Source organism: Candidatus Woesearchaeota archaeon (genome assembly GCA_018302225.1).
In the GTDB taxonomy this organism is placed as follows: Archaea; Nanobdellota; Nanobdellia; order SCGC-AAA011-G17; family JAGVZY01; genus JAGVZY01.
In genome coordinates this window covers 1-53,229 of record JAGVZY010000008.1, presented here as the reverse complement: position 1 = coordinate 53,229, position 53,229 = coordinate 1, and the positions used below count along the sequence as shown (strand labels likewise).

General features: G+C 27.3%; 57 protein-coding genes and 2 tRNA genes. 28 read left to right on the top strand and 31 right to left on the bottom strand.

Features of this window, described 5'->3' with window-relative positions; translation table 11 throughout:
• Positions 1-334, top strand: a 334-nt coding sequence (locus J4403_01840; protein MBS3166930.1) for a hypothetical protein, incomplete at its 5' end; no start/stop codon positions are given.
• Here the strand turns inward: J4403_01840 and J4403_01835 are convergent.
• Together J4403_01835 and J4403_01830 are read right to left on the bottom strand one after the other, a co-directional pair.
• Positions 318-1,457, bottom strand: coding sequence for a glycosyltransferase family 9 protein (locus J4403_01835; GenBank protein MBS3166929.1), 1,140 nt, complete (start codon positions 1,455-1,457; stop codon positions 318-320). The genes J4403_01840 and J4403_01835 overlap by 17 nt on opposite strands.
• Before the next feature lie 54 nt (positions 1,458-1,511).
• Positions 1,512-2,513: a glycosyltransferase family 2 protein gene (locus tag J4403_01830; GenBank protein ID MBS3166928.1), complete on the bottom strand. Its 1,002-nt coding sequence runs from the start codon at positions 2,511-2,513 to the stop codon at positions 1,512-1,514.
• A 51-nt stretch (positions 2,514-2,564) separates the two neighbouring features.
• On the opposite strand from J4403_01830, the gene J4403_01825 reads away from it, so the two are divergent.
• From J4403_01825 to J4403_01800, 6 genes are read left to right on the top strand one after another with little or no spacing between them, the layout of a single operon-like run.
• The gene (locus J4403_01825) at positions 2,565-3,578 is read left to right on the top strand and encodes a glycosyltransferase family 4 protein (GenBank protein ID MBS3166927.1); all 1,014 of its coding nucleotides are present in this window, start codon (positions 2,565-2,567) and stop codon (positions 3,576-3,578) included.
• A gap of 34 nt (positions 3,579-3,612) precedes the next feature.
• Entirely contained in the window at positions 3,613-4,290 is a 678-nt protein-coding gene (locus tag J4403_01820) for a glycosyltransferase family 2 protein (protein MBS3166926.1), read from the top strand.
• A complete protein-coding gene (locus tag J4403_01815; protein ID MBS3166925.1) occupies positions 4,287-5,225 on the top strand; it encodes a glycosyltransferase in 939 nt (312 codons plus the stop codon). Before J4403_01820 ends, J4403_01815 begins: the two co-directional genes overlap by 4 nt.
• Positions 5,219-6,229 carry a radical SAM protein gene (locus J4403_01810; GenBank protein ID MBS3166924.1) on the top strand — a complete coding sequence of 337 codons (1,011 nt, stop codon included), beginning with the start codon at positions 5,219-5,221 and terminating at the stop codon, positions 6,227-6,229. Before J4403_01815 ends, J4403_01810 begins: the two co-directional genes overlap by 7 nt.
• A 5-nt stretch (positions 6,230-6,234) precedes the next feature.
• Positions 6,235-7,671 (top strand): radical SAM protein, encoded by a 1,437-nt coding sequence (locus J4403_01805; protein ID MBS3166923.1) that lies wholly within the window; start codon positions 6,235-6,237, stop codon positions 7,669-7,671.
• Between the two features lie 56 nt (positions 7,672-7,727).
• The gene (locus J4403_01800) at positions 7,728-9,278 is read left to right on the top strand and encodes a glycosyltransferase family 39 protein (protein MBS3166922.1); all 1,551 of its coding nucleotides are present in this window, start codon (positions 7,728-7,730) and stop codon (positions 9,276-9,278) included.
• On the opposite strand, the gene J4403_01795 is transcribed toward J4403_01800, so the two are convergent.
• Genes J4403_01795 through J4403_01780 form a run of 4 tightly spaced genes read right to left on the bottom strand, consistent with a single transcriptional unit; the run spans position 9,275 to position 13,400 of the window.
• Positions 9,275-10,312 carry a glycosyltransferase family 2 protein gene (locus J4403_01795; protein ID MBS3166921.1) on the bottom strand — a complete coding sequence of 346 codons (1,038 nt, stop codon included), beginning with the start codon at positions 10,310-10,312 and terminating at the stop codon, positions 9,275-9,277. The two genes, J4403_01800 and J4403_01795, sit on opposite strands and share 4 nt — an antisense overlap.
• A complete protein-coding gene (locus J4403_01790; protein ID MBS3166920.1) occupies positions 10,297-11,058 on the bottom strand; it encodes a glycosyltransferase in 762 nt (253 codons plus the stop codon). The genes J4403_01795 and J4403_01790 overlap by 16 nt, the downstream gene beginning before the upstream one ends.
• Complete coding sequence (locus tag J4403_01785) at positions 11,027-12,388, bottom strand: oligosaccharide flippase family protein (protein MBS3166919.1); 1,362 nt, start codon at positions 12,386-12,388, stop codon at positions 11,027-11,029. Before J4403_01785 ends, J4403_01790 begins: the two co-directional genes overlap by 32 nt.
• 13 nt (positions 12,389-12,401) lie before the next feature.
• Entirely contained in the window at positions 12,402-13,400 is a 999-nt protein-coding gene (locus tag J4403_01780) for a hypothetical protein (protein MBS3166918.1), read from the bottom strand.
• Positions 13,401-13,462: 62 nt separating this feature from the next.
• On the opposite strand from J4403_01780, the gene J4403_01775 reads away from it, so the two are divergent.
• Positions 13,463-14,704 (top strand): B12-binding domain-containing radical SAM protein, encoded by a 1,242-nt coding sequence (locus J4403_01775; GenBank protein ID MBS3166917.1) that lies wholly within the window; start codon positions 13,463-13,465, stop codon positions 14,702-14,704.
• Between the two features lie 2 nt (positions 14,705-14,706).
• Here the strand turns inward: J4403_01775 and J4403_01770 are convergent, their stop codons facing one another.
• A complete protein-coding gene (locus J4403_01770) occupies positions 14,707-15,444 on the bottom strand; it encodes a glycosyltransferase family 2 protein (protein ID MBS3166916.1) in 738 nt (245 codons plus the stop codon).
• A gap of 135 nt (positions 15,445-15,579) precedes the next feature.
• Here J4403_01770 and J4403_01765 point away from each other — a divergent pair, with 135 nt between their 5' ends.
• A complete protein-coding gene (locus J4403_01765; protein ID MBS3166915.1) occupies positions 15,580-16,548 on the top strand; it encodes a glycosyltransferase family 9 protein in 969 nt (322 codons plus the stop codon).
• On the opposite strand, the gene J4403_01760 is transcribed toward J4403_01765, so the two are convergent.
• Genes J4403_01760 through J4403_01720 form a run of 9 tightly spaced genes read right to left on the bottom strand, consistent with a single transcriptional unit; the run spans position 16,545 to position 25,480 of the window.
• Positions 16,545-17,426, bottom strand: a complete 882-nt coding sequence (locus tag J4403_01760) for a radical SAM/SPASM domain-containing protein (GenBank protein ID MBS3166914.1) — start codon at positions 17,424-17,426, stop codon at positions 16,545-16,547. The genes J4403_01765 and J4403_01760 overlap by 4 nt on opposite strands.
• 19 nt (positions 17,427-17,445) lie before the next feature.
• A complete protein-coding gene (locus J4403_01755; GenBank protein MBS3166913.1) occupies positions 17,446-18,327 on the bottom strand; it encodes a glycosyltransferase family 9 protein in 882 nt (293 codons plus the stop codon).
• Positions 18,320-19,165 (bottom strand): SDR family oxidoreductase, encoded by an 846-nt coding sequence (locus tag J4403_01750; protein ID MBS3166912.1) that lies wholly within the window; start codon positions 19,163-19,165, stop codon positions 18,320-18,322. The genes J4403_01755 and J4403_01750 overlap by 8 nt, the downstream gene beginning before the upstream one ends.
• Complete coding sequence (locus J4403_01745) at positions 19,162-20,262, bottom strand: NADH:flavin oxidoreductase (protein MBS3166911.1); 1,101 nt, start codon at positions 20,260-20,262, stop codon at positions 19,162-19,164. Before J4403_01745 ends, J4403_01750 begins: the two co-directional genes overlap by 4 nt.
• Positions 20,252-22,084 (bottom strand): radical SAM protein, encoded by a 1,833-nt coding sequence (locus tag J4403_01740; protein MBS3166910.1) that lies wholly within the window; start codon positions 22,082-22,084, stop codon positions 20,252-20,254. Before J4403_01740 ends, J4403_01745 begins: the two co-directional genes overlap by 11 nt.
• 1 nt (position 22,085) lies before the next feature.
• The gene (locus tag J4403_01735) at positions 22,086-23,216 is read right to left on the bottom strand and encodes a radical SAM protein (GenBank protein MBS3166909.1); all 1,131 of its coding nucleotides are present in this window, start codon (positions 23,214-23,216) and stop codon (positions 22,086-22,088) included.
• A 17-nt stretch (positions 23,217-23,233) separates the two neighbouring features.
• A complete protein-coding gene (locus tag J4403_01730; protein MBS3166908.1) occupies positions 23,234-23,761 on the bottom strand; it encodes a hypothetical protein in 528 nt (175 codons plus the stop codon).
• A 1-nt stretch (position 23,762) separates the two neighbouring features.
• Positions 23,763-24,398, bottom strand: a complete 636-nt coding sequence (locus tag J4403_01725; protein ID MBS3166907.1) for a hypothetical protein — start codon at positions 24,396-24,398, stop codon at positions 23,763-23,765.
• Positions 24,399-24,406: 8 nt separating this feature from the next.
• Positions 24,407-25,480, bottom strand: coding sequence for a radical SAM protein (locus J4403_01720; GenBank protein MBS3166906.1), 1,074 nt, complete (start codon positions 25,478-25,480; stop codon positions 24,407-24,409).
• A 142-nt stretch (positions 25,481-25,622) separates the two neighbouring features.
• Between J4403_01720 and J4403_01715 the strand changes: the two genes are divergently transcribed.
• Together J4403_01715 and J4403_01710 are read left to right on the top strand one after the other, a co-directional pair.
• Positions 25,623-27,101 carry a hypothetical protein gene (locus tag J4403_01715; protein MBS3166905.1) on the top strand — a complete coding sequence of 493 codons (1,479 nt, stop codon included), beginning with the start codon at positions 25,623-25,625 and terminating at the stop codon, positions 27,099-27,101.
• Positions 27,102-27,110: 9 nt separating this feature from the next.
• On the top strand, positions 27,111-27,809 hold the full coding sequence (locus J4403_01710) for a glycosyltransferase family 2 protein (protein MBS3166904.1): 699 nt from the start codon (positions 27,111-27,113) through the stop codon (positions 27,807-27,809).
• Here the strand turns inward: J4403_01710 and J4403_01705 are convergent.
• Genes J4403_01705 through J4403_01680 form a run of 6 tightly spaced genes read right to left on the bottom strand, consistent with a single transcriptional unit; the run spans position 27,786 to position 34,456 of the window.
• Positions 27,786-28,502: a class I SAM-dependent methyltransferase gene (locus J4403_01705; GenBank protein MBS3166903.1), complete on the bottom strand. Its 717-nt coding sequence runs from the start codon at positions 28,500-28,502 to the stop codon at positions 27,786-27,788. The genes J4403_01710 and J4403_01705 overlap by 24 nt on opposite strands.
• Positions 28,486-29,370: a class I SAM-dependent methyltransferase gene (locus tag J4403_01700; protein MBS3166902.1), complete on the bottom strand. Its 885-nt coding sequence runs from the start codon at positions 29,368-29,370 to the stop codon at positions 28,486-28,488. The genes J4403_01705 and J4403_01700 overlap by 17 nt, the downstream gene beginning before the upstream one ends.
• Positions 29,371-29,381: 11 nt before the next feature.
• Complete coding sequence (locus J4403_01695; protein ID MBS3166901.1) at positions 29,382-30,905, bottom strand: hypothetical protein; 1,524 nt, start codon at positions 30,903-30,905, stop codon at positions 29,382-29,384.
• 6 nt (positions 30,906-30,911) lie between these two features.
• Positions 30,912-32,792 carry a hypothetical protein gene (locus J4403_01690; GenBank protein ID MBS3166900.1) on the bottom strand — a complete coding sequence of 627 codons (1,881 nt, stop codon included), beginning with the start codon at positions 32,790-32,792 and terminating at the stop codon, positions 30,912-30,914.
• Complete coding sequence (locus J4403_01685) at positions 32,789-33,526, bottom strand: hypothetical protein (GenBank protein ID MBS3166899.1); 738 nt, start codon at positions 33,524-33,526, stop codon at positions 32,789-32,791. The genes J4403_01690 and J4403_01685 overlap by 4 nt, the downstream gene beginning before the upstream one ends.
• Before the next feature lie 54 nt (positions 33,527-33,580).
• Positions 33,581-34,456, bottom strand: a complete 876-nt coding sequence (locus J4403_01680) for a stage II sporulation protein M (protein MBS3166898.1) — start codon at positions 34,454-34,456, stop codon at positions 33,581-33,583.
• A 97-nt stretch (positions 34,457-34,553) separates the two neighbouring features.
• Between J4403_01680 and J4403_01675 the strand changes: the two genes are divergently transcribed.
• The gene (locus J4403_01675; protein ID MBS3166897.1) at positions 34,554-35,294 is read left to right on the top strand and encodes a hypothetical protein; all 741 of its coding nucleotides are present in this window, start codon (positions 34,554-34,556) and stop codon (positions 35,292-35,294) included.
• A gap of 25 nt (positions 35,295-35,319) precedes the next feature.
• Here J4403_01675 and rpsB read toward each other — a convergent pair whose 3' ends face one another.
• Positions 35,320-35,910 (bottom strand): 30S ribosomal protein S2, encoded by a 591-nt coding sequence (gene rpsB, locus J4403_01670; GenBank protein MBS3166896.1) that lies wholly within the window; start codon positions 35,908-35,910, stop codon positions 35,320-35,322.
• A gap of 211 nt (positions 35,911-36,121) precedes the next feature.
• Between rpsB and J4403_01665 the strand changes: the two genes are divergently transcribed.
• Complete coding sequence (locus tag J4403_01665) at positions 36,122-36,499, top strand: hypothetical protein (GenBank protein ID MBS3166895.1); 378 nt, start codon at positions 36,122-36,124, stop codon at positions 36,497-36,499.
• On the top strand, positions 36,423-36,986 hold the full coding sequence (locus tag J4403_01660) for a nucleotidyltransferase domain-containing protein (protein ID MBS3166894.1): 564 nt from the start codon (positions 36,423-36,425) through the stop codon (positions 36,984-36,986). Before J4403_01665 ends, J4403_01660 begins: the two co-directional genes overlap by 77 nt.
• Positions 36,987-37,009: 23 nt before the next feature.
• Here the strand turns inward: J4403_01660 and J4403_01655 are convergent, their stop codons facing one another.
• From J4403_01655 to J4403_01645, 3 genes are all read right to left on the bottom strand, one after another.
• Positions 37,010-37,684, bottom strand: coding sequence for a hypothetical protein (locus tag J4403_01655; GenBank protein MBS3166893.1), 675 nt, complete (start codon positions 37,682-37,684; stop codon positions 37,010-37,012).
• A gap of 125 nt (positions 37,685-37,809) precedes the next feature.
• Positions 37,810-39,024: a hypothetical protein gene (locus J4403_01650; GenBank protein MBS3166892.1), complete on the bottom strand. Its 1,215-nt coding sequence runs from the start codon at positions 39,022-39,024 to the stop codon at positions 37,810-37,812.
• 65 nt (positions 39,025-39,089) lie between these two features.
• Entirely contained in the window at positions 39,090-39,329 is a 240-nt protein-coding gene (locus J4403_01645) for a hypothetical protein (GenBank protein MBS3166891.1), read from the bottom strand.
• Between the two features lie 93 nt (positions 39,330-39,422).
• Here J4403_01645 and J4403_01640 point away from each other — a divergent pair, with 93 nt between their 5' ends.
• Together J4403_01640 and J4403_01635 are read left to right on the top strand one after the other, a co-directional pair.
• Positions 39,423-40,049: a hypothetical protein gene (locus J4403_01640; protein ID MBS3166890.1), complete on the top strand. Its 627-nt coding sequence runs from the start codon at positions 39,423-39,425 to the stop codon at positions 40,047-40,049.
• Positions 40,046-40,366 carry a hypothetical protein gene (locus tag J4403_01635; GenBank protein ID MBS3166889.1) on the top strand — a complete coding sequence of 107 codons (321 nt, stop codon included), beginning with the start codon at positions 40,046-40,048 and terminating at the stop codon, positions 40,364-40,366. The genes J4403_01640 and J4403_01635 overlap by 4 nt, the downstream gene beginning before the upstream one ends.
• 243 nt (positions 40,367-40,609) lie before the next feature.
• On the opposite strand, the gene J4403_01630 is transcribed toward J4403_01635, so the two are convergent.
• A complete protein-coding gene (locus J4403_01630) occupies positions 40,610-42,379 on the bottom strand; it encodes a ribosome biogenesis/translation initiation ATPase RLI (protein MBS3166888.1) in 1,770 nt (589 codons plus the stop codon).
• A 201-nt stretch (positions 42,380-42,580) separates the two neighbouring features.
• Between J4403_01630 and J4403_01625 the strand changes: the two genes are divergently transcribed.
• Complete coding sequence (locus tag J4403_01625; GenBank protein MBS3166887.1) at positions 42,581-42,727, top strand: hypothetical protein; 147 nt, start codon at positions 42,581-42,583, stop codon at positions 42,725-42,727.
• Positions 42,728-42,803: 76 nt separating this feature from the next.
• Positions 42,804-42,944 carry a hypothetical protein gene (locus J4403_01620; protein ID MBS3166886.1) on the top strand — a complete coding sequence of 47 codons (141 nt, stop codon included), beginning with the start codon at positions 42,804-42,806 and terminating at the stop codon, positions 42,942-42,944.
• 39 nt (positions 42,945-42,983) lie between these two features.
• Here the strand turns inward: J4403_01620 and J4403_01615 are convergent, their stop codons facing one another.
• From J4403_01615 to J4403_01605, 3 genes are read right to left on the bottom strand one after another with little or no spacing between them, the layout of a single operon-like run.
• Entirely contained in the window at positions 42,984-43,604 is a 621-nt protein-coding gene (locus J4403_01615) for a hypothetical protein (GenBank protein MBS3166885.1), read from the bottom strand.
• The gene (locus tag J4403_01610) at positions 43,601-43,927 is read right to left on the bottom strand and encodes a hypothetical protein (GenBank protein ID MBS3166884.1); all 327 of its coding nucleotides are present in this window, start codon (positions 43,925-43,927) and stop codon (positions 43,601-43,603) included. The genes J4403_01615 and J4403_01610 overlap by 4 nt, the downstream gene beginning before the upstream one ends.
• Before the next feature lie 11 nt (positions 43,928-43,938).
• Positions 43,939-44,754 carry a hypothetical protein gene (locus J4403_01605; protein ID MBS3166883.1) on the bottom strand — a complete coding sequence of 272 codons (816 nt, stop codon included), beginning with the start codon at positions 44,752-44,754 and terminating at the stop codon, positions 43,939-43,941.
• 115 nt (positions 44,755-44,869) lie between these two features.
• On the opposite strand from J4403_01605, the gene J4403_01600 reads away from it, so the two are divergent.
• The 9 genes from J4403_01600 (at position 44,870) to J4403_01560 (ending at position 52,077) form a co-directional block, all read left to right on the top strand.
• A complete protein-coding gene (locus J4403_01600) occupies positions 44,870-45,709 on the top strand; it encodes a hypothetical protein (GenBank protein ID MBS3166882.1) in 840 nt (279 codons plus the stop codon).
• Between the two features lie 122 nt (positions 45,710-45,831).
• Complete coding sequence (locus J4403_01595; GenBank protein ID MBS3166881.1) at positions 45,832-46,422, top strand: hypothetical protein; 591 nt, start codon at positions 45,832-45,834, stop codon at positions 46,420-46,422.
• A gap of 77 nt (positions 46,423-46,499) precedes the next feature.
• Positions 46,500-46,949: a hypothetical protein gene (locus tag J4403_01590; GenBank protein ID MBS3166880.1), complete on the top strand. Its 450-nt coding sequence runs from the start codon at positions 46,500-46,502 to the stop codon at positions 46,947-46,949.
• Positions 46,936-49,725 carry a hypothetical protein gene (locus J4403_01585; protein MBS3166879.1) on the top strand — a complete coding sequence of 930 codons (2,790 nt, stop codon included), beginning with the start codon at positions 46,936-46,938 and terminating at the stop codon, positions 49,723-49,725. Before J4403_01590 ends, J4403_01585 begins: the two co-directional genes overlap by 14 nt.
• A gap of 86 nt (positions 49,726-49,811) precedes the next feature.
• Positions 49,812-49,941: transfer RNA gene (locus J4403_01580), tRNA-Leu, on the top strand.
• 31 nt (positions 49,942-49,972) lie between these two features.
• A tRNA-Thr gene (locus tag J4403_01575) sits at positions 49,973-50,044 on the top strand.
• A 103-nt stretch (positions 50,045-50,147) separates the two neighbouring features.
• A complete protein-coding gene (locus J4403_01570) occupies positions 50,148-50,717 on the top strand; it encodes an adenylate kinase (GenBank protein ID MBS3166878.1) in 570 nt (189 codons plus the stop codon).
• A gap of 32 nt (positions 50,718-50,749) precedes the next feature.
• Entirely contained in the window at positions 50,750-51,355 is a 606-nt protein-coding gene (locus tag J4403_01565; GenBank protein MBS3166877.1) for a nucleoside monophosphate kinase, read from the top strand.
• A 38-nt stretch (positions 51,356-51,393) separates the two neighbouring features.
• Positions 51,394-52,077, top strand: coding sequence for a proteasome assembly chaperone family protein (locus tag J4403_01560; GenBank protein ID MBS3166876.1), 684 nt, complete (start codon positions 51,394-51,396; stop codon positions 52,075-52,077).
• Positions 52,078-52,158: 81 nt separating this feature from the next.
• On the opposite strand, the gene J4403_01555 is transcribed toward J4403_01560, so the two are convergent.
• Positions 52,159-52,614 carry a hypothetical protein gene (locus J4403_01555; GenBank protein MBS3166875.1) on the bottom strand — a complete coding sequence of 152 codons (456 nt, stop codon included), beginning with the start codon at positions 52,612-52,614 and terminating at the stop codon, positions 52,159-52,161.
• A 179-nt stretch (positions 52,615-52,793) separates the two neighbouring features.
• Here J4403_01555 and J4403_01550 point away from each other — a divergent pair, with 179 nt between their 5' ends.
• A complete protein-coding gene (locus tag J4403_01550; protein MBS3166874.1) occupies positions 52,794-53,228 on the top strand; it encodes a hypothetical protein in 435 nt (144 codons plus the stop codon).
• Position 53,229 lies beyond the last annotated feature (1 nt).

Genomic DNA, 53,229 nt, shown 5'->3' with positions numbered 1-53,229 from the left:
GAAAGATTATACTTGTGATCCAAAAAGCGATAAAACTAACGCTATATCAAGAACAAAATATTTTACGGCAGAGCAGTTAAGTAATATTCGAAAATATCTTTATAATAATATTCTAAATTATTATAATAAAAATAAACCTTATAAAAAATTAGATCACAGAAAAGAAATCGAGAAAATATTAAATGGGAATTTGAGTAAATGTAAAAAACCTTTCTCCCAAAAATTAATTGCCTCTTTAAATAATTGGATGATTGATCTCAAGAAAATTAAAAATTTGCGAAAAGTAAAGAGAAAAATTTTAAATACCATTTATCACTTTAAGTTAAAGATTTAATCCTTTCAAATGCACTCAAAATATCTTGAATAGTTATAGCTTTCATACATTCCATATTTCTTTTACCTTTTCTAAAACATTTATGTTTCATACAAGAAGTACAAACTTCTTTATCTTTAAATATTGAAATTTGTTTTTCAGTATAAGGATGCCAAATTTTAGGGTTTCCAGCTCCAAATAATGAGATTACAGGTTTATCTAATGCTGCAGCAATATGCATAGTTCCTGTATCTACACTTATCACATAATCTGCACAGCTAGCCAAAGCAATGAGACCTTTCAAGTTTAATTTACCTGAAAAATTAATTACTTGCTTTTTTGTTATTTTATCTAATCTATTAAGAATATTATTTACTTTAGTATTATCTTTTTTACTTCCACTTATCGCAACTTTATAATTTAATCTAACTAATTCTTTAATCAGCTCTGAAAATCTTTCAGGAACCCATTCATGACTTTTATGTTGTGGAATGGGGTGAATAAGAACAACTTTATTAGGTCCTTTAGCTAAACTTGAATTTATTTTATTTTTTAATATTAAATCAACAAACAACTCAGTTTTTTTCTGAATTGCATTAATTCCCAAGTTTTTAATTACATCTAAATTATCTTCTACCTTGTGTTTCCATTTAAATGTTGGTTTAGTTTTATTATTTAAGAAAAAGCCTTTGCCTTCTGTAACCCCTTGCCTTGTGCATCCAATTCTAAATTTTACACCTGCATCTTTCAAAACTTTACTAAGTTTATAGCTTCCAGAATGAAATAATATTCCTAAATCATATTTCTCTTTTAATAATCTTTGAGAAAGTTCATCAGAATTATAATTAAGGGGATTTAATTCAATTATTTTATTTATGTTTGGATTATTCTCTAGAAGGCCCTTCATTCCTTCTGGAATAATTATATCTATTTTAGCAGAATTAAATTTTTCTTTTAAGGCTTTAATAGCAGGCGTTAAAACAACTATATCCCCAATATATTTAAATTCAACAATTATTATTTTATTTACCTCTTGAGGAATTTTTTTATTTTTAAATAAACTGATAATTTTAAATAAACCATGATCTACATACCAACTGAAAATCCTTAAATTATCCTCTAATTTGGCTCTAAACGGTTTCATTTTACTATTAAAAAAGCAGAATCTTTTAAACTTTTAGTTTTTATTAACTCTAATTTAGTCTTGAGAAAGAGGTTTAACTTTTCCTATAATACTTTTTATAGTATCTTTATAAACTATAAATCTTTCAACATTCTTGACATTTTTTATATTTTTTCTTAAATTTTCATTTCTCAATCTGATATATTGGGGCAATAATCTAATTGCTTTTATTTTCCCGGCTATTGGAGAAAAATTAAATTGCACTAAGTAATAAACTATAGAAATAATCTGCCTAATAATAAAGACAGGTAAGTTCTTAATTAAAATTGAAGTTGGATAGTTTCTTACAAAATTAAGTATTTTATTTTTATTTGAATGGTATAATGCCGTTTTTCCAGTTTTTTTAAAACTAGCATTTCCATGATGATAAACAATTGCTTTTGGAAGATATAAGGCTTTTTCACCAATCCATCTTAATCTAAAATCCAAATCAGTATCATCATAATATCCAAAATAATTTTCATCAAAATATTTTCCATGACTTCTAATTTTTTCGAGTACTTTTCTAGAATAAATAGAAGCACTCCCCATAGGGCCAAAAATCTCAAATTGCTCAGTATAATTATTTGCATCCTCAAAGATGCCTATATCCTTGGCAGTACCATCATTATATGGCATTATACCCACAGAATTTAATAAAGTCTTATTTATAAAAATAATTTTGGGAGCAAAGAAAGTATATTTTCTAGATATTTCTTTTGTTTGAACTGCCTTAAAAATTTCCATTAAACAATTCTTATCTAAAACAGTATCATTATTTAAGAAAAAAATATAATTTCCTTTAGTGTACTTAAGACCCTCATGATTACCACCAAGCAAACCTTTATTTGTCTTAAGTTTAACAACCCTTGCAAATGAATAATTCTTTTTTACAAAGTCAACAGAATCATCAGTACTATTATTATCTATAAATATCAACTCAAAATCTTTGAAAGTTTGCTCAGCTATAGAGTCTAGACAAGGTTTTAAATAAAACTTACCATTCCAATTAACCATAATAATGCTAATTTTTGGCATGATTACAAAAAAGAAACAAGCTTTTTAAACCTATCTATCTTTTTAGTTAATATGAATATTGCAATATACACAGAATGTCCAACTGAATTTTATTTTCGCAATCTTAGAGAGTTAGAAAAGTCTAAATTAATCAAGATTAAAATCTATGATTCTAGAATAGCAAGAACAGCTTATCATAATCCTTTTAGAGCTATAAAACATCTTTTTAACCCAATTAGACTACTCTTTCATAAAAAGATTATAATTAACTTTGCACCTTATAGCTGGGCTGTCTTTTATTTTCTAATACTTAAACTTCTAAAAAAAGATCTTATTTTCTTTACTTCTTGGCCTTATTGGGAAGAAAATGTTAAAGTACCAAGAGTTAGATTTCCTTTTGACAGAAAATTATGGAAAATATTCCTTAAAAATATTAAAATCGTAGTTTTAAATAATGAAACAAAACTTGCATTAGAGAAATTTGAAGACAACAAAAACATATTTATTATACCTCATGGTGTAGACACTCAATTATTCAAACCAATAAAAAAATCAAAATCTAAAAAAGTTAGGATATTGTTTGTTGGAAGATTAATCAAAGAAAAAGGAATAAACTTAGTATTAGAACTTGCAGAATATTTTAAAGAAAAAGCAGAATTTGTTATTATTGGAGATGGCCCCGAAAAAGAAAAAGTCAAAAATAATAAATTTATAAAATATTTAGGATCAATAAATAATGAATCCAAATTAGCTTTTCAAAATGGAATTTCAGATATTTCAATAAATACTTCATATAAAATTGATAAATGGGAAGAATGGTTTGGTTTAACTGTAATAGAAGCAATGTCCTCAGGTTTACCAGTAATTTCAAGTAATTGTATTGGTCCAAGACAAATTATATCTGATAATAAAGATGGATTTATTGTTGAGCAAAAAAATTTAAATGAATTCAAATCCAAGTTAAGTAAATTAATAGATAATCCAAATTTAAGAAAAAGTTTTAGTTTGGCTGCAAGAAAAAAAGCATTAAATTATGATATTAGCAAGCTTTCTAAAGAATGGTTAAAAGTTCTTAAATCCATTTAGATACCTTTATAAACCTTTATAGATGGTTTATTCTGTGCAAGATTATACACTTATTATTCCTACAAAGAATGAAGAATTAACTATTGGAGAAGTTCTTGATGAAACTTTAAAAGTAGTTCCAAAAGAGAAAATTCTAATAGTTGATGGTAATTCTAAAGATAAAACAAAAAGTATTATTCTTTCAAAAAATATTAAAATTGTAGAAGAAGAAGGTATCGGAAAGGGTTCTGCTTTAAGAAGTGCTTCTAAATTTGTTAAATCTAAATATCTTATTTTTATGGACGCAGATGGTTCTCATGATCCAAAAGATATTCCTAAAATGCTTTTGCTTTTAGAAAAAAGCAATGCAGACATGGTCGTAGGTTCAAGAATGTTGGGAGGTAGTGATGAGCTTCATGGAACTTTACTAAATTTTGCAAAAAATATAGGCAGTGGTTTAATTCAATTAGCAATAAATTATAGATTTAAAGTTAATCTAACCGATTCTGAGAATGGTTTCAGAGCAATCAAGACAGATGTTTTTAAAAATTTAGATTTAAAATCCACTGACTTTGATATAGAACAGGAAATGGTTTTAAAATGTTTAAAAAAAGATTATAAAATTTTAGAAATCCCAAGTCATGAATATGAAAGAAAAGCAGGAAATTCAAAATTAAGTTTATTTAGAATAGGTTATAAATTTATCTGGAGGTTAATAATAAATTTAATATGATTGCACCTTTATATTCTAATTTACCTTTTGTAAGTGTAATAATTCCAGTTTATAATGGGGAGAAAACAATTTTAGCTTGTTTAGAATCTGTATTCAGTAATAATTATCCCTGCTTTGAAGTAATCGTTTGCAATGATTGTTCAACAGATAGAACTTTAGAATTTTTAAATCTGATAAAAGATCCAAGATTAAAATTAATTAATTTTTCAATAAATTCAAAGACTATGGGTTCTGCTGCGAGAAATGCTGGAATAGTCTTAGCTAAAGGAGATATAATCCTTTTACTTGACTCAGATACAATAGTAAAATCAGATTGGATAAACCTTCATATAAATACCTATAAAAAGAATAATAAAATTCAAGTAGTTGGTGGAGGAGTTAAGGGCATTCATAAAACTATTTCAGGTCAAGCTGATGACTATTGCAGTTGGTGGACCTCTATACCTTATTCAAGAAGTAGATATATAAAAAAATTACATCTTCCTACAAACAATCTTTCATTAAGAAAAGAAGTATTTGAAAAATTAGGTTTATTTGATGAAACTTTAAAAGGCGGAGAAGATGCAGAGTTTTTTTCAAGAATAATTAAACAAAAGATACCTTGTTACTTCAATTCAAGAATAATAATTAAACATAAGGACCGAGATAGCTTAAAATCCTATTTAAAACACCAATATGTTTTTGGATTACATGCAGTTAATATGCGTAAAAGGAATAAAATGGACTATTCTTTCTTAATGCCACGTTCATATTTTTTAAGTTGGTTTTATATTTTACCTTTAGCAAAACTTTACACCTTATTTACAATTTTAAAATGGTTACCTTATAAACCCCAAATAGTTTTTTATATTCATTTAGTATTTTTAGGAAAATTAGCTCAAGCAATAGCAATTAAAGATAGCTTAAAAACTAAATTGGAGTCTAACCTATGTTAAAAATTTTGCTTTCAAAATCTTTATTTCCAAATAGAGACAAACCAGCACATTTAATTTTACATGTTACAAATAAATGTAATCTGCGTTGCAATACGTGTTTTGTTAATTTTGATATACCTATAGCTGATATCTCTTTAGAAGAAATAAAAAAAGTTTCAAAATCATTAGGAAAACTACTTTGGTTAGATCTTTCTGGAGGAGAACCTTTCTTAAGAAAAGACTTACCTGAAATTTGTAGTTCATTCAAATCTGAAGTTATTACAATACCCACAAATGGATTTGATTCAGAACTTATTTATGAGAAAACTAAAGAAATATTAGACACCACTAAAGCTGAACTTACAGTTTCAATATCACTAGATGGTTTTAAAGAGGTTCATGATTCAATTAGAGCAAAGGGAAGTTTTGACAAAGCAATAGCCACCTTAAAGAAACTTAGAACTATACCCCATTTAAAGGTAAAAGTTAATACGGTTTTGTGTGAAAAAAATTATCCCACTCTAATTCAGTTCATGAAATATATCAAAACCTTTAATCCTGACTTTCATTCAATAATCTTGTTAAGAGGAAATCCTAGAAATAAAACTTATAAATTACCTTCTTTAGAAAAATTAATTGGAATTAGAAAAGGTATTTTCTCGATGTGGGATAGTTATTCTTATGGTTTAAATCCAATTATTTCAAGAATATTAAAAAACTATCAAAAACAAATGTATAATACAAGTTTAAATATAATAAAAAAGAAAAGACAAATACCTTCTTGTCTGGCAGGCACACAACATTTAGTAATTTATGCTAATGGAGATGTTTCATTTTGTGAAATGCTGCCTTCAATGGGTAATCTTAAAAACAAACCTTTAAAAGCAATCTTAAATTCAGAGCCTGCAAAGAGATTAAGAAAACATATCGCTCAAAAAAAATGTTATTGTCATCATAATTGTAATATATTAGACAATTACTTTTTAAATTGGACAAAGTATCCAAAACTAATCTTAGGAGATTAAATACTATGAAAGCTTTACTAATAAACCCTCCTGCACCTGAAGGTGTAAGAATGGTAAGGGAAGGAAGATGTATGCAACGAGAAGGAGCTTGGGGTGCAACTTGGCCACCTATATCTCTAGCCTATATAGCTGCAGTACTAGAAAAAGAAAACTTTGAATGCAGACTTCATGATTGCATAGTTGAAAATATTAATCTAGAAAAGTTAAAAGATATCTCTAAAGAATTTGAACCGAATATAATTTTTATAAATACTGCTACACCTTCAATAGATTTTGATATTCAAGCTGCAGAATCTCTAAAGCAAGAAAATTCAAGTGTTAAAATTATTTTATTTGGAATTCATGTTACTGCTTTAGCAGAAGAGATTTTAAAAGTGCATCCTTTAATTGATTTCCTTATAATTGGAGAACCGGAAATTCCAGCTAAAGAAATTGCTTTGGCAATTAAAGAAAATAAAAATAATTATTCAGATATTTCTGGAATTGCATTTAAAGAAAATAATCAAATAATTCAAACTCAACAAAAACCCATACAAAATCTTGATGAACTACCCTATCCAGCATGGAATCTTATTAAAACCAATTTGTATATAACCCCCTTAGTTAATAGACCCTTTCTAATGATAGCAACAAATAGAGGTTGTCCACATAATTGTACTTATTGTGCAGATCATGTTTACTATGGAAAGAAACTTAGATATAGAGATCCTAAAAAAATTGCAGAAGAAATGATTTGGATTAAAAATACTTTCAAAGTTTACGATTTCTTATTTTGGTCAGAAGGTTTTACAATGAATAAAGACTATGCCAAAAAAGTTTGTAAGGCTATTATAGATACAAAAGAAAAATTTAGTTTTGTTTGTAATGGAAGAATTGGTGATGTTGATGAAGAACTTGCGAATCTATTAAAACAAGCAGGATGCTGGATGATTGGTTATGGAATAGAATCAGGTGTTCAGGAAATTTTAAATAATGTAAGAAAAAATATCACTCTTCAACAAACAATAGAAACAATAAAGATAACAAAAAAAGCAAAAATAAAAGTAACAGGACATTTTATCTTAGGACTTCCAGGAGATACTAAAGAAACAATCCAACAAACAATTAAGTTTGCAAAGAAATTAAAAATTGACTATGCTCAATTTTATTGTTCAGTCCCTTTTCCAGGTTCAGAATTATATCTTGATGCAAAGTCAAAAGGTTATATTACTAATTCAGATTGGAAATATTTTGAACAAAATTATTCCATCCTAGATTATCCAAATTTAAAACCTGATGAAGTTATGAAATTAAGAAAGAAAGCATACACTTCATTTTATTTTAGACCAAGTATTTTCCTTTCAAACGTATTTTCTCTAAGAAACTTTGGCCAACTTAAGAATCTTACAAAAGTAGGTGTTTCATTCTTAGATTGGGCTAAAAGACAAAGTATAAAACCTTAATTTCTTATTAAAAAACAAACAAAAAGTTATATAAACCCTTTAAATATAGTTCTCTTATGCCTGAAGAGAATATCAAAAATTCAAATTTTTTTCAAAATTATGAAAAATACCTTCTTTTATTACTTTTAGTACTGACTGTCGGAATAAGACTTTATTTCTTTTTTTCAGTTGGAAATCAGCCATTATGGTGGGATGAAGCAGAATATGTTGTTATGGCAAGAGACTTTGCCGGGTTTCAAACAGCATTGGACTGGAATCCCATAAGACCTTTAATACTGCCATTATTGATGACACCCTTTGTATATCTTGGTTTAGAAAGTTTAATGAGATTTTTTATTTTACTAATACCTTCAATATTATTAGTTTATTTTACCTATCTTTTAACTTATTCTTTTTTTAAAGATAAACGAAGAGCTTTTTTATCTGGATTGACAATTTCCTTTTCATGGATTATCTTATTTTATTCTTATAGATATTTAACAGAAATATTATCTACTTTATTTTTAGTAATATCTTTATATTTATTTTGGGAAGGATGTATTAATCAAGAGTTTAAATTTAAAATAAAATCAAAATACTCTCTATTTGCATTATTTTTCGTTTTAAGTATGTTAACTAAATTTACTTCAATATTATTTATTCTTTTATTTCCAATCGCTTTACTCTTAAAATATAAAATTAAATTTTTAAAAGAAAAGATTCTTTGGATTTCAGTAGGAATTTCAGCACTACCTTTAGTAATTTATATAATTTTCAACTTGATTAGATTTAAAGCCATCTTTCCAGCATTTGGATGGTATTTGATTAGTGAAGGAACATCAGCAATCCATCAATTTAATCAACCTGCTTATTATGTTTTCACACAATTATATTCAATTTCAGGTCTGTTAGGAATTATATTATTTTTACTGGGAATTTTAATATCTATAATTTTTATATTTTTAAGCATAGATCTATTATTAAAAAATAGCTCAGAGCAAAAAAATACAGATTCAATAGCTAATATTATTCTAATCCTTTGGATTATGCTTACAATAATCTTTTTTGTATGGCTTTACAAGTATTCTGAGGACAGATATCTTATTTGTTTGATTCCTGCATTAAGTATCTTAATTATAAATTTATTTTATAACCCTCTTACACATTTAATTACTAAAAACAAAAATATTATTTTTATAATTCCTTTAATCTTAATACTTTTACTTTCAATAACTCAAATTAATACGGCTAAAGATATAATCAATAACCGAAAAACCAGTTTCTTATCTATAAAAGAAGCAGGAGAGTTTATAGAGAAAAATACCCCTAAAACCTCTAATATTCTTATTACTTCTAATCAAATGGAACTTGCAGCTTATGTAGGCGAAAGAAAAATAGTAAAAGGCCAAGGAGAAAATTTAACAGAGTTCAATAGTCTAGTAAATGATTATAATATCACCCATTTAGTTTTATCATTTATTTACCCCCAAGATCCACCAAAACAATGGTTATTAGAAGATATACAAAACCAAATTTCTCAAGGTTCAAATAGATATCAAATTATTTTTAGAAGTTATTTAGATGCAAATAAAAAAGTACCTGGCTCGATTGTAATAAAATTAAATTAGAAATAGTCACTCCACTTTTTTTTTCCAAAAATCCAGTATCCAATTGCAGTACTTTTTTTAGACATTTTTTTCATAATTTCTTTGTCTGAAACTTTTCTTAATTTTTGTACTTCGTTATGCTTCTTTAAAATTAGTCTTGGATGTGTTAAAACCCACCAAAATGACTTCAAGATGCCTATAGACCTTGCAGGATTGCTAAACAAAAACCCACCAATAGCCATAAATTCTAAAATAATCTTTATGGGTATAATTCTAAACCAAGATTTAATTGAATAGTTTTTTAATAAAGTAATCATATGATTTCTGTGCAATAAATAAGCCATCTTAAAATTTATTTTTACTTTTCCACGTTGAGAACTAGCACCGCCATAGTGATAAACTATTGAAGTTGGAACATATTTTAGTTCATATCCTGCTAAGTTTAATCTCCAACAAAAATCAACTTCTTCACAATAAATAAAATAATATTCATCAAATAAGCCTATTTTTTCAATTATATCTCTCCGCGTAATCATTGAAACTCCTGCAGTCCAGAATATATTTATTATATCTCCATATTGGCCATTATCTTTTTCTACTTCATCAAAAACTCTTCCTCGACAAAAGCCATAGCCATAAATATCCATTAAACCACCTGCAGCACCGGTAAACTCAAATGAGCTATGATCTTTCATATCTAAAATTTTAGATTGACATGCACCAATTTTAGAATCAGAATTCATCATTTTAACTAATTCTTTTAACCAATCTTTATCAACTATAGTATCATTATTTAATAATACAATATATTTTCCTTTTGAATGCTTATATCCTTCATTGTTTCCCCCAACAAAGCCTAAATTTTCTTTTAATCTTACTATCTTAACTTTAGAATATTCTTTTTCAACTGCTTCAGAGAGTCCATCAGTACTACCATTATCTACTAAGATCGTTTCAAAATCTTTAAATGTCTGAGTTTCAAGAGATTTCAAACAATCTAAAACAAATTCTTTTTTATTCCAACTTACAATTATAATACTTACTTGTGAATCCATTTTCCAAGACTCCAATCATAAATTTTAACTATAAACTTTAAAGGTGAATAAACTAATCTCAACCTTAGAATTGATAAAAACATCTCAATAGAGGTTTTTAAAACCTTTAATTTAGATTCCCCTGGTTCACTCCATATAGTAGGAAATTCTTTAATTTTGAATTTATTTTTCTTTAATAAGTATAATAAATCAATATCAAAACTCCATTTAGTTATGCCTAATTGGGGAAGTATTTTTTTAATTGCTTCTTTTTTAAATATTTTAGCACCGCATTGTGTATCTGCAAAATTTAATCCGAATAAACCTCTAATAAATAAATTAAATACTCTACTCGCAAATCTCCTTGATAGGGGTTGTTTCTGTAATATTTTTGCGCCTTTACAATATCTAGAAGCAATAACTCCACTTAATTCTTTATTGCTTTCTAAATTTTCAAACAATTTATAAAATTCTTCAGGAGATGTTGCAGAATCTGCATCAACAAAACCAATATACTCTCCTCTTGCAATTTTAAAACCTTCCATAATTGCTCCACCCTTCCCAATACCTCTTTCAAAAACAAGCATATTAGTTTTTATATCTAAGAAAGGTTCAACAATTTTTTGAGTATTATCCTTACAGCCATTTAAAACTACAATAATTTTATAATCTAAGTTCTTTGAATCTAAAAAGAACTTATAACTTTCTAATGTTTTAAAAATTCTTTTCTCTTCATTATATGCTGGTATTATCAGGGATAATTTCATCTATTTCTCCATTTTCAGGCTTTTTAATTTCTAATTTTTTACTTATAAAAATAGTTTCAACAAATAAAATTACAAATAAAATAATCATCAAAAAATCCAATCCTTTGACTATTGATGCAATGTTTGATTTAAGTTTAAATATTATAAATATTTCCATAATTAAGCCAATTACTATTAAGGGAATAAAATTATATTTATGTCTAGATAAATTATAAAAACATAAAGTATAACTCATTGCAAAGAAAGTCATAGCTAAGCTGAATAACCACAATAAATTAGATACAGGTAAGTACTTTATACCATAAGTTAATGAAATAAATTGGTTATGTAAGAAATAAAAGAATGCGACCCCGCACATCCCAAACAAAAATACAATTAATAATGAACTAAATAGAACTTTTCTATGCTCTTTTTCTTTTGAATTTAAACTACCTATTTTACTTTCATATATCTCAGATATTTTAGGAAATAAAACATTACTTACAGATAAGCTTCCAAAAAATACAACTTTACCAAGCGTAGACAGAGCAGCATAAAAGCCTGCATTTTCAAGACTTAAAAAGTTTTTAATTAAAATCATATCAACTGTATACATTGCAGTAAGTACAGTTAAAGTAATAATAACTGGATAAGAATAGCCATATAAAATTTTAGTGTCAAACTTTTCTGGCTTAGTTTTTTTAATATCCTTTAAACTATAACTCGCAACAAAATAAGCAATAATATATGATGCTAAAAATGTAAATAGTGCTCCATCTAAACCAAATCCAAAAATTAAAAGTAAAACTCCAAATCCTATTTTGATCAATCCTTCTAATAAAAGATTACTTCCAAAAGGTAAGAATTTTTGTAATCCTTGTAATATGCCTCTGGGTATGGGTAATAATAATGCAGAAACTAAAAACAAACCAGTTATAAAAAAAGGAGAATACTCTTTAATTATATTAGATTCAGAAACATGAAAAAATTTAATTAGTAAAGGGCTTATTAATAAAAATGCAATAAACGCAAATAAACCCCATATTAACATCTTTCTTATTGCTCTTTTATACATATAACTTATTTTAGCATTATTTTTTTCAATATTAAACCTTGTAGTAAATTTAGAAATACTGAGCTGAATTGTATTTAACGGAACAGTCATGAAATACATAATATATAATAAAGCTCCAAATAGACCATAATCCTCGGGACCAAGTTTTCTTCCAGCAACTAAATGGAATACGGCATTCATTATATTCATAAAAAGCATAGAGAATCCAACAATTGTTTGATCTCTAAAATTTTTATTTTCTTTTCCAAAAAATTTTGTTTTTATCTTTTCGAACATTTCAATTCACTTTTTAAATTATCCAGATTAAGGATGAAAATATTAATTCCATTAAAATCATAAAATAAACAATTTGTTTTTCAGTAAATTTTCCAGTTCTTGCAAATATGTGAGGAATAGAGTAAATTTTTGCATAATCGCTTTTAATTTTTCCTTTTTCATAATGTCCAAAACTATGCGCTTTAAATTTACTTCTTAATTTTAAGAAGAATTCAATAAAGAAAGGAATAGAGACTATTAAAGCTGCTTTTTCCATATCTCCCAAAATAGCAATTGCCGCTAAACTTGCTCCAAGTAAATAAGTCAATGAATCTCCTGGTAAAATTTTTGCAGGATATTTATTATAAAAATAAAATATTAATAAAGGAATAAATATAGAAAGTGCAATTAATGCAGCAATAGATTTATCATTGATATAAGCATATAAACCTAACATGCCCATATAAATCAAACCCATTCCACTACCCAAACCATTGTATCCTTCCAACATATTAACCATATTAGAAGCACCTACAACTGCAATAGGTACAATAAGTAAAGAATATAAAATTCCAAAATTTATTTTAAATAAAGGTGTCCATATCAAATAATTACCTGCAGCAATAGCCATCAAAGGAACAGCCGCAGCAAGAGTTAAGATTGGTTTTTGCCATTGTTTTAATCCTTTAGAAGCGCCAATTTTTCTTTCTATAAGCAAATCATCTATGAAACCAATAAATGTGCTAATCAACATAAGCGTAGTTACAGCAAATAAGTAGGTTAGGGATCTTTCATCAATAGTTATACTTCCAGTTTTAGAAACAAAAGTTCTAAGAAATATAAATAAAAATATTGTTAAAATTGCACCTGACATAACAATAAGCCCACCTGAAATAGGTACTAAAGGTTTGTTTTCTTTATTCATATCTGGGACAACCAATTCTATTTTTTTAATGAATCTAATCCACCAAGGACTAATTAAAAGAACTAATATGCCCCCTATAATTGCACATATAAATGGTATTAGTAACATTAAACCTAAAAACGACCATACTATTTTTAAACCTTTTTGATTAAAGTAGGTTGGATTATAAAATGAAAGTCTTATTAACCACTTTGCCTACCGAAGGAGAGTTTGTTAATTGGACAACTCCAAAGCATTTTCAACCTACTGCAGTAAAGTATCTTCCTTTGGGAATTTTATCATTAGCCTCAAATCTTTCAAAAGAATATGATATTAAATTATTAGATCCACCAAGTGAAGGTTGGACAATAGAAGAAACCATAAATCAAATAGAAAAAGAAAATCCTGATGTTTTGGGTATTTCTGCAGTTACAAGAAGAGTTTATGCTTTAAATAAAATTTTAAAATCTACTTCTGCACCTTATAAAGCAGTTGGTGGCCCGCATGCAACAAATTATGCAAATCAAATTTTAGAAAATGGGGCTGATGCAGTTTTTGTAGGTTCTTTGGCAGATAAGGAATTTAATAAGTCTATTAAAGTCTCACAAAAAGGAATTATTAATTGTAATACTATTATAAATGAAATTAATTTTCCCAGAAGAGACTTTTTAGATATTGAAGCTTATTTTCCAAAAGAATTTGTTTTATTTAAATCAAAAAATAGATTACCTATGTTTAGTAGTGTAGGTTGTCCAAATAGATGTAATTTTTGTAATGTTCAAGAAAAAAAAGTTCAAAGAAAAGATCCAGAAAAAATAATTGAAGAAATGAAGTATCTAATATCCTTAGGTTCTGAAAGTGTACATTTCCTCGATGATAATTTCAACACCAATGAAAAATATTTAAACCAAGTTTTAGATGAAATGGAAAAAAATAACCTTAATGTAGAATGGAGTGGTAGAGGAGAAGCCAGAATGAGTGATTATATGACTCAAAGGCTAGCTTCACACAATTTCAAAAGAATTCATGTAGGTATAGAAGCTTTAGATGATAATATTTTAAAATTCTTTAGAAAACCAGTAAGAGTAAAACATATAGACAAGTTTTGCAATACGCTTGGAAAGTATAATATAGATATTTTAGGATATTTTATTATAGGTGCACCTGTTCAGCCTTTAGATTATACTAAACAGCTTCCACAAAAAATAAGAGATTTAGGTATAAAATTTCCTTATTTTAATATGCTTTTTCCAGAGCCCGATACAGAATACTATACTTCTTTGTTGAGAGACGGTTTTTATAAAAAAGATTATTGGTCTGAATATATGAAAAATCCAACACCTTATTTTGAAATTCCTTATCCTTATGGAGATAAAAAAAAGGAAGAAATAATTAATTCTGTAAATGAATTAATTAGTGAATTTAAGAAATAGTTTTAACTTTTTATTCTTACAGGTTTTTTATTATATTTCTTTCTTTCTTTGAATTTAATTGTCCAAATCATATCAAAAATACTTTTTAATATACCGCTTATATTTTTATAAGTGTAAAAATGAGAATGTCCTGTTCCTTTACCAGTTTGAGCAATTCCAACTTCCATAAAACTATGACCTGATTTGAGAAGTTTTACCAAAATTTCCACTTGATAAGCAAAACTATAGGTTTTAATATCTAATTTTTTTAATAGTTCAGTTTTATGCACTACAGGGCCAGTATAATAATTTAAGTCAAGGCCCATAATAATATTCATAAAATGTACAAATGCTTTTGAAAGAATAACTCTATTAAAGTGTCTTGTTTCATAAGGGTTTGTAAAATAAGGATTAATAATTTCAGCTTTATCAACATATTTTAATATTTCTCTAATTTCATTTTCAGGAATATCATCATCTCCTGGAATTAACATAAAATATTCTTTGCTTGCAACTTCAATACCTTTAATATAATTATAACCTAGACCTTTGTTAGTAGAGTTATGAAAAACTTTTATCTTATTATTTTGTTTAGCTAGTTGATCTGCAATTTCACCAGTTTTATCTTTACTACAATCATTAAAGATTAGAAGTTCATAATCTGAAATAATCCCCTTTAAGGATTTCTCAGTAGTATTTACTGTATTAGCAAGATTTTTTTCTTCATTATAACATGGAATTAATATCGAAATACTTTTCATATTTAATGAACCTTTTGTTGCATCTTATAAACTTTTCTTTAGTTCTTCTTTGATTTATAAACTCTTTACGTCCTTTATAAACCTTTAATAGCTCAGACTGGAAAATTTTAAAAACCCTAGGATTTATCAAAGCTCATGCAAAAAGAGAGTAAACAGAAGATTTTGATACTTAAAACAGGTTATTCAGAATTTTTAGATCAAGAAACAAATACAAGAAAAGTAAGTTTAGGAGATATATTAAGAACTACAGTTCTTTTACACCCGTTTAAAGATCAAACAGTTTATTGGGTTACAGACGAAGTAGGTATACCCCTCTTAAAAGGAAATCCTTACATAACTAAAATATTGCCTTATGATTTTACAACTGTTTTACAACTAGAAGCAGAAATTTTTGATACAGTTATTAATCTAGAAAAAATTCCTGGGATATGTGCTTTAGTAGATAAAATTGATGCTTGGCAAAAGCATGGATTTAGATTTGACAAATCTACAGGAAAATCAGAAGCTTATGAACGTGCTGCAGAAGTATTAGCAGTATGCTCAGATCAAACACTTAAAAAGGAAAATTCAAAATATGCTCAAGAGTTAATGTACGAAGTTATTGGAAAAAAATGGAACAATGAAAAATATATTTTAGGTTACAATCCTAAAAGTGAAGTCATAAATGATGTAGGATTAAATATCCTTGTTGGTGAAAAATGGCCAAATAAACAATGGAACTTAAATAAGTGGAATGAATTAGAAGATATGCTTACTAAAGAGGGATATAAAGTAACAAGACAAGATAAACAAAATAAAGAAGTTTTAAACAATTTATATTCTTATATGGATTGGATAAATTCATCAAAAGCTCTCGTAAGTAATGATAGTTTGGGTCTACATTTAGCTATTGCATTAAATAAACCTGCAATAGGTTTATTCGGACCAACACCTTCAAGTGAAATTTGTTTCTATGGTAAGGGTAAAGCAATAACTGCAAGAGATTATGATTGTATCCCTTGTTTTAAGTCTAAATGCACCTATACTCCACATATTACTTCTTGCATGGATTTCATTTCCCCAGAACAAGTTTTTGAAGAGACAAAAAAATTATTAAAATGTTAATTTATATCATTTATCTCGACACTACAATAACCTAAATTTTGCTTAGAATTTGTTTTTACTTTAACATCACAAGGATGACATTGCCCATATTGGTTACACTCTCTAAATTTATATTCTACATTGAAATTTTTATCTTTTATTTTTATAAGCTCATTTTCTTTAGCATACAAATCTCTATGACATTTGTAAACACTTCCATTTGGCCCAATTATTAATTCCTTAATTCTACAAAGACAATCTTTAGAACTTTCTTGAAATGCTGAATTTTTATACTTAGAAAAGTTTCCATACTCTTCATTTTTATAAATTCCAACAAATTCTTTCAATCTAAAATCTATTCCTTCATTCTTACAAACAAATTGAGCTTCATTTATTTTGCCTAATTGTTCAGGACTAGGATATAATACAGACCATATTCCCACACTAAATCCTGCATCTTGCAATCTCTTTGCATTTTTTACAAGTTTAAATATATCCATCTGACTAGGATGATAACTTGCACGTATAGAAGCGTAAGGAGAATCTCTTTTCAGTCTGTTCGGATCAACATTTTTTATAAACTTATCAAATCTTTTTTCATCCCAATACAAATTCGTTAAAATATCTATATTTAGTTCTTTTTTTAAATTATTTATAATATAAATAAAATCTTGGTGTAATGCAGGTTCCCCGCCACTTAAAGTAATAGGGATATCTTTTTTAGGTTCCAATTTATTTAATGCTTTAACCCATTCTTCACCGGAAATCTCTTCTCTTTTTCTACTAAAATCTCCATCAAACGCATTTAAACAAAATTCACAACTTAAATTACATCTTAAAGTTAGAAATGCAGCTATATAAGTATACTCTTCAGGTATTTTTATTAAACTCTCTTTCATATTACATCTCTCTCTATTTTTAAATTATTTCTAAAACTTTCTTTTTTACTAGCTCAGGTGTTATCTCATTTAAACAATTTTCATTAGTTACACACGTAGGTGAATCACAAGGCATACAACCCTTTGGAAAAGGTTTTATTAAAGTTAACCTATCATATGGATATTCTTTATTTTCTATTGGCCCTGAAAGAGTAATTACTTTTTTCCTCAATGCAGATGCTAAATGCAATCCCAAAGTTTCACAGCTTATGATTAATTTACACGAATTTAACCAATTTATATATTCATCAAAATTATTTAAACCTTGCTGCCATGAAACAGTAAACTCTTTTTCAAGTATTTTTGCAAGATTTTCCCAGTTTTCCATTGACCACTGCTTAGACGTCCATTCTTTCTGAACACCATAATTTAATCCTATGTCAAACTTTTCTTCAGCTTTTAATTTAGGCAGAGGATAGTCTTGTTTTTCCCACTTAAATCCCATCCCCTCTACTAATGTTTCTTGTAAAGATTTTTTAGTGGTCATTGAAACATAAGGTGTTCTAGAATTGATTATTGCATTTTCAGGTTTTAAATCCATCCCATCCCAAATATAACCTTTCCAAACACCTTTTATTTTTTCAAATAAACTTTGATTACAAACATAGTTATCAATATTATAAATTTTATTAAAATTAAAATCCTTTTTTATATTAGATAATTCATCTAAACTAGTAATTATCCTTTTTTCATCAATAAAATATTTTAATAATTGTTTAGAATCTTTATTAGTAAACCAAATAAATTCATCACCAATACAGTTAGTTAATACAGTACTTATTATTAAATCACCATAATTAGATTTTAGACTTCCATTTACTAATTTAGAATATGAACTTTTAATTATTAAATTTTCAGTCATTTTTTCCCTCAAAATAGTTTTTACCATCTATCCTTCTTAAAGTGTATAGCGAAGAACTTTCTTTATTCAAAGATCTCCAATTATCATAGGGTGCACTAATTAACTTACCTGTAATACCTTTAGATTCTTCAGAGGCTAAGAATACAGCTAAATCTGCGACTACTTGAGGAGAATTGCCATTACCTTGTTGAATCTCTTTTGCTTTTTTTAATTCATTTGAACCCGCTAAATTTCCTGCTTTTATAATTTCATCAACCATATTAGTATTTATGGCACCAGGTGCAATAACATTAATATCAATATTATATCTTCTTACTTCCTCAGCTAAAGTTTCACTAAATCTAATAATTGCTGTTTTCATGGCACCATATATAGAAAAATTAGGTCGAGGGTATAAAGAACCTCCACCAGAAAAATTAATTATTTTACCATTTTTGCTTTCAGTTAAATAAGGTAAAGCATATTTACAAAATAAAATTGTACCTGTAAAATTAGTTTGAATCCCATTTAGAATATCTTCAGTTTTTAAATCCTTAAATTCTCCAATAGGAAGTTGAGTTGCAGCAGCATTAACTAAAATATCAATTCCAGTATTTCTTTCAGAAACATATTCGATTACCTCTTTAATTTCTTTTTCTTTAGTAATATCCAAGGGAACACAATCAAGACGACCTGATTTGTAATGCTCTTTTAAATCTCTTAAAATTTTTTTTACTTTTTCTTCAGACCTATAAGTAATAATTACCTGGGCACCTTCTTCTAAAAAACTTTTAGCAATCTCGCTACCAATTCCACCACTTCCACCAGTTATAATTGCAACCTTATTTTCTAATTTCATTCCAATCTATTCTCCAAATCTTCATCAAACGGGCATTCCAAACTTTCTTTGCCCATAGCTAAATATCTGCATCCATCACACTCTAAGCAAAAATTATAATTTTCTCCTTTCATAAATTTGTTAATCATATGGGGATCAGCAATTAAACCTCTACCTATCGCAACTAAGTCGCAATCTTCATTTTGTAAGTGTTTTTCAGCTTGATTCAAATCCAAAATCTTTCCAACACTTATTACAGGCTTATTTATCATTTTTTTAATATCCTTAGAATATTCAAAGAATTTTCCTTCTTTTAATGCTAGATGTTTTATCTTGCTTGTTTCATAAATACCTGCAGTTACACTAAAATACTCAACACCTACTTTTTCTAATATAGGTAAAATTTCTTTATTTACTTTTTTATTTATACCATCAGGAATATAATCCTCTCCAGAAATTCTAACACCTATTAGAATATTGGAATTCTTTTTAATTTCAGAAATAATTTCAGTTATTAGTCTCATTCTATTTTCTAAATTTCCACCATAATTATCATTTCGTTTATTAGTGTGTTCAGAAAGAAATTCGTGTAAAAGATAACCATGTGCCAGATGTAATTCTACTGCCTGAAATCCTGCTTTATCAGCAAGCAATGCTGAATCAACAAAATGGTTAAGTATTTCTTTTATTTCTTCAACTGTTAATTCTCTTGAAGCATATCCTGTTCCAGTCATAGTTTTGTCCATTTTAGATGGTGATTTAGGTTCATAACCTGTAAATATAGGATTAGCTTGACCTCCAGCGTGTAATAATTGGATTGAAGCAAGACATTTATTTTGTTTTATCACATTAGATATTTTTTTTAACCCGTCTAAATGAGTTTGATTATATAATCCCAAGGTTCGTTTGGATCCTTTTCCATCAGGAGAAACCGTAGTACCTTCAACAACAATCATACCACAGCCACCTTCTGCTAAATTTTTGTAACAAGAATATACTCTATTTGTGATATTTCCATTTAAATCCCCCCAACTTCTTCCTATAGGAGGATAGACTATTTTATTCTTCAATTCATACTTCCCTAATTTAGTTGGTTGATTCCAAAGTTCATTTCCCATTAATTTTTCCACCGGTTGTATTTTCTTGAGTATAAACTAAAGACATCCAAGTTTTCAAATATAATTTACTTGTTGAAAGATTTTTATCCTCGCAGTCAGAAATAAACTTCTTTATATTATCATCTGTTCTTTTCATAAATGCAGGAAATTTATTTGTTATATCTTGAGTAATTAAGTCTAATTTCCTTTCTTGCATTCCAGCTCTAGCTAAATCAATAGAATTCATAAAAAATGAACTATAAGTTTCTTGAACTTCATTTAAGATTTTATCTAAACTCGCTTTAAAATCATAGAATGCTTTTTCATTTTGTTTAAGATGTTTATTCATCTTATTTTTAAATCTGCTTACTATATTCATAGAGTCATAAATTAAATTATGTGTTTTTATGGTTTCTGGACAGATTATTTTGAGATTATTAATTGCTTTTGCAACATCTTCAACTCTTGAATCTTCAAATTTATATTTTATTAATGGGGCTAATTCAGCAGTTTCAACAACCAAGTCTTTAGATTTAAGAAATTCATGATATTTTGTCCCGGGAAAAACAAGAATATTATTTGCTAAATTTAAATAATCCCATCCATAACCTATTTTTTTTAAGAAATCTAATTTCTTAGGAAGGTCATCTAATTCCAAAATGGGTGTAAACATAATATATCCCGGGATAACAAAGAATTTATCCTCTTTTCTCAGTCTTTGCATACTATTTACACTTTCTTCTATAGTTGCTATTTTTTTATAAGATTTTAATTCTTTTTCTAAACAAGATTCCGGTCCAAGCCCAATAATATCAACACCTGATTCTTTTAAATTATCTAAATATAAATCATCCAACTTTTTAACAGTTTCAGCTCTTAAATGCACTTTAAATGAAGCCTGAATATTTCTTTCTTTTATTTCATCAAAAAATTGACTCATTCTTCTAATTCCTGCACTTCCAGAACCTTCAAATGAACTATCTATAACATTAAAAAATACAACACCATAGTTTTGATACAATAATTCAATTTCATCAACAAATTTATCTATATCTCTCATCAACAAAGGAATCTTTCTACCTCCCGGTGTAATATTTGCACTAGATTCAGTACAATAATAACATCCAGATACACAACCTCTACTTGACTGGATTCTTGGAGAGCTTAAATTAATTCCCTCAGAAGAAATAGTTGTTTCAAGAAAGTCTCTTGATTGAAAAGGTAAATATTTAAAATCAACAGGTTTAATTGAATTTTTTGAAATCTGAATTTTTCCTTCTTTTCTATACAAGCAAGATGCAAGATTTTCAAAATTATCTTTTTTATTATTTAATTTATCACACAAATCAATAAATGATTTTTCAGCTTCACCAACTAAAACATAGTCTATTGAAGAATGCTTCTCCATCATTTTAATTCCAAATTCTTTTGCAGTTGGATTGCATAAAAGCATTTCATGTTGATGTTGATCTGAATTAAAAAAACAGATTTTTGAATTAGGATTATCTTTTTTTATTTTATCTGACATTTCAGTCATTTTAGACAAAGAAGCAACCATCGGATAAAAGGCTATTAAGTCATATCCTTTGAATTTTTCAGAAGTATATTCATTAATATCTTGAATAGAAATTTCTGCTTCGCCTTTATTCATTCTAACTAATGAAGCCATATTTCCTAGGGGATTAGGATAATAGTCTTTGGAAAAATCGCCCTTCTTAGTAGGAAATAAGAATAAACATTTAAAATCATCCAAACCTTTATCCAACTTATAAGGGTTTCCAGGAAGATTTACAAAATCCTTCCAAAATATATTATTTTGGTTATAATCTTTTAGATTTTTCATTTTAAACAAAATTAATATGCATTGGCTTTTTTTCAGGATTTATAGGATTTAATCTAGTTTTTTCTTTTTTCAAACCCCATAAATATTCATTTAATTTATGTTGTAGACATAAATGTCCACAATCGCTTCTTGCATCAAAATTTTCAGAACCTATATACTTCATAACTTCCCAATATTTATCACTATTCCAAATTTCTTTAAATGATTTTTCAGCAATATTTCCAATATGAAATTTTTTATATTTTTCATTAAAAAGCATCCCACATGGTGCAACTAAACCTGAGCCTGAAATCTGAACCATAAATGGAGGGCCATAACATTGGATATACTCTCTTTTACCTTGACTCAATATTTTGGACCACTTTGCTTTAACTAAATAATCTTTTGTAGAATAAGTTTCAGCTTCTTTTAATAAATCCACTAGATTATCATATTTTGAATAGTCTACACCCAAACTATTATCTTCATCATCGCTACAATGTTTTATTACCAAATAGTCTACATTAAGATCTCTACCCAATTTGGTTAAAGGAATTATCTGGTCTTTAAAAGAAGGCATTAAAACCATTTGAAGTCCAATAGTTACTTCCAAATCATTAGCTTTTTTAATTTTCACGCTCTCTTTAATTATTTCTTTAATTCTCTCAAAATCTTTTTCTTTACAACCCATAATCTCAGCATATCTTTTTGATTCTCCTGCAGAAATATTAAATCTTAAGTAAGTTAATGCAGAAAGCATTTCTTTAAGTTTATCTTCTTTTAGCAATACACCATTAGTTCCAACAGCGATATCTATATTCCTGCTTTTAATATCTTGAATAAAATTATAAAAATGAGGGGAACAAGTACTCTCACCATCACTTATAAGACTTATGCCTCTAACACCTAGCTCTTCTACATCTCCAGCAAATCTTGAAAGAACTTTATTGTTTAGTACATAGCCTTGATTGTCTTGCAATTGGCCATAACAATAAACACATTTATAATTACATCCTTGTGTTAAAGCCATATCTATAGTAATTGGAGCGATTCTTTTCCCATCCAACCATTCTTTAACTCTATCTTGATGATACATTAATTTATGCCCATCTAATACAATTTCATTTTTATCCTCTTTATTTTCAGATGTCATTTTAATAAATCCTATTTTTATAAATCCAAGTCATATAAATTTTTTCTTTCTATAAACATTGTTGGTTGATCGGTCTTCAATACTTTAGCATACTCTTCTATGATTTGTTTACTATTTTTTAATTCAATGACTGGAAATGAAATTACGCTCTTTAACATCTCTGTAAAATCTTGAGTGTGTTGTAATCCTGGATCAATAGGTTTATTTGAACCAACAACAGCTCTTATTATAACAGGGGTTTGATATTGGCCATGAGATAATTTTTCAATTTTATCAATATGATTTATTATGCTATCCAATGCAACTAAAACAAAATCATGTCTTTCAAAAAATACAATGGGCCTATAACCTTGTAAAGACATACCCATTGCCATGCTAGTCATCAAATTTTCAGCAAGTGGAGTTTCTAAACATCTTGATTGAGGTATACCTGCCAAAGTTCCATAAGCTCTAGAACCATAATTTATATTATAGCCTACAAACATCACTCTATCATCTTTAATTAATTCTTCCATTGATTGTTTAATTGCATCCTTATATTTCATTTTAAAAACTAACTCCTGGTTTTTCTTTAGACCCCATATCAATATATTTATTAAAATTAACCCATTTATTTGTTCCAACATGAGGATAAGTAGGTACATAAGAATATTTAATTACACAACTTGGCCAGTTCATCTCAGATTTACCATATCTTAATAATTTAGGGGTTTCAACAGATCTATCATTGTCTTCTATGACAAATGTGCAAGGTAAATTATGTCCATCTACATATCTTACAGCTTCATAAAAATGTCCTTCATCTTCAGCCCCATCACCAATAAAGCACCAAACTCTGGTTTCAAGATTCTTTTGTTTTATTGCCCAAGCAACACCAGCAGCAATAGCAGGTATACCTGCAACAATTGCAGAGGTTAAAAAATTTATTTCTTTATCAAAAACATGCATACTATCTCCTTTTATTATCATTTCTTTTAATTTTTCAGGAGATCCACCAGACAATAAATAATGATAATGACTTCGATGAGTTGAAAATTTATAATCTTCTCTCTTGATATTTTTAAAAATTTCAATTAATTGATCTTCATTTCCCCCTGAAAAATGTACTGGATAAGCTATTTTTGCATCTTCCCATAATCCAACGATTTCATTTTCGAATTTTATTAAATCTTCTTTATTCATTTTTCACCCTATATAAAATTAATATGTTCTACTTTTTTATTTTTTAAATTGTCAAGATATTGATTAATATAATTTAGTCTACATCCCTTTCTACAATTTGTAGTACCTTCTTTGTATAACCTTTCTAGAACTTTTTTTCTTTGCTCACTTTTCCAAATATCACTAAACTTATTTTTATTAATATTTCCGTAATAATACTCTTCTTTTCCATAAAATATATTGCAAGGTATAACATTACCTAACGCATCAATTAGCGCAAAAAAGTTAAGCCCATAACATTCATTATACTCTATTTTATCTACATTAACTTCTTTAGCAGAAATTGATCTATATACTATTGGAAATTTACCTTTAGAGTATTTAGCTGAGATTGCTTTAAGTCTTAAATTATATTGGGTTATATCAAATTTCTTCTGATTAAGACTATTTGGATGTTGAGAATATGGTTTTAAAATTAAATAATTAATATCAAAATCTTTTATTTTCAAAATTAAATCTTCAACTTCATGAATATTTTCAGGAAGCAAGAGCATTTGTGCCCCCACTACAACTTCAAGATTATTATCTTTTTTATATTGACTGGCAAACTTCAGATTTTCAAGAGTTTTATCAAAGTCCTGCTCTTTACATCCATGAACTTTGGAATATGTTTCTTTACTTCCGGCGTCAATACTAAACTTTATCCAGGACAAATATTTTAAAGTCTCTTCAGTTTTTGTCCTATCAAATAAAACACCATTTGTAGTTATTGAGATATCTATTGCAGAATTTTTTGCCTGTTTAATTGCTTCAGGCAATTGTTTATGCATCAAAGGTTCCCCTTCACCAGCAAACATAATTGCTTTAACTCCAAAATTACCCATATCCTCTAAATTTGTTAAAAATACTTTTTTATCTAAAAACTTTGGTTTAACTTCTAAATAATCTAATGCGCAGAAATTACATTTATGATTACAGATATTTGTAGGTCCTATTTCTAGATAAATTGGTGCAAAAATCTGACCATTTATCCACCTAGAGACCTCGTTAGGATGATACATTAATTTGTGGCTTTCTATCTGAATATCTTTTTTAGCTATCATTACCCCTCCATAATGCTTCTTACTTTAATTTCTATTAACTTTAAATACCTTATGAATAATTAAAAGGTATTTTTATTAACTTAAAACGCTTAAGAAACCGATTAACCAAAGCTTTAAAAATCTAATATCTCTCCTTAAATAAATGAACTTTGACTTATTTAAAAGAACAGAATTCAAATTATTTTTAACTATTTGGCTAATTTATATTTTCTTTATAAACAGTTATGGTGGAGATTACATGACTGATTCTACTCTATCCTCAACACTATCTTTAGTAGATAAAGGGACTTTCATAGTTGATGATTATGTTAAAGAAGGATGCAAACAAACTACAGGCTGCGATTATTCTTATTATAATAGCCACTTTTATTCAGGTTATGCACCTGGAATGACTTTATTAGCTGTCCCACTTTACATAATTTCTAAACCTTTATTTTATCTAATCCCTCACAATTTTTTAGGTTATCCTGACAATCAAATGAAATTGATTTTTTTAAATTTTTTAGCCACAATTTTCATTTCTAGTTTACTTTCGGCATTAATGACTATTATGGTTTACGATATTACCCAATATTTTACAAAAAATAAATATCACAGACTAATATCTTCTTTAGTTCTTTCATTTGGAACTTTACTCTTTATATATTCTACAGAATATTATGACGGAACAGTTTCTACGTTTTTTATATTCCTTTCATTTTATTTGTTATTCAAAATAAAAAATAATCAAGAGAAAATAATTAGTTCAAAATTATTATTTTTAGCCGGACTATGTGCTGGATTTTCTGTATTTTTAAAATATCATCAAATAATCCCTGTTTTATTTTTGAGTATTTATTTGCTTACCTTTTTAAGAAATAAAAAAATTTTATATTTTTTAGCAGGTTTAATCGTTCCAGGTATATTGCTCTTAGGTTATCATCAATTAATTTATGGCAATCCATTAGATACGCCTTATAAACATAGAATGAATGATTTTGCACTCAATACAGTATCCACAGGGTTTTACCAAATTGTAGGTCCAGAATTTAAATCTATATATGGTTTAAGTTTTAGTCCAGAAAAAGGATTATTCCTTTATATGCCCATCTTATTACTTTCTTTAATTGGTTTATTTTATATGTTCAAAGAAAGAAATTATACAAAAGAAGCTATTTTAATATTAATCTTCTTTTTCGGATTATTTTTATTTAACTCCTCTTTAGTTGATGGTTCTTGGCAAGGAAATTGTAGTTTTGGACCAAGATATTTAATACCTTTTCTACCATTTCTAGCATTACCCTTAGTTTTTGCATTTAATAAAATAAAACCCTTACTTTTTATTTTTATATCTATTTTATCAATCTTTATTAATTTACTTGGTACAATGTATGGAAAGACCTTACTTTGGACAGGTGGTTGTGAAAACAAATTAGCTCTCTTCCTTTATTTAAAAATGATTCCTTCAAGAGGTTTATCTAATTACACTTTAAATTTAATCAAAGAAAAAGCTTTTGATATACCTATTTATTTAATAAATTTAATAACCTTACTTTCACTTATATTTTTGGGCCTTTTGCTATACTATATTTGGAAGAATTCAGAATTTTCAAAAAATTTAAAAACAAAGGAGCAAAAATAGAATTCGAAAATGATAACTTTCCTGATTCCCTGTTATAATGAAGAGCAAGTTATAGAAAGAACTCTAACTTCTTTATCGTCTAAAATTGCCACTTTGGGAGAATCAGAAATTTTAGTAATAGACGATTGCAGTACAGATAAAACCCAAGAAATTCTAAACTCTTTAAAAATCAAAATCAAAAATTTACGCATAGTAAGACATGAAAAAAATCAAAATCTTGGTGGAGCATTAAAAACTGGATTCAGAGAAGCCAAAGGAGAAATTATAGTTGCAATGGACGCAGATTTAACACATCCAATAGACTTAATCCCTTTAATGATAGAACCTCTTAAGAATGGCTTTGATGTTGCATTTGCATCAAGATATGCTGTGGGTGGTGGAATGAAAAATGTTCCAGCTTGGAGAGTTGCTTTAAGTTACTGTGCAAACAGATTCTTTGGAATAATATTTATAACTCGATTGGGAGACTTAACAAGCGGATTTAGAGCCTATAGAAAAGGGGTAGTTAACAAGATAAATTTACATGAAAAAGGTTTTGCTGCCCAATTAGAATTAACTGTAAAACTTATTAAATCAAAAGCAAAGATAATTGAAATTCCTTATACTTTAGTTAATAGAGAAATTGGACAATCAAAATTTAATTTATTTTCGGCAATATGGAAATATGCCTATGTAATTTTAAAATTATTTATTTATAGATGGTTTTAACTTAATAAGTAAGAATCCTGTTCCATAGCCTATTAAATGTTTTAATGGAAATAATTTATCTAAAATTATTAATTTTTTTCTTATTCCAATTTTTAACATCTCTTTTTCATCTGTTGCAAAAGGTATTATAATTTGTATACCCACCTTTTTTAAAATTTTAACATTATTTGGAAGATCTTTTTTCAAATCAAAATAACTTAAATTGTCTTCAAATCCATATTTCCACTTTTTTAATAAAGTAAAAACACTTTTATAAATTCTATACCATAAGCAAAATTTATTGGGGATAATTACTAAAACTAATCCATTTGGTTTAGTAACTCTAATCATTTCATGAATTATCTTTTTCCTATCAGAAGGATTAAAATGTTCTACTAAACCCGAACTATAGGTAAAATCAAAAATATTGTCATTAAACTCAATAGCTCTCGCATCGCAGTTTATAGTCTTTATACCTTTTTCTTTACAAACCTTTAAAGATTCATTAGAAATATCAAGACCATAACATTCAAATTTTTTAAAAACCTCTAAACCCCCACCGCTGCCACATCCAACTTCCAAAACTTTGCTATTTGAATTTAGATTATTATCTCTAATCTTTGCTAAATATTCATAAAATCTTAATTGATAATCTGTAATGTACTTTTTCTTTTTCCATACATTATCCCACAGTTCTTTATTTTTTAGTTGCATAAATTATCATATCATCAAAAAAAGTAACCTTAAAGTTCAACTTTCCTAGATGCAATATATTTGTTATACCCTTGACTAGTTTATAAATAATTCCATATCTTCTCAACCATTCAATGGAATTCCCAAAATTAATATATCTAGTATGGATTTTTATTTTCAAAATCTTAAACCCTTTCTGTTCTAATAAATATTTGATACTTTTTTTATTAAAATAGAATAAATGCATAGGAATAAAACACCACCATTTTTTACCCATTATTTTAGCAAATAAACTTCCAATATTAGGGGTGCTTATAACCAAGTTTCCATTATTATTTAATATTTCATAACAATTAGAAATAATCTCTTTGGGATTATTAACATGCTCTATAAAATCAAACATAGTTATTAAACCATAACTTTTACCTTTGTTATGCTCACAAAAGCTTATAAAATCAGTACAATAAACATTAAAACCCTTAGAATTAGCTTCACTACAATCTGCTTTAGAAAGTTCAATTCCATCAGCTTGATAACCTTTTTTCTTTGCTATATCAAGAAAATATCCTGGCCCACATCCAACATCTAAAATATTTCCCTCTATATTATCAAAATTTTTGAGTATATTATTAAAATCTTTATTAAAAGTTAATTTTCTTGCATATTCAGATTTTTTATATAATTCATCATTCTGAGATTCGTAAATTTTTTTATCAAAGTCTTTTAAAAAATTAGTAAATCGCACATAGCAACTATTACAAATATATAATTCAGAAATATTTCCAGATTTAGCATAACCTACTTCCAATCTTTCAGTATTTTCATCTTTATATTCTAATTTTATATTCTTAGAATTACAAATTGGACATTTAAGATTATCTAAACTCATTTTTCACCTAATTAGATATTATAAACACAAATGTCTTTTTCATGACTTAATTTATTAAATTCACATTTATCAATTTTTAGACACTCGTCTTTATAACCTATCAATTTAGTTGCTTTAAGTTCCTTTAGAACTTCTTTAAAATTATCGCATTCATTATTATTATAATAAATTCCGACTAATTGTAATTTATCTCTATACTCTGTTGGAACACTCTCTTCACCCCACCCATAGGGGGTGTAAAGGTTATTATGAACTGCAGAGTATGAATAATAGGCTTTGCTATAGCTGCTAAATCCAACCAACCAAATACTTTCTTTTTCATTAATTTTTTCAAAAGTGCTTATTAAATCTTTGTTTTCTTGAGTATACTTAGGAAAGAAAGATGTAAAATTTATAGAGAGTATAATACCCATAATTATCGCAATTGCGGTTATTATTTTAATTAAATTTAATAATTTTAATTTTTGTACTAACACACTCTCTTCAAGTCTAATAAATAAATTTAATAATAAAATGGCCGTTAATATCATAAAAAAATTGTTATACGTGTCTATTATAGGTCTATTTATCCAAGGCAGATAAGCTGCGATTCTGAAAACTATTAAAATACCTAAAATTAAAGAAGGTAAATAAAAATAAAACTCTTTTTTTCTTATATGTTCAATCTTATAATAAAATACAAAAATTCCAACAAATATTAAAGGTAATAAAAATGAAGTAAATATGTCAAAAAAGGTTCCTCCATATGAACTTAGCATAGTTCTTTGCAAACCATAAAATGAACTTACAAATGTTTTTTGCATCCCAAAAATAAAAGGTATCCACCAAAATGAAGTTAATACTAATGATACTAAAAACGAAATAAAGAACGAAATTCTTTCTTTTAGCCCTTTTCTACTTAACCAAAATCCTAAAACCAAGAATAAACTAGCTATAAATACCGATATATGGGCTAAAAGCAGTAATCCTTCAAGTATAGAGAATATAATATAAAATTTGGCAGTTAATTCCTTTTCTTTGTTACTTATAAACAAATTTAAGATAAACAAGAGAATTACAAAACCCATTAATTCTGCATATTTTCCAATTCTCAAAAAATATCCGATTGCAATAGGATTAGCAAATATAAATAAAAATAAAATTATTGAATAAACTTTTGCTTGTGAATCTTTAACAAAATTTTTAATTATTTTATAACAAGCAAAAAAACCTGCAATATAAAATGAAATCATCGCTAAGAATATAGCTACTTGTGGACTTCCAACAATTCTAGAGATTATACTTCCATAAACTGCAGATAAAGGATGATAATATTTTAGAACAGGAAAACCATTAAACCAATTAGGAACAATAGCACTAAAACCATATTTAACTAAAAAGTGTATTTTTGCAATGTGCGCACTATAATCGTTTGCAAAATCTAAAGGAAAAATCCACATAACTTGAGATTGGTTAATTAATCTAATTAACAAATATAAACCTAACAAAATTATACTAAAATAAAATAATTTTTCTATAATCTTTTCAGTTCTCATTTTAGTTTATACAAATCTTCCTTCGAGACTCTCAACATTTGGATCAGGTAGTTCATCCTTATAAAATATTGGATTTTCTTGTAAATCTGAAGGGTAATTTATTTTATATATCTTCATTGGACCAACTATTCTTCCAAATGGATAAAATGCTAAAGGAACACCCTGTTTATCGTTATATACCTCTTCAAAATAAGCATTCTTTTCATTTAAAAGATATAATCTTGTAAATAATCCTTCTTTTACTTTTTCAGAAACATACATTAGAGTTTTCAAATTGTCTGCAGATTTATAATCTGAATTTATTGCAGGAATAAAAACAAGACAGCCTTTTAAACCTTCTTTCTCAAATTTCATTTCTTTTTCATTGAAATAAACACATTCAACAGGAATTTCAGCTCTTTTTCCTTCTTGATTTACAATTATAGCAATAGGTTGCATAATTATCATACTTGAATTTTCATCTTTCATTAAAGGTACAGAAACTGCAGCAATTCCAGATTTTCCTCGGGGGAAATATTCTCCATTATAAATTAAATCTTCATCAAGTATTGTTCCGCCGGTATAAATATTAACAACACCTTCTTTTTTCTCAATAGTTTGTTGATCATCTCTTGCAAACATATTTATCCAAGAATATCTGTCCCAATTTTTATCTGCACCAATTGAAGAAAATGCAGGATATTTTCCTATTTCATCAGAAACCATTAATAAATAAGAAACATTATGTGCTTTTAAGAATTGTAATGCTTCAGTATCATTCACTCCAGTTAAGACATACCTTCCCATAAAATGATTTAATGAACCTCTAGCATTACCTCCATCAGTAACAGTTGCTCTTTCTCCACCACCTTGAACAAAATAACCATAATCCCACCAATGTGCAAATACAGCTTCTTTAGGGGTATTATCTCTAACCCATTCCATTCCCAATTGCCATTGTCTATTATATCCCGGACCCAAAGATTTTGCTTGAGCTAAAGTTTGTTGAGAAAATTTAATTGCAATCCCTTTATATCCAAAAACTGCAACTGGATTTAAAATTAAAATAAATATTAAAATTAAAATACTCCACTTAAGCCAAGATTCTTTTGTTTTTATAGCTAATTCAAATATATAAACTAAGATATAACTTAAAAATATTGCAAACACGGGAATAACCATTAACAATAATCTAATTGCACTTCTTGATGCAATCAATGTAACTATAGACCATATAAACAATAAAACAACTAAATTATTAATATTTAAAATAGATTCTTTATATTTTTCTCTATTTGAAAACAATCCTAATATAAATGGTAAAACTAGTAATAAACAGCCAATTAATAAAATAAACTCTGAAATCGCAGATTCCCCATTTAAGTATTTAGCACCTTCAGAATATCTACTAAACAAGATTATTAATATTCCAATTAGAATCATTCCAGAAATTAAAATTCTTTTTTCATCTTTTAGTTTATGTAAATTCTTATAAACTAAAAATGCAATTCCAAAAATAGACGCCAATAATACTATCCAACCCACATTCGAAATCCATTCAACTAAATGAGGATGATGTGCTTCAGCAACAGTAACTGCCCATCTTCCAGTTTCGATAGGGTTAATCAACATCTGAGAAACTTCGAGATATTTATTATAAATAAATTTGTACCCCCATAGAGGCAGAGTTATTAAAATAACAACTATAAATGAAATTAAAGCTGCAAGTAAAGATTCAGGAATTTTAATCAAATTTTGAATCTTTTCATTAAATTTGTTAAAATGTTTATTTTTTAAAACTAAGATATAAATTAATGAATATACTAAAGCAAAAGTATTTACTAAACTTTGAAATCCACCAATTATACCAGAAATATCTTGCCTTCCAGTAACAAGCATTAAAATCATGAAACTAATATACCACACACAATATCAATACTTAAAAGTAAAAAACTAACTCCGCCCCAAATCAAACCCATAATTGCAGTTGCAATTCCTGCGCCTAAAGCAAATCCTAAGGATTTTAAGAATTTCTTTTCTTGGATACTATAAGCATACAAACACAAAGCTAAAAACAAAAACACTAAAGCCATAGCTTCTTTATCAGAAACACCAGTCATTGTTCTAAATAAATATCCGGGCATTACTGTAACAAAGAATGTTGAAATCATAGCAACTTTCCAACCTAAAATTTTTCTTACAAACAAAAAGAAAAATATCATACTTAAAACAAATGCAAACGCAGGATAAGTAACATCAACTAATTCAACAGTTATACTTGGAATAAACACATGTAAAAATTTATATGAATATGCAATCATATAGCTCAATAATGAGAACTCAATCATATTATTATATCCCCAAGGATAATACCTCATATTATCAATATCCATTAAAGAACCATGATCTGCAATATACTTAGTATATCTCATAAATGCAAAAGCATCAGGATCAGCAGGAATATACTTTCCAGTTGTACTATCAACTAACAAATCTAAATTTCTCGTTCTGATATATAATCCAAAAATTAAAATCAAACCTAAAATAAAAATAATTAATAACTTCTTATTATCCTTAAAAAAATAGCCAATATTATTTAATCTCTCCTTTACAATAGCCTCTTCTTTTGAGCTTTCTTCCATCTTCAAAACCTTTATTTACTTTGGTTTAAAAACCTTTCTTTAATGTTTATAAATCTAGAATAACACAGGGGTTACAAACACTTCTGTTAATGCCGCTATTATTAATACAACTACTGCAAGTACAAATAACAATAAAGCATCTGAAATTACTTTAGAAAATGTAGCACTTCCAAATTCATGCCTAGAAATTGCAACAGAAACTATTCCTCCTGCTAAACCACCTATAAAATACCCACCAATTTCAGGAATACCATGCAAAGCATATCTCATTAAACCAAATGAAGCGATATGGAAATATCCCCCAACTTTTACTAAGCCTATTGCACTCGCATAAGTGCCTAGATTATTATTTATAAATGTTCCAATTGCAGCACTTATTACAGAAGCATTCCAAGTTAAAATAAAAATTGCCCCTGCACCATAAATTAAAGAAAATATTATACAAAAAAATAAAACATTAAGATTATTTATTAAAATACGTGTAAATGAATCCATTGCACTATAATTTCCGGTTGCAAAATAATTCCCGCTAACTCTTGAATTTATTCCTTGAATAGTATCTAATTGAATACTAAAAAATCTTTCCGAAGATCCAGGAGAAATTATAAAAGATACTACAAATATTAAAGAAAATGCAACAACAAAACCTAAAAACATATATATCAAAAATCTTATTGCCTTGAAATGCTCCCTAATCAAAATTTTTTCACTTCTAATAAAACTATCTTTCTTTTCTTCCAATTTTAAAGTATAGAAAAATAAGGGTAAAACTGCAATTACTGTTAGAAATACCATAACTAAACTGATATGCTGTTTAAATATCCACCATGCTAAAAAAAATCCTAAAATTGCATAAAAAAACCCTAAAACAAAAGTTTCAAAGGGTTTACCCTCTGCTTTACTTGGGCTAATAATAGATTCTAAAACCATATAATCTTATTTATAAACTCTCTTTATATATTTTGCTAACCCCTCAAGCGTACATTCAAATAATATTTACTAACCACAATCTTTTTATACTAGAGTTATGACTATTAATACTAAATCTACTATGGCAGCAATTTCAGCAACAAAAAGAATATCTACAGGGATAAAAGGATTTGACAAACTTATTTCTGGAGGATTTAAACCAAACTCAATTAATTTAGTTGCAGGTGGTCCTGGTTCTGGAAAAACAATATTTTCAATTCAATTCTTAATGAAAGGAATAGAGTCTGGAGAAAAAGTTCTTTATATTACTTTTGAAGAAAAAAGAAAAAAATTATTTGAGGATATGCAAGATTTCGGTTGGGATTTATCTAAAGCAGAAAAAGAAGGAAAATTTACAATTTTAGAATATACACCTGAAAAAGTTAAAAAGATGCTTGCAGAAGGTGGTGGTGTTCTTGAAAGTATGATTGAAAAATCAAAAGTAAAAAGAATCGTTATAGATTCAATTACTTCATTTGCATTATTATATAGAGATGAACTTACAAAAAAAGAAGCAGCACTTGCTTTATTTGAAATGATTAACAAGTGGGGCTGTACGGCCGTTTTAACAGCTCAAGAAGAGGCTATAGAATCAGATACAGTTTCTGCAGCTTTAGAGTTTGAAGTTGATTCAATTATTATTATTTATCATTCAAAAATTGATGGTGAAAGAATTAGAGGTATAGAAATATTAAAAATGCGTGGAACAAAACATCCATCAAAAACATTTAGATTTGAAATTTTAGATAAAAAAGGAATGTGTGTTTATTCTGATAAAATTATTGAATTAAATAAATAAAAATTTGATTTAAATAATTTCTTACTTAATCTTCTTTTGTAAATTCTTCAATAGGAATATCCAAAGTTTTTCCTCTACTCTTTAAATATTCTCTTGCTAAAATATAGAATATAATTCCTATCGATTTTTTACCTTTATTATTACATGGAATTAATAAATCAATATTATTTGAAGTATTATTAGTATCACATAAAGCTAAAACTGCAGTTCCAGTTCTTGAAGCATCATCAACAACATTTTTATCTGGCCATGGATCGCAAACAATTACTAATTTCATTTCTGTGAAATTCTTTAATTCAGGATTAGTCATAATTCCTGGTGGATATCTTCCTAAGTATGCTTTGATTCCAGTTACTTTTGCAAATAATCCCAAAGCATTCCAACCATTCTCTCTTCTACAAACTAATAGAATTTCATTAGGTTCATATCTAGAAATAAACTTAGAAGCTATTTCTATTCTCTTATCTATCTCTTTTATATTTAAAACAGCCAAACCATCAGGTCTAACTTTATAGATAAAAGGAGCCATATATTTAGTTCTAAACTTGGTTCCAATGTGCAATCCGGCTTTTAAATACTCGTCCAGAGGCACCATTAATTGTTCTTCTTCAGTCATTTTATAGCTTGTTTAAGAGATTTAGACTTGATTTATAAAACTTTCTATGGCCTTTTAAGTTCTAGCTTTTTTATTTACTTATATTTACATATTAATAATATTTTTCATAAATATTCGCATAAGTCACTAATTGACAGAAAAGACCATTTTTAACCTCATAGTCACTAATTGACAGAAAGATTTAAATATTACTCTGTTGTCATATATTGACATGGATGAACAAAAGAGACTTATCATCTCAGCTTTAGCAGAATTTCTAGAATCTGCGCAAGAAGATGAATCTAAAAAAAGAATTAAATCAGCAATAACTATGTATTTCAAAACTTTGGTTGAAGGATGTGATTTTTTAATATATTCTCAACTTTTAAAAATGCCTTCTAATCACTCAGATAGGTTTGTAATCTTAGAAAAGTTTTTTCCAGAAATTTATAGTGAGTTAAGTCCTTTATTTAAAATCTATAGAAAAACTTATTCTCAAAAAGTTGAGCATGAAGATTTAATTAAGGTAAAAAATGGAACAATCAATCTTATTAAAAAGACAGAAATTGATAAATATCTGCAAGAGCTATCTAAAGAAAAAAGAAATTGATGATATCTTTTTATTTGGTTCTTTTGTAAAGGGAAAAGAAATAGTTAAGGATATAGATATTTGTTTTGTATTTAATATCTTTGAAGACAAAATTATAACTGAGGCTTATTCGCAGTTTGAAAAAGAAAATATCCCTGCACATATAACAAAAACTAAATTTTCTTATCTTCTTGAAGATCCTTTACTTTGGAACTCTTTAATTCATGAAGGATTTAGCATAAAAAAGAATAAATCTATCTCAGATATTTTATCTATAAAACCTTACTTCTTATTCCAATATGAACTCAAAAACTTAGATAAAACTAAAAAAGAATCTTTCTCTCATTCACTTTATGGAACAGGTGGAAGAAAAAGTTTTCTAGTTGAAGTTAAAGGAGAAAAGGCTGGAAAGAATAGTATACTTATCCCTCTAGCAACTTCAGAAGAACTAAGATCTTTTTTTGAAACATGGAAAATAATCTATAAAGTAAAAAGAATTTATCTTTAAAAATAAAAAAAGAAATAAAAGGCTTATACAGCCCTTTTGATAGAATCTAACATTTTCTTGCCTTCTGCACCTTTAATTGTATTTCCTATACCAATACCCAGAGCAAGTGCAACACCTAAACCTACACTAGCTACAGCAATCAAATAAGTATATTCTAATACAGCAATATTAATTCCAATCTGATTCAATGCAATTATTACTGCCATTATTATAATAGCCCATTTAAAAATTCCTGCTGAAAGACCTGCGCCTTTCACTTTTGTATTTTCTACAATTTTTATTTCGATATAGTGTGCAAAAATTAATGCAAATAATATTACTACTATTGCAACAATTAAATTAGGCAGCCACAAAACAAATCTGTTTAAAACATCTGATAGTGAACCTAAATCTACAAGTGCAACTGCAGCTTGTAAAAAGATTATAAACACCCACCATTTTAATATTTCACCTATGATCGATCCAAAATGTGTGTGTCCTATTTGTTTTATTAAATTTGCCTTACTAGCATGTTTGTCTATTCCTATTTTTTCAAGAATAAGAGTCAACAAATGTCCTAATGCAAGTCCAAGAATATAACCAATAATCAATAAAATTATTGCTGCTAATAATCCAGGAATTAATTGCACTATTCTGTACCAAAGAACTTCAAGCGGATTGGCTAATGTTATCAATGTACTTGTTGCCAATTCAGTCACCTCCTTTTTGAAAATAATTTAATTTATAACTATTTACTCGATTTATAAAGTTTTCTTAAAAAATTCAAAAATATTTTTCACTTGAAAATAGAAACAAAATCATTTTCAGAATTAATTTAATTTTTTTAAGAATCTTCAATTCTAATTAATTCATTTATTTTTGTAATTCTTTCTCCACCAACAACCCCACATTTAATTATTGGAATACCAAATCCAACAGCTAAATGTGACAATAAATTATCTGTAACTTCTCCACTTCTATGTGAAAGTACAGGGATAATTTTATTTTGTTTCGCAATGTCAATCACTTCTTTTGTTTTTATTAAACTTCCAATTTGATTAGGTTTTACTATAACTGCGTTTATACAATTAATTGCTTTCTTTAGTCTTTCAGGATTTGTTGCAACTAAATCATCTCCACAGATTAATACTTTTTCATCTTTCATTTCTTCTTTTAGAATTTTATAATTCTCAAAATCATCCTCATGTAAAGGATCTTCAATATAAATCAAACCATAATTTATTATTATATTTTTTATAAATCTCATCTGTTGTTCTGGAGAAAATATTTTTTTCTGAAATAAATTTGAATATTTTTTGTATTCATATTTTCTACCATTCCACAATTCCGAAGAAGCTAAATCTATTCCAATTCCAATTTCTGTCTTGAGTTCTTTGCTTACATTATCAGCAGTTTTTTTGAAAATTTCTAATAAATGTAAATCTGGTAAAGTAGACGTCCAAGCACCTTCATAAGTCATAGAGCCTGTAAAGTTTTTATCTCTCTTTTTTAGCTCTATTGCAAGTTGATTATGTAATTCTATGTTTATATGTGCAGAATCATAAAATTTTTGTGCTTTGGGTAAAGCTAAAAATTCTTGTATATCTGGACCAATACCAACTATATGTTTCCCACCACCAACACAATTTCCAAGAGGAAAAGGCATCTTCTGATTATCTCCACCTAAAAATTTCCATAGTTTACCTTTAGAAGCAAGATTTAAAATTGCTAGTTCAGTTGCAATTATAACATTTCCGCCAATTCTTTCAAGTTTTTTTGTATTATCAACATTTTTTAGGGCCATCTCAATTCTATCTAAATCTTCAAAAGTTTCAACAGTTCTACTCATCAAAGTTTTACTCATTTCTTTGTTTGCAATTTCAACTGTAGAATTAATTCCTTCTTTTGAATAAGCCATGACCTCATGTTTTCCAACACTGGAACCAGAAGGAGCAGAAGCTCTTCCAACTAAATTAGAATCATCTGTAATTTCAACTTCAACTGCTTCTTGTCCTATTGAATTAAATATTTTATATGCTCTAAATTTTCTAATTTTCATACTATTATTATATAATCTCGGGCATTTTTAAAGCTTCTTATTTCTTTAAATACTTCTAAATTAGTTTAGTAGACTTTTAAAATTAAGATTGCTACAAAAAACATAATCAGAATCAAAATTAAAGACACAATATATCCTTCCATACTTTTTGGAAAACCAATATTAAATGTTTCTGAAGGTTTAATTTTAGAACCCCAGGAAATATGAAACCACAAATCTTTTTTCTTACCTATTATTTTGTTTACTAATGCAATTAAAGTAAATGCTATTACTATTAATAATAACATCTTAAGTAATAATATCATAATTAAAATTTAATTTTCTCATTTAAATATATTTGTATTTATCCAAGCCTTAAAAAAATAAAGCTTTATATACTTAAAAGTATAAATTTTATTATGTCAAAAAAACTATTTATATTTGGTGTAATTCTAATTATTTTTAGTTCTTGCTTAGTTACTGCAGATGTGATACCCTCAGGACAAAAAGGCATTAGTTATTGTTTTAGAATAGAAAATTTAGATGCATATCCTGAATATACTTTTTTGATATATTCAACTGGAACAAGTAAAGGACATGAAATAATCTCTCAAAACTCATGCATTTATTTTTATAAATTATCCCTGCCTTCAATTTATGCAATTAAGACTTCAGAATTTGAAAAGCTCAATCTTAATTCAACAGAAGATGAATCAAAATTCTTTTCTTCAAATAATATAAACTTATTAAAATCAGATATAGCCTTAACTTATAACTCCTTAACAGACGAAGATAATCCTTTAAATGCTATGGAAGATATTTTTACAGTAAGTTCTATTGACAACAAATTTGAAATAAAAAAATCAAAAATAGTATATATCTATGAAGATAAAACCCAAGAGATATTACCATATACTTCTCAATCTGAAAGGCCTAAACCCACCAGAGTAGCAGATAATTATTTACTTAGTATTATTCTATCTGCTGTTGCTTTATTAATTATTATTGGGATAATAATTTTTAAATCTAAAAAGAACAAAAAATGAACCCAACCTTTTTTATTTTATTTTTTTTACTTACTATTTTAATAGAATTTGTAGTTTATCTTTTTTTTATAAAAAATACAAACTTAAAATTATTTTTTTATTCTTTAATCATAAATTGTTTTACTTGGCCTTTAGCAAATTATGTTTATCCCATCTGGATAAATAATCTTATTTTAGTAGAATTAATAGTATTTATTATTGAAATATTCTTAATTAAACTTCTTTTAGATTTAGATTATAAACAATCTATTAAAATTTCATTTATAGCAAATTTAGTTACAACTTTATTGGGTTTTATTTATTCTATTTTAATCTAAATTTTAAATAATTTCTTCTTTTATCTCTTTTTTCTCAGAATTATCACAAAAATCATCCAATCTTTTGTTGTTTTTTACTGTTTGAAAACTCACTTTAGGATTGAATGTTATCATACATTTTTTAAGTCTTATTTCCTTTATAAATACATTCGCTCTAGGAATTATAAATCCAAACTTATATATTGCAGAACCAAAATTGTTGATGGAAAAATCATCAATTTGATTAATTAAAGAGTGACTAACTTATTCATTGTAATAATATCTATTTTTCTTCTTTTGTTCTTGATCTAGTTGAGAATCTGGTTTGTTTATTCTTGGCCTATTGGTAAGCTTATCTTTTCTATAAGTAATATCTAGCATTTTTAAGATTCTATTCATACCTTCAGGCTTTTCACAAGGTCCATAAACATGACCTTCTTTTCCAGGCATACCTTCAAATACTAACAAAGAATCAGCAATATAATCTATAAATTGAACATCATGATCTACAACTATAGTGCATACCTCTTTTTTAAGTGTAAACTCTTTTATTACTTCAGCAACATTTAGTCTATCCTCAACATCAATAAAAGCAGAAGGTTCATCTAAAGCAATTATTTCAGCAGCTGTAGATAGGGTTGCAGCAATGTAAACTTTTTGCAATTCTCCACCCGACAATTCAGACAAATCATGATCTAACAAATGTTTAATATTAAGTTTAATTAATATATTTTGTTTATACCATCCAGATTCAAAATTTTCTTTTGCAATTTCTTTTAGATATTCTTTTACATTGCCTTTAATTTGTTTTAAATACTGGGGTTTGTAAGAGATTGTTTTTTTCTCAATTATTCCCTTGTCAGCTTTTTCTAAACCTGAAATAATTTTTAAGAAAGTAGTTTTACCTAAACCATTTGAACCCATAATTGCATTTACTTTTCCTTTGTACATTGCACCACCACTAATTTTCATTTTAAATCCAGTAAACTTCTTTTCAATGTCGGGATATTTGTATCCTACTTCAGGTTTTGCACCAATATTAAACACTGGTTTTTGAAATATAATTTTATAGTTTCTAAATCTAACATTATCTTCAGGTAAGAATCCATCTAAATACTCATTTATTCCTCTTCTAACTGCTTTAGACTGTGAAATAACACCATAGCTTCCTTGCTCACCATAAATTATCTGAATCTCATCAGAGATATAATCTAAAGTTGCTAAGTCATGCTCAACGACAATAACAGATTTATTTTCTTTTAATTCAACAAATAATCTTGCAATTTTAATTCGGGCAGTAATATCTAAAAATGAAGAAGGTTCATCAAAATAATAAACATCTGCATCTTTTGCAGCTGTTGCAATTATTGCAACTTTTTGTAACTCTCCACCAGATAAATTATCTAAATCTCTTTCAAGTAGATTTTCAATTTCAAGTTCTTTTATTAATTTATTTACAATTTTTCTTTCATCAACTTTATTTAATAATTCTCCAACTTTACCTTTGTAACTTTTAGGGATTAATTCCACTCTTTGCGGTTTGTAAGAAATTTTTATTTGTTGAGAATATAATTTTTTAAAATATTCACCCAAATAATTATTAGAATATCTTTTGATAATCTCTTCTTTATCTGGTTTTTTATTATACTTTCCAAAGTTAGGAATAATCTCTCCTGCTAAAATACTCAATGCAGTAGTTTTACCAATACCATTTCTTCCAATTATTCCAATAACCATATTTTTCTTTGGAATAGGTAACTCAAACAATTCAAATTGATTCTTTCCATATCTATGTACTGGATCTTGTTTCAATTTTTCAGGCAAATTAATTATAGAAATCGCTTCAAAAGGGCACTTTTGTTGGCATATACCACAGCCATTACATAGTTCTTCTTCTATTAGAATTTTGTTATCCGAAGATTTCTTTATACATTCTTCACCCGTTCTATTTACAGGACACAGTCTCATACATAGATAATTACCGCAGATATGGGGGTTACAACGCTTTTTTTCAACAATTGCTATTCTTGTCATTTTTCAATTTTTAGTGCTTTTTTATATTAAAATTTGGAAAGATTTAAATATATGTCCCTTCTAAATCCCGCCTAAGCCCACAAAACCATGCAAAATATAAAAATACATGGGATAAAGGACAGTTATTCTATAGCCTTTAAAGGCAGAAATGTTTTCAATCAAATATCAGATTTATTCAATACTAATTCGGAGGTAATTAAAATGGCTTGGAACGAAGAATCAGAAGATAAAAATGATAAAGATGACTTTGAAGATGAACCAGACTCAGATTGGGATGATACAGAAAAGGATGATGATGAAAAGGATGATAACGAAGACTTTGAGGCAGATACAGATAGCGACTGGTAATTAACTCCAACTTTTTTCTTTTTATATTTTTATTAAAAACAAAGTTTATTAAATTAACAAGTTATACAATTTCCAGATGAAATGTGAAATTTGTAAAGAAAAAATAGAAGATAATTTTCTTGGAAAGATATTTGGAACTTTTATAAACAAAAAGCCCGTTTGTTCTCGTTGTCAAAAGACTTTAAAGATAGAAGAAATAAAAGAAAAAATAAAATAATCAAATTATAATTATTTTTAAATCTCCCATAGTTTTAATTTATACTCCCCCAGAAAATAATTCTATTTGTTCTGGAAAGCCAATTAAAACATAATCCTCTATCTTTTTAACTAACAGATCCACTAATCCAGATTTATAAAGTGCAGGAGAAGTGTTCACAGGAGATAAATCGCTTAAAGATAAAACTTCTTTATTATACTTTGGTTCTCTAAACAGATATTGATTTATTTTTTTAGTTACATCCTCTAAAATTATTCTTCCAGCAGTTTTATTTTCAGTTGCCCCAATTAAACCATCTTGTAAAACAAAAAATAAAGTATTTTTAAAGTAAGTTCCACACCTAATACTTTTTCTTAAGCTTTTTTCCAATTCTTTGTCTTTCAACTTTGGATTAAAATTAACTGCAATTAAATCATCAAGAAATTGCTCTCCAGGATAAGCTCCAGTTTTGGTCCCTAAACTCATTACAACCTTTTTATGTCCATCAAATAAAGCCAATTCATTATAGGACATATATTCTATTCGAGTTCTATGTAAATCAGAATCATTAGCTATTTCAGAATCTTCAGCTGGATCTAATTTTATGATTTCAGGTTTATATCTTTCCTGAAGTTTAATATATACTTTTTTCAATAATTCGGATCCTGTTAAGATTTTCATTTTTCCACCTTATATTTTTTAATTATTTCATCTGGAATATCATGTAAGGATATTTTTTCAAGTATTTTTTCTAATTCATTTGTAGAACCTTGAAAATTAGTTAATTTTTTCACCGCTTGTTTAGCTTCATTATAATCGCCTTCATCAATTTTACCATTTTCAACAAGATCGGATACTTCTTGCGCAAATAGTATTAATTTTGGTAAAGATATTGTTTTGAGTTTTTCATATCTGTGATACCTAATTGATTCATGTAAAGAACCTATTCCATTAAACTGTATCCCGCATACATTTCCACCATCAATTTCATAGTAACCTGTCATTTTCTCCCCCATTAAATAAATGACCTTCCCATACAGTAAGACGTAGATGATTCATCCTTAATAAATGGTTTAGCCAAGTTAACATTTTTGTATTTTGGATCTTCAGAAACATTCTTGCCTAAAATAGGAAGTAACTTTAAATCTTCACGATTATTAACTTCAAATTCTGCAACTAAAAGTATTCTATCTTGATACAAATCAAATTCAATAGAATAATTATTTTTAAAAGGATGTTCCATTCTAATTTTGTCTATTCTTTTATCTTTTGTTTTTGGCCAATATTCACAGAATAATTTAGCTTCAAGATTTTTATTCTTTTCAGGTCTACTTATTCCTCCAGAACCCTTAAGAGTTAAAATATATTCAGAATTATCATATTTTTCATAAGCTTGCCATGATTCTGAATCATCTTTCTCAACAACATCTTCAATTAGTTTTTCTTGAATAGGATCATGAAAAAGAGTTTTTTTTCTTAGCCTAATCTCTTTAATTTCAGAATTAGTTTTAATTCCACAAATTTCAGCAAGTTTCATTCCCTCATCCAAAGAAAGATATCCTTGTGTAATTTGGTAGCTTTTATCAGATAAATATATACTCGAAATAAAAGCATCTAATGCTCTAAATCGCATAGGTAAATAAGTCAAATTTAAAGGTTTAAGACTTGTAGCCGAAGGACCTAGTTTTAAACAAGTTTCTAGTGTTAAACCGATTTCATTTAAGGAGGGATAAAATAAAGTATAAAATTCAGGAGTTGCATAAATCTTTATTTCATTGTTCTCTTTTGAACCTTCTAAAATAAGTTGTTTTGATTCAATTTCATTTCCCATTAAAATCACCCTAAATTATTACATTGTTTCAATTAACAAAAGCGTTCTTTTAAATTTTTTAAAACTAAGTTTTAATTTTGAAAAGTTATATAAAACTAAGGGAGTTTGATATATTATGCCTTTAAAAGAACAAGACACAAAGAAGATTATAGAATTTGTTAAAAAAGAGCCTAGAACAGTCCAAGAAATCTCTAAATTTCTTAAGAGAAGTTGGGTCACCACAAATACTTATTTAGAACAGATTAAAAACCAAACTGGCTTAATTGAAATAAAAACTTTCAGAAAAGGCTCTCAAGCTGCTTTAAAATTAGTCTATTACAACCCTATTGAGAATTCATTATTAGATGAATTAAAAGATCATATTTATGCAAAAATAAAAAGTGGAAGATCCAAATCTGATTTTGATTTTATGGACTTATTTCAACATGTTGATGAAAAGAGTAAAAAAGTTTATACAGAAGAATTTGATACCTCTATTTATTCTGAGAAAAATCTAAAATCTCTCTTTGAAAATGCAGAATCTCAAATTTATTGTTTTTCAGGAAATCTTTCATTTATTAATGTTTTAGAGGATGATAAACGCGCTCTAGAATTTATTGAAAGTTTAATTAAAGATAAAAAAATAAAATTTAAAATTTTAACAAGAGTAAATCTAGCTTCAATTTCAAATTTTGAAAAGATTTCAAACTTAATTGTAAAATATCCAGAAAGTTTAGAAATAAAACATTGTTACCAACCATTAAGAGGTTTTATTATAGATAATAAAATTGCACGTTTCAAAAATCTTGAGGAAACAAAAACTTATAAACAAGGTGAATTAAACAAGAACACAACAATTTATTATGAAATTTATGATAAAGATTGGATTAATTGGATGCAAAAAGTATTCTGGAATTTATTTAAATCGTCTATAGACTATAGAGATAGACTTAAAGAACTTAAAAAGATTTTTTAGCCTATCGCAGATGGCTGGCATTGATACACTCAACTTGTTGAGGTACTTTTAACAAAGTTAAATGTAAGGGTTCGCCTTATTTTTAAGCAAACTTTTTAAACTCTTATACATTACAACTTATTATGTTAAAGCATATGAAATGGTCAAAGATAGAACTTATAGATTTATTTAAGGCTTGGTTAGCGATTTCTATAGCATTTGCAATTGTAATTCGTAAGGGCGAAGGGATTATTTCTTTAGAATTTATAAATTTAATTATACTTTCAGCAATTACAGTCGGAATTGGATTTTTATTACATGAGTTAGCACATAAAGCAGTTGCACAAAAATATCAATTATGGGCAGAGTTTAGAGCAAGTAATTCAATGTTAGTTATTGCAATTTTGTTTAGTTTATTATTACACATAGTATTTGCTGCACCTGGTGCAGTCATAATTAGAGGAGGATTCATAAACAAAAGAAGAATGGGTTTAATTTCAATTGCAGGACCACTTACAAACTTTACATTAGCAATCATATTCTTAATAGTCTCAATATTTACAACTGAATTTATTCAACTTATTGCAATTTATGGTGCTTCAATAAATGCTTGGTTAGGTTTGTTCAACCTTATACCTTTTGGGCCTTTTGATGGAAGAAAAATATTTATCTGGGATAAAAAAGCCTATTTCTTAGCTTTAACTGCAGGAATTATCTTATTTATTCTTGCTTAAATTTTAACTTAAACTTCAAGATAGTTTTATAAATTATAAGAGTTATTTAAACCTTATAATAAAGTTTAAGGCTTAAAATGAAAAATAAACTTCTCGCAATCCCAATAGCACTTGCTTTAGCTTATGCAAGTATCAAATCTTGTTATGCTTACAATATTTCTGAATTATATAATGAATTAAAAACTAAGTGGGGTTTAACGGGTTTGCAACAAAATATTAATTTCAATATTTCTGGAACACCCATTACTGCAGATATTTATTCTGATGCAGAAACTGCAGGTATAAATATTAGTTATTCAGTTGTTGTTATTGACAATACTTTAAACTTAACCGAGAAAAATAAAGTTGAATCTATTGGGGGATTTTATGCTGTAAGAACCGGTGCTGCAGATGAACCTCAAACTTTATCTAATCAAATAAAAGCAACTGCAGTAAATGACTGGAAGAGTTATATTGATTATTATAAAGATTTTACAATAGAATATTTAGTTTCACCAAGAGAGGATTGTAAAAGTGATACAAGGTAAACTTAAGATAATTTCCTTATTAATCATTTTAATATTTGCTTCAACAGTTGTTTATTCTTTAAGTATAGAATATTTAGCTCCGAGTATTAAAAGTCCTTTAACACCAGGAGAAAATGTAGTTATCAGAAGTATAATTTATAACAATGAATCTTATGAGCAAAATATAAACTATTTTATCAATTCAACAACTCAAGATCAAAATGCAGATTTTACTGCAATGCTTCCTCCAAATCAAAATTATACAATTTTCTCAACATTAAACTTTACCTATGCAGGAAATTATAGTTTAAAACTTATAATTACAAGTAATGAATCTTCTGCAGAGCAAGAATTTAATCTAACAATTACAGGTTTAGAACAACCTTCGAACACTGCACCAAATATAACCTCGACTCCAATATTAACTGCAATAGAAGATCAAGTTTATACTTATCTAATCACAATTACAGATGATGGTTCTTATGTTTTAAATTTAATTGAAAATCCCTCAGGTATGAATTTAAATGAAGGAACTTTAATTTGGACTCCAAATAATGAACAAGCTCTAAACAGCCCGCAAACAGTTAAAATACAAGTTAATGACTCCGACTATTCAATAGAGCAAGAATTTAATATTTCAGTTGAATGGATTGATGACAAACCCATATTCTCTGGAAATATTCAGAATATAACAACAAATGAAGATGAATATACAAACTTAAATCTTTCACTTTATTTCTCAGATGAAGAAAATTCAAGTTTAAATTATTATCCTTCCACAATTTCTCAGTTTACAATTTCAATAAATAATCTAACTTCGATTGCACAAATTAAGCCTTTCCAAGATTATTGTGGCTCTCAATCAATTAGATTTTATTGCTCAGATGGTTCTAATGAAACTCAAAGTAATTTATTTTATTTAGATGTTGCTTGTATAAATGATTTACCAAATATAACTTCTACTAATTGGACAAATACGACTGATTCAGGAACTTCAAATGAAATTTACACAGGTTTAGGAAATTTAACTCTTAATGCAGAAGCAACAGATGCTGAAGGTCAAGTTTGGTATAATTGGTTTGTAAATAGTATTTTGAAATTCTTTGGAAAAATATTTGTTTTCTCAGGAAAAGATTATGGTGAAGGAAATTATAATATTACTTTGATTGTAAATGATAGTGAAAATTCACAAGTTCTACAAGAGTTTAATGTTACTGTTGTAAATGATTTAATTGTAAATATAAACGGAGTTTCAGATAATGGAAATTATACTGGTTTAATAAGTTTAACAGTAGATACTAATTACCCTATGGATAATATTAGTCTTTATTATCAAAACACAACTAACTATTTCAATGGTGCAGAATATGTTCCAGGAGATTATAATTGGGTTTTAGTAGGTACAAATTCAAGTTCTACTCAAGAATTTAGATATACTTGGAATACTACTTCAATTTGTTTAGATATTTACGGTCCAGGATTTTCCTGTAGTTTAGGAAGTAAATATTATCATACAAATAAAACAAAAGTTAAATTAGTAATAAATGATTTGTATAGCTATATTCTTTCAGATATAGAAATGGATAGTTCTAAACCCGAAGCAATAGATGATTTATCTGCTGAGCCATATCTAAGAGGTTTCCCAAATAAAGAAGACGCAGTTAAATTAAACTGGACACAAAGTGCAGATGATGAATCTAGTTTATCTTCATATTCTGAAGCGGTTAGTTATTATAAAATAAAATATTCTTTATCACCAATAACAACAGAAACTGAATTCAACAATGCTTATGATATTAAAAATTCAAATTCAGCTTACGAACCTTATATAATGGCTAATAAAGGTGAATTATACACAACTAGTAGTTCTCATTGTAATTATCTTGTTCCTGGATCTGAGCAAACCTGTTATGTGTATAATTTATCTGAAGGTGGAAACAAAACCTATTATTTTGCAATAAGAGCAGTTGATAATGTGGGCTTAGAATCAGATTTAGAAACACTTCCACCTTATTACACTTCTTATAGTGTTGCAGGAACATCTGTTTATTCTGATGTTGGAATGTCTGAGTTAGATTATACTCATAAAGGAGAATCTCACACTTATTATTTAGGAAATCAAATAAACTTTACCTTTAATGTAACTAATTATGGAAATATTAATGTTAAAAATATAACTTCTTACTTTAGATTATCTCCAAGTACAATTCTAGAAACTAAAAATTTTGATTTAAATATTGGAGAAACAAAAGAAATAACTTATGAATATAATATTTCTCATGTTTATCCTGATAGTGATTTTGATTTCTATGCTTATTTAGATAGATTTGATTCTGATGGAAATGAAATTATATATTATGATATGAATTCTAGTAATGATGGTATGAAATCACTAACTAATCTTCCAATTTATTCTATACAAAATAATATTACTTTTAATTGGTCTAGTGAAACTGAATACCCTCAAGCTACTGAAAGTAAGGACAATTCATTCTGGATAGATGCAGCAATAACCAACAATTTAGGCGGTGTTAGTGATATGCATAACTTACCTGCCCAACTAAACATAAACAGTTTAGATTATACCATTTTAGATATTTGGAATGGAAATTATTCAGGAGAATTTGATTGTAGTGTTGATAAATCTAAATGTTGGTTTATGCTTCCAACTTTAACTACCGATAGTATATCTTGGAATGTTACAATAAACCAAACAGGAACTTATAATATCTCAGTTATACTTGGAGATTATCCCGAAGACCAACAAACCATAAGTAGGCTTGTAAATATAGTTTAAGATTCTTAAAAAATGCATTAAATCCTAATTATCAAGCACAAGCTTTATAAATTAAATTCTGATTTTTAACTAAGACATCAAATTATGCGGGGGTGTCGGAGTGGTCAAACGAGCAGGTTGTTCCTAATAAGAACATGCTAAACTTAAGACGCTTCGAGTACAAGTAAGATATCCTGTGGCTTAGTGCCTACGCAGGTTCGACTCCTGTCCCCCGCATTATTTTTTAAAAAGAATTCAAGCCAACATTGCCTCTGTGGCTCAGTGGTAGAGCGCGTCCTTGGTAAGGACGAGGCCGCGAGTTCAATCCTCGTCAGAGGCTTTATATTTCAACATTTCGATTATTCTTCTTTTTAATATACTTTTTAGTTAATATATTCAAGTTACTATATTATTATAAATAACTCTAACTCTAAAAATCTGGAATGTATGATAGAATAATCTTAGTTGGTGTTCCTGGTTCGGGTAAGACTACAGTAGCTAATAAATCATTAGAAGGGACCGATTTTAAAATTATTAACTTTGGAGATCATATCACTGAACTTCTTAAAAGAGATGGACACATAAAAGAGGTAGATGATATAAGATCAAACTTAAAACAAGAAATCTGGATTGAGTATCAAAAAAAGACTGCAGAACATATTTCAAAAATTCAAGGAAATTTATTAATTACTACCCATGCGTCTTTTATGACTCCAATTGGTTTTTTCCCAGGTTTACCTGATTGGACATTGCAAGGAATAAAACCTCATGTTTTTGTTATTATAGAAGCAAGACCAGAAGAAATTGCACAGTGGCAAGCAAAAGATACTTCAAGAAAAAGAGGTATGTATTTTGAACGAGATATTTCTTTATTTCAAGAAATAAATAGAATTTATTGTGTATATTATTCAGGTGTTACAGGCGCAAGAGTTAAAATTATTAAGAATGAAGAAGGAAGACTAAATGAAGCAATTCAAGAATTAAGAAATGTTTTATTAACACCAAAAAGATAAATATAAAAACAAGCAAATTTTAAATAAAAAAAATGAAAATTTTATTTTTAGGCCCACCAGGTGCAGGAAAGGGTATAATTTCTCAAAGACTAAGCAAAGTTCTGAATATAAAACACTTTTCTATGGGAGATTTAGTAAGAGATGAAATAAATTCTCAATCTAAAATTGGAAAGCAAATAAAACAATATTCTGATTCAGGAGGATTAGTTCCAGATGAAATTGTTTTAGCGCTTTTAAAGCCTCATCTAAAAGGAGATTTTATTCTTGAAGGATTTCCAAGAAGATTAGAACAAGCACAAATGTTAGATTCTTTAATTAAATTTGATTTTATTTTTCAATTAGACTGTAAAAATGAAATTTTAATAGAAAGAACTTCAACAAGAAGAATTTGCAGTAAATGTGGTGCAATTTATAATATTAAAACTCTCCCATCAAAAAAGCACGGGATTTGTGATGTTTGCAAAGGTAAATTAATACAAAGAGAAGATGAAAAACCTGAAGTTGTAAAACACAGACTAAAAATTTATGAAGAAAAAACAAAACCTCTTCTAGACTATTATAAAAAGCATATAACTAAAATTGATTCTTCTGGAGATTTAGATAAAATTCTTAAAAATATTCAATCTCATTTAAAATAAAGTAAACTATATAAAGGAGCCTTTATTTATTCTTTTTAATGAAAGTAGAGCTTAATAAAAAACCAAAGAATGTAACTATTTTATGTGGTTTTCCGGGCGTAGGTTTAATTGGAACAATTGCAACTAGATTCTTAATAGAACACCTAAAGTTTGAAGAAATTGGATATATTCATTCTGATAAACTAAAACCAATTATGGCAATTCATCAATCAAAAATGATTGAGCCAATAGAAATTTATTATAATCAAAAAAAGAAATTGGTTATTATACAAGGAATTATTTCTCTAGCAGGAATTGAATGGTTAGTTGCAGATGCAATAAAAGAAGTTGCAAAAACACTAAACGCAAAAGAAATAATCATTCTAGAAGGAATCACTGCAAAATCTGATAAAACTGAAGTTTTATGTTATGGAGATGCTTTCAAAAAATCTAACCTTAAAAAATTAGATGAAGGAATCGTTCTTGGAACAACTGCCGCATTATTACTAAAATTAAATAATGTTTCATGTATTTTCTCAGAAACAAAAACTGGACTTCCAGACTCAGCTGCGGCAGCAAGTTTAATACTTTCTTTAGACAAACAAATTGGTTTAAATGTTGATGTTAAACCTTTAATGCAAACAGCAAGAGAAGTAGAATCTAAGATAAAGACTATTATGGAACAAAGTAAGAAGTCCTTAGAACAAAAAGAAAAGAAAGACGATTTGAGCTATCTCGGATAAGACGAACCTTTACATTTAACTTTGTTAAAAGTACCTCAACAAGTTGAGTGTATCAATGCCAGCCATCTGCGATAGGCTAAATTAAGAAAATTTATCTAAAATTTTTTTATATTCTGGAAATTCTTCTTCAAACTCTTCATGAACTTCTTCTTCAGACTTCAAAGCTTCATACTCATTTTCAATAGAATGTTTATTTATTATATGAAATAATTCATGTGTTGTTAAGGCTTTAATAAAATCAATTTTATCTTTATCTTTTAATCTTTTAGTTAATTTATCTAAAATCTCTTCACAAAAAACAATCATATTTTTATCTTTTTTAAGATGTGCAACAAAAGCAGGAGTTTTATTATATTCTTCTTTATAATCTTTAGTAATATAAGAATTTTCAAGATATTCTACAAATTTACTTTTGCCCATTAGAAAAAATTCAACTTTTCCCGTTTTATAAGGAAACTCTTTTTTAGCTTCTTTAGCCATTTTAGATATGGTTAAAGGATTAAGTGCAAGTTTCACTTTTTTATTGGTTTTAGGCATATTTATAAGAACTCTTACTTATTTATAATATTTTCTCAATCGTGAGCTGTTAAGTTAGAGGGATATAAGATGGGAATTGTTGAAATATTCGTTATAATTGGTATTTTTGAATTAGTAGGAATTATAGCTTTATTCTTATTTTATGCCTATAAAGATTTAAATAGTTCTCTTAATTTAAAATGGATAAGATGTTTAATATTAACATTTTTAGTATTTATCATTATTGGGCTATTGCTATCTCTTTTATATTTGGTGCTTTTCTAGAAGAATGGCTTTCTGGTAGGATTTTAGTAAAAGAACCAAAAGGAACTAAACTTTTTTCTAGTAGTAATAGCTATTTAAAAAAGAAATTTGCAATTCCCATAAGAATAGCTGAAATAATGTTAATGGCTTTAATTTCAATTCCTTTATCTTATTTCTTAATTAAATTGTTGGAACAAAGCAAAGCTTATATTTTTATAATTACTTTAATTATTTTTAATACTATATACTTAGGGACTTTAATTGAATTACCCTATAAAATGAAACTATGGGAAATAATTTTAATTAGTGTAATTTATTTACTCTGTATAATAATTATTCTTCTAATCAAAGGTTTAATTCATACTGCTTAAC

What these genes read in the sequence shown, in the direction of transcription:
- J4403_01775 (MBS3166917.1), top strand. Translation starts at nt 13,463, where the DNA reads ATGAAAGTCTTATTAACCACTTTGCCTACCGAAGGAGAGTTTGTTAAT.
- J4403_01795 (MBS3166921.1), bottom strand. Translation starts at nt 10,312, where the DNA reads ATGGATTCACAAGTAAGTATTATAATTGTAAGTTGGAATAAAAAAGAA.
- J4403_01725 (MBS3166907.1), bottom strand. Translation starts at nt 24,398, where the DNA reads ATGAATAAAGAAGATTTAATAAAATTCGAAAATGAAATCGTTGGATTA.
- J4403_01550 (MBS3166874.1), top strand. Translation starts at nt 52,794, where the DNA reads ATGGATAAGATGTTTAATATTAACATTTTTAGTATTTATCATTATTGG.
- J4403_01780 (MBS3166918.1), bottom strand. Translation starts at nt 13,400, where the DNA reads ATGTTACTAATACCATTTATATGTGCAATTATAGGGGGCATATTAGTT.
- J4403_01830 (MBS3166928.1), bottom strand. Translation starts at nt 2,513, where the DNA reads ATGCCAAAAATTAGCATTATTATGGTTAATTGGAATGGTAAGTTTTAT.
- J4403_01745 (MBS3166911.1), bottom strand. Translation starts at nt 20,262, where the DNA reads ATGGGAAATGAACTTTGGAATCAACCAACTAAATTAGGGAAGTATGAA.
- J4403_01785 (MBS3166919.1), bottom strand. Translation starts at nt 12,388, where the DNA reads ATGTTCGAAAAGATAAAAACAAAATTTTTTGGAAAAGAAAATAAAAAT.
- J4403_01565 (MBS3166877.1), top strand. Translation starts at nt 50,750, where the DNA reads ATGAAAATTTTATTTTTAGGCCCACCAGGTGCAGGAAAGGGTATAATT.
- J4403_01610 (MBS3166884.1), bottom strand. Translation starts at nt 43,927, where the DNA reads ATGACAGGTTACTATGAAATTGATGGTGGAAATGTATGCGGGATACAG.
- J4403_01750 (MBS3166912.1), bottom strand. Translation starts at nt 19,165, where the DNA reads ATGAAATTAGAAAATAAGGTTGCAATTATAACTGGTGGAAGTGGTGGA.
- J4403_01705 (MBS3166903.1), bottom strand. Translation starts at nt 28,502, where the DNA reads ATGCAACTAAAAAATAAAGAACTGTGGGATAATGTATGGAAAAAGAAA.
- J4403_01760 (MBS3166914.1), bottom strand. Translation starts at nt 17,426, where the DNA reads ATGAAAGAGAGTTTAATAAAAATACCTGAAGAGTATACTTATATAGCT.
- J4403_01805 (MBS3166923.1), top strand. Translation starts at nt 6,235, where the DNA reads ATGAAAGCTTTACTAATAAACCCTCCTGCACCTGAAGGTGTAAGAATG.
- J4403_01555 (MBS3166875.1), bottom strand. Translation starts at nt 52,614, where the DNA reads ATGCCTAAAACCAATAAAAAAGTGAAACTTGCACTTAATCCTTTAACC.
- J4403_01770 (MBS3166916.1), bottom strand. Translation starts at nt 15,444, where the DNA reads ATGAAAAGTATTTCGATATTAATTCCATGTTATAATGAAGAAAAAAAT.
- J4403_01600 (MBS3166882.1), top strand. Translation starts at nt 44,870, where the DNA reads ATGCCTTTAAAAGAACAAGACACAAAGAAGATTATAGAATTTGTTAAA.
- J4403_01715 (MBS3166905.1), top strand. Translation starts at nt 25,623, where the DNA reads ATGAACTTTGACTTATTTAAAAGAACAGAATTCAAATTATTTTTAACT.
- J4403_01640 (MBS3166890.1), top strand. Translation starts at nt 39,423, where the DNA reads ATGTCAAAAAAACTATTTATATTTGGTGTAATTCTAATTATTTTTAGT.
- J4403_01615 (MBS3166885.1), bottom strand. Translation starts at nt 43,604, where the DNA reads ATGAAAATCTTAACAGGATCCGAATTATTGAAAAAAGTATATATTAAA.
- J4403_01605 (MBS3166883.1), bottom strand. Translation starts at nt 44,754, where the DNA reads ATGGGAAATGAAATTGAATCAAAACAACTTATTTTAGAAGGTTCAAAA.
- J4403_01570 (MBS3166878.1), top strand. Translation starts at nt 50,148, where the DNA reads ATGTATGATAGAATAATCTTAGTTGGTGTTCCTGGTTCGGGTAAGACT.
- J4403_01825 (MBS3166927.1), top strand. Translation starts at nt 2,565, where the DNA reads ATGAATATTGCAATATACACAGAATGTCCAACTGAATTTTATTTTCGC.
- J4403_01625 (MBS3166887.1), top strand. Translation starts at nt 42,581, where the DNA reads ATGGCTTGGAACGAAGAATCAGAAGATAAAAATGATAAAGATGACTTT.
- J4403_01735 (MBS3166909.1), bottom strand. Translation starts at nt 23,216, where the DNA reads ATGACATCTGAAAATAAAGAGGATAAAAATGAAATTGTATTAGATGGG.
- rpsB (MBS3166896.1), bottom strand. Translation starts at nt 35,910, where the DNA reads ATGACTGAAGAAGAACAATTAATGGTGCCTCTGGACGAGTATTTAAAA.
- J4403_01790 (MBS3166920.1), bottom strand. Translation starts at nt 11,058, where the DNA reads ATGAAATTATCCCTGATAATACCAGCATATAATGAAGAGAAAAGAATT.
- J4403_01560 (MBS3166876.1), top strand. Translation starts at nt 51,394, where the DNA reads ATGAAAGTAGAGCTTAATAAAAAACCAAAGAATGTAACTATTTTATGT.
- J4403_01690 (MBS3166900.1), bottom strand. Translation starts at nt 32,792, where the DNA reads ATGATTTTAATGCTTGTTACTGGAAGGCAAGATATTTCTGGTATAATT.
- J4403_01645 (MBS3166891.1), bottom strand. Translation starts at nt 39,329, where the DNA reads ATGATATTATTACTTAAGATGTTATTATTAATAGTAATAGCATTTACT.
- J4403_01680 (MBS3166898.1), bottom strand. Translation starts at nt 34,456, where the DNA reads ATGGTTTTAGAATCTATTATTAGCCCAAGTAAAGCAGAGGGTAAACCC.
- J4403_01720 (MBS3166906.1), bottom strand. Translation starts at nt 25,480, where the DNA reads ATGATAGCTAAAAAAGATATTCAGATAGAAAGCCACAAATTAATGTAT.
- J4403_01835 (MBS3166929.1), bottom strand. Translation starts at nt 1,457, where the DNA reads ATGAAACCGTTTAGAGCCAAATTAGAGGATAATTTAAGGATTTTCAGT.
- J4403_01740 (MBS3166910.1), bottom strand. Translation starts at nt 22,084, where the DNA reads ATGAAAAATCTAAAAGATTATAACCAAAATAATATATTTTGGAAGGAT.
- J4403_01620 (MBS3166886.1), top strand. Translation starts at nt 42,804, where the DNA reads ATGAAATGTGAAATTTGTAAAGAAAAAATAGAAGATAATTTTCTTGGA.
- J4403_01650 (MBS3166892.1), bottom strand. Translation starts at nt 39,024, where the DNA reads ATGAAAATTAGAAAATTTAGAGCATATAAAATATTTAATTCAATAGGA.
- J4403_01710 (MBS3166904.1), top strand. Translation starts at nt 27,111, where the DNA reads ATGATAACTTTCCTGATTCCCTGTTATAATGAAGAGCAAGTTATAGAA.
- J4403_01595 (MBS3166881.1), top strand. Translation starts at nt 45,832, where the DNA reads ATGTTAAAGCATATGAAATGGTCAAAGATAGAACTTATAGATTTATTT.
- J4403_01685 (MBS3166899.1), bottom strand. Translation starts at nt 33,526, where the DNA reads ATGGAAGAAAGCTCAAAAGAAGAGGCTATTGTAAAGGAGAGATTAAAT.
- J4403_01800 (MBS3166922.1), top strand. Translation starts at nt 7,728, where the DNA reads ATGCCTGAAGAGAATATCAAAAATTCAAATTTTTTTCAAAATTATGAA.
- J4403_01730 (MBS3166908.1), bottom strand. Translation starts at nt 23,761, where the DNA reads ATGAAATATAAGGATGCAATTAAACAATCAATGGAAGAATTAATTAAA.
- J4403_01695 (MBS3166901.1), bottom strand. Translation starts at nt 30,905, where the DNA reads ATGAGAACTGAAAAGATTATAGAAAAATTATTTTATTTTAGTATAATT.
- J4403_01665 (MBS3166895.1), top strand. Translation starts at nt 36,122, where the DNA reads ATGGATGAACAAAAGAGACTTATCATCTCAGCTTTAGCAGAATTTCTA.
- J4403_01635 (MBS3166889.1), top strand. Translation starts at nt 40,046, where the DNA reads ATGAACCCAACCTTTTTTATTTTATTTTTTTTACTTACTATTTTAATA.
- J4403_01675 (MBS3166897.1), top strand. Translation starts at nt 34,554, where the DNA reads ATGACTATTAATACTAAATCTACTATGGCAGCAATTTCAGCAACAAAA.
- J4403_01630 (MBS3166888.1), bottom strand. Translation starts at nt 42,379, where the DNA reads ATGACAAGAATAGCAATTGTTGAAAAAAAGCGTTGTAACCCCCATATC.
- J4403_01660 (MBS3166894.1), top strand. Translation starts at nt 36,423, where the DNA reads ATGGAACAATCAATCTTATTAAAAAGACAGAAATTGATAAATATCTGC.
- J4403_01815 (MBS3166925.1), top strand. Translation starts at nt 4,287, where the DNA reads ATGATTGCACCTTTATATTCTAATTTACCTTTTGTAAGTGTAATAATT.
- J4403_01810 (MBS3166924.1), top strand. Translation starts at nt 5,219, where the DNA reads ATGTTAAAAATTTTGCTTTCAAAATCTTTATTTCCAAATAGAGACAAA.
- J4403_01755 (MBS3166913.1), bottom strand. Translation starts at nt 18,327, where the DNA reads ATGACTGAAAATTTAATAATTAAAAGTTCATATTCTAAATTAGTAAAT.
- J4403_01765 (MBS3166915.1), top strand. Translation starts at nt 15,580, where the DNA reads ATGCAAAAAGAGAGTAAACAGAAGATTTTGATACTTAAAACAGGTTAT.
- J4403_01590 (MBS3166880.1), top strand. Translation starts at nt 46,500, where the DNA reads ATGAAAAATAAACTTCTCGCAATCCCAATAGCACTTGCTTTAGCTTAT.
- J4403_01700 (MBS3166902.1), bottom strand. Translation starts at nt 29,370, where the DNA reads ATGAGTTTAGATAATCTTAAATGTCCAATTTGTAATTCTAAGAATATA.